Annotated in this window: 55 protein-coding genes (2 of these 55 only partly in view); 28 read left to right on the forward strand and 27 right to left on the reverse strand. The window is 69.6% G+C overall.

Going from position 1 to position 56,241, the window contains the following annotated elements:
* Positions 1-599, reverse strand: the 5' portion of a protein-coding gene (locus tag DMC64_RS39460) for an aldo/keto reductase (protein ID WP_125737676.1). It extends 388 nt beyond the left edge of the window; 599 of the gene's 987 nt are visible here — the first part of the coding sequence; it begins with the start codon at positions 597-599; its stop codon lies off the left edge, out of view.
* Positions 600-662: 63 nt separating this feature from the next.
* Positions 663-1,211, reverse strand: coding sequence for a cysteine hydrolase family protein (locus tag DMC64_RS39465; RefSeq protein ID WP_037344412.1), 549 nt, complete (start codon positions 1,209-1,211; stop codon positions 663-665).
* Between the two features lie 76 nt (positions 1,212-1,287).
* On the opposite strand from DMC64_RS39465, the gene DMC64_RS39470 reads away from it, so the two are divergent.
* The gene (locus DMC64_RS39470; RefSeq protein WP_125737762.1) at positions 1,288-3,114 is read left to right on the forward strand and encodes a glycoside hydrolase family 5 protein; all 1,827 of its coding nucleotides are present in this window, start codon (positions 1,288-1,290) and stop codon (positions 3,112-3,114) included.
* Positions 3,115-3,120: 6 nt separating this feature from the next.
* Here DMC64_RS39470 and DMC64_RS39475 read toward each other — a convergent pair whose 3' ends face one another.
* Together DMC64_RS39475 and DMC64_RS39480 are read right to left on the reverse strand one after the other, a co-directional pair.
* Positions 3,121-3,543, reverse strand: a complete 423-nt coding sequence (locus DMC64_RS39475; RefSeq protein ID WP_125737677.1) for a VOC family protein — start codon at positions 3,541-3,543, stop codon at positions 3,121-3,123.
* Between the two features lie 5 nt (positions 3,544-3,548).
* Complete coding sequence (locus tag DMC64_RS39480; RefSeq protein ID WP_125737678.1) at positions 3,549-4,097, reverse strand: PadR family transcriptional regulator; 549 nt, start codon at positions 4,095-4,097, stop codon at positions 3,549-3,551.
* A 124-nt stretch (positions 4,098-4,221) separates the two neighbouring features.
* Between DMC64_RS39480 and DMC64_RS39485 the strand changes: the two genes are divergently transcribed.
* Positions 4,222-4,605, forward strand: coding sequence for a nuclear transport factor 2 family protein (locus DMC64_RS39485; RefSeq protein WP_125737679.1), 384 nt, complete (start codon positions 4,222-4,224; stop codon positions 4,603-4,605).
* A 19-nt stretch (positions 4,606-4,624) separates the two neighbouring features.
* On the opposite strand, the gene DMC64_RS39490 is transcribed toward DMC64_RS39485, so the two are convergent.
* From DMC64_RS39490 to DMC64_RS39515, 6 genes are read right to left on the reverse strand one after another with little or no spacing between them, the layout of a single operon-like run.
* A complete protein-coding gene (locus DMC64_RS39490; RefSeq protein ID WP_125737680.1) occupies positions 4,625-5,302 on the reverse strand; it encodes a DNA alkylation repair protein in 678 nt (225 codons plus the stop codon).
* A 55-nt stretch (positions 5,303-5,357) separates the two neighbouring features.
* The gene (locus tag DMC64_RS39495; RefSeq protein ID WP_125737681.1) at positions 5,358-8,726 is read right to left on the reverse strand and encodes a hypothetical protein; all 3,369 of its coding nucleotides are present in this window, start codon (positions 8,724-8,726) and stop codon (positions 5,358-5,360) included.
* A 53-nt stretch (positions 8,727-8,779) separates the two neighbouring features.
* Positions 8,780-11,857, reverse strand: a complete 3,078-nt coding sequence (locus tag DMC64_RS39500) for an ATP-binding protein (RefSeq protein WP_233629986.1) — start codon at positions 11,855-11,857, stop codon at positions 8,780-8,782.
* A complete protein-coding gene (locus DMC64_RS39505) occupies positions 11,857-12,483 on the reverse strand; it encodes a hypothetical protein (RefSeq protein WP_125737683.1) in 627 nt (208 codons plus the stop codon). The genes DMC64_RS39500 and DMC64_RS39505 overlap by 1 nt, the downstream gene beginning before the upstream one ends.
* 21 nt (positions 12,484-12,504) lie before the next feature.
* Positions 12,505-14,139 (reverse strand): CATRA system-associated protein, encoded by a 1,635-nt coding sequence (locus DMC64_RS39510; protein ID WP_125737684.1) that lies wholly within the window; start codon positions 14,137-14,139, stop codon positions 12,505-12,507.
* Positions 14,140-14,142: 3 nt separating this feature from the next.
* Positions 14,143-14,736, reverse strand: a complete 594-nt coding sequence (locus tag DMC64_RS39515; protein ID WP_233629987.1) for a TIR domain-containing protein — start codon at positions 14,734-14,736, stop codon at positions 14,143-14,145.
* 222 nt (positions 14,737-14,958) lie between these two features.
* On the opposite strand from DMC64_RS39515, the gene DMC64_RS39520 reads away from it, so the two are divergent.
* The gene (locus tag DMC64_RS39520; RefSeq protein ID WP_158634321.1) at positions 14,959-15,894 is read left to right on the forward strand and encodes an SEFIR domain-containing protein; all 936 of its coding nucleotides are present in this window, start codon (positions 14,959-14,961) and stop codon (positions 15,892-15,894) included.
* Between the two features lie 463 nt (positions 15,895-16,357).
* Here DMC64_RS39520 and shbA read toward each other — a convergent pair whose 3' ends face one another.
* Together shbA and DMC64_RS39530 are read right to left on the reverse strand one after the other, a co-directional pair.
* Positions 16,358-17,008: an RNA polymerase sigma factor ShbA gene (shbA, locus tag DMC64_RS39525; RefSeq protein WP_125737686.1), complete on the reverse strand. Its 651-nt coding sequence runs from the start codon at positions 17,006-17,008 to the stop codon at positions 16,358-16,360.
* Positions 17,009-17,012: 4 nt separating this feature from the next.
* Positions 17,013-17,447, reverse strand: a complete 435-nt coding sequence (locus DMC64_RS39530; RefSeq protein WP_037344397.1) for a hypothetical protein — start codon at positions 17,445-17,447, stop codon at positions 17,013-17,015.
* Positions 17,448-17,718: 271 nt separating this feature from the next.
* Between DMC64_RS39530 and DMC64_RS39535 the strand changes: the two genes are divergently transcribed.
* The gene (locus tag DMC64_RS39535) at positions 17,719-20,139 is read left to right on the forward strand and encodes an ATP-binding protein (protein WP_125737687.1); all 2,421 of its coding nucleotides are present in this window, start codon (positions 17,719-17,721) and stop codon (positions 20,137-20,139) included.
* On the opposite strand, the gene DMC64_RS39540 is transcribed toward DMC64_RS39535, so the two are convergent.
* Entirely contained in the window at positions 20,106-21,074 is a 969-nt protein-coding gene (locus DMC64_RS39540; protein WP_233629988.1) for a hypothetical protein, read from the reverse strand. The two genes, DMC64_RS39535 and DMC64_RS39540, sit on opposite strands and share 34 nt — an antisense overlap.
* Before the next feature lie 262 nt (positions 21,075-21,336).
* Here DMC64_RS39540 and DMC64_RS42845 point away from each other — a divergent pair, with 262 nt between their 5' ends.
* The 4 genes from DMC64_RS42845 (at position 21,337) to DMC64_RS39555 (ending at position 25,667) form a co-directional block, all read left to right on the forward strand.
* Complete coding sequence (locus tag DMC64_RS42845) at positions 21,337-21,495, forward strand: hypothetical protein (RefSeq protein ID WP_158634322.1); 159 nt, start codon at positions 21,337-21,339, stop codon at positions 21,493-21,495.
* A 182-nt stretch (positions 21,496-21,677) separates the two neighbouring features.
* The gene (locus DMC64_RS39545) at positions 21,678-23,855 is read left to right on the forward strand and encodes a tetratricopeptide repeat protein (RefSeq protein WP_125737688.1); all 2,178 of its coding nucleotides are present in this window, start codon (positions 21,678-21,680) and stop codon (positions 23,853-23,855) included.
* 191 nt (positions 23,856-24,046) lie between these two features.
* Positions 24,047-24,394 (forward strand): STAS domain-containing protein, encoded by a 348-nt coding sequence (locus tag DMC64_RS39550; RefSeq protein WP_063777632.1) that lies wholly within the window; start codon positions 24,047-24,049, stop codon positions 24,392-24,394.
* A gap of 22 nt (positions 24,395-24,416) precedes the next feature.
* Entirely contained in the window at positions 24,417-25,667 is a 1,251-nt protein-coding gene (locus tag DMC64_RS39555) for a CdaR family transcriptional regulator (RefSeq protein ID WP_125737689.1), read from the forward strand.
* 4 nt (positions 25,668-25,671) lie between these two features.
* Here the strand turns inward: DMC64_RS39555 and DMC64_RS39560 are convergent, their stop codons facing one another.
* On the reverse strand, positions 25,672-26,019 hold the full coding sequence (locus tag DMC64_RS39560) for an STAS domain-containing protein (RefSeq protein WP_370325711.1): 348 nt from the start codon (positions 26,017-26,019) through the stop codon (positions 25,672-25,674).
* A 147-nt stretch (positions 26,020-26,166) separates the two neighbouring features.
* On the opposite strand from DMC64_RS39560, the gene DMC64_RS39565 reads away from it, so the two are divergent.
* Positions 26,167-27,105 (forward strand): universal stress protein, encoded by a 939-nt coding sequence (locus DMC64_RS39565; protein WP_125737691.1) that lies wholly within the window; start codon positions 26,167-26,169, stop codon positions 27,103-27,105.
* Between the two features lie 10 nt (positions 27,106-27,115).
* Here the strand turns inward: DMC64_RS39565 and DMC64_RS39570 are convergent, their stop codons facing one another.
* Positions 27,116-27,475, reverse strand: coding sequence for a hypothetical protein (locus DMC64_RS39570; protein ID WP_125737692.1), 360 nt, complete (start codon positions 27,473-27,475; stop codon positions 27,116-27,118).
* Between the two features lie 72 nt (positions 27,476-27,547).
* On the opposite strand from DMC64_RS39570, the gene DMC64_RS39575 reads away from it, so the two are divergent.
* Positions 27,548-28,636, forward strand: a complete 1,089-nt coding sequence (locus DMC64_RS39575) for a glutamate--cysteine ligase (protein ID WP_125737693.1) — start codon at positions 27,548-27,550, stop codon at positions 28,634-28,636.
* An 87-nt stretch (positions 28,637-28,723) separates the two neighbouring features.
* Here DMC64_RS39575 and DMC64_RS39580 read toward each other — a convergent pair whose 3' ends face one another.
* From DMC64_RS39580 to DMC64_RS39595, 4 genes are all read right to left on the reverse strand, one after another.
* A complete protein-coding gene (locus DMC64_RS39580) occupies positions 28,724-29,170 on the reverse strand; it encodes a DUF6098 family protein (RefSeq protein ID WP_125737694.1) in 447 nt (148 codons plus the stop codon).
* Positions 29,171-29,320: 150 nt separating this feature from the next.
* The gene (locus DMC64_RS39585; RefSeq protein WP_125737695.1) at positions 29,321-30,244 is read right to left on the reverse strand and encodes an alpha/beta hydrolase; all 924 of its coding nucleotides are present in this window, start codon (positions 30,242-30,244) and stop codon (positions 29,321-29,323) included.
* Positions 30,231-32,255, reverse strand: a complete 2,025-nt coding sequence (locus DMC64_RS39590) for a CocE/NonD family hydrolase (RefSeq protein WP_125737696.1) — start codon at positions 32,253-32,255, stop codon at positions 30,231-30,233. Before DMC64_RS39590 ends, DMC64_RS39585 begins: the two co-directional genes overlap by 14 nt.
* A gap of 3 nt (positions 32,256-32,258) precedes the next feature.
* Positions 32,259-33,557 carry an acetyl-CoA carboxylase biotin carboxylase subunit family protein gene (locus tag DMC64_RS39595; RefSeq protein WP_125737697.1) on the reverse strand — a complete coding sequence of 433 codons (1,299 nt, stop codon included), beginning with the start codon at positions 33,555-33,557 and terminating at the stop codon, positions 32,259-32,261.
* Positions 33,558-33,631: 74 nt separating this feature from the next.
* Between DMC64_RS39595 and DMC64_RS39600 the strand changes: the two genes are divergently transcribed.
* Genes DMC64_RS39600 through DMC64_RS39610 form a run of 3 tightly spaced genes read left to right on the forward strand, consistent with a single transcriptional unit; the run spans position 33,632 to position 37,272 of the window.
* Positions 33,632-35,146 (forward strand): FAD-dependent oxidoreductase, encoded by a 1,515-nt coding sequence (locus DMC64_RS39600; RefSeq protein WP_125737698.1) that lies wholly within the window; start codon positions 33,632-33,634, stop codon positions 35,144-35,146.
* A complete protein-coding gene (locus DMC64_RS39605; protein WP_125737699.1) occupies positions 35,146-36,243 on the forward strand; it encodes a glutamate--cysteine ligase in 1,098 nt (365 codons plus the stop codon). Before DMC64_RS39600 ends, DMC64_RS39605 begins: the two co-directional genes overlap by 1 nt.
* Before the next feature lie 18 nt (positions 36,244-36,261).
* The gene (locus DMC64_RS39610) at positions 36,262-37,272 is read left to right on the forward strand and encodes an iron-containing redox enzyme family protein (RefSeq protein WP_125737700.1); all 1,011 of its coding nucleotides are present in this window, start codon (positions 36,262-36,264) and stop codon (positions 37,270-37,272) included.
* Here the strand turns inward: DMC64_RS39610 and DMC64_RS39615 are convergent.
* Together DMC64_RS39615 and DMC64_RS39620 are read right to left on the reverse strand one after the other, a co-directional pair.
* A complete protein-coding gene (locus DMC64_RS39615; RefSeq protein ID WP_125737701.1) occupies positions 37,240-37,455 on the reverse strand; it encodes a CDGSH iron-sulfur domain-containing protein in 216 nt (71 codons plus the stop codon). The two genes, DMC64_RS39610 and DMC64_RS39615, sit on opposite strands and share 33 nt — an antisense overlap.
* On the reverse strand, positions 37,439-38,131 hold the full coding sequence (locus DMC64_RS39620) for a methyltransferase (protein WP_125737702.1): 693 nt from the start codon (positions 38,129-38,131) through the stop codon (positions 37,439-37,441). Before DMC64_RS39620 ends, DMC64_RS39615 begins: the two co-directional genes overlap by 17 nt.
* A 278-nt stretch (positions 38,132-38,409) precedes the next feature.
* Here DMC64_RS39620 and DMC64_RS43125 point away from each other — a divergent pair, with 278 nt between their 5' ends.
* The 4 genes from DMC64_RS43125 to DMC64_RS39635 all read left to right on the forward strand — a co-directional run bounded on the left by DMC64_RS43125 (position 38,410) and on the right by DMC64_RS39635 (position 41,296).
* The gene (locus tag DMC64_RS43125) at positions 38,410-38,547 is read left to right on the forward strand and encodes a hypothetical protein (protein ID WP_162836903.1); all 138 of its coding nucleotides are present in this window, start codon (positions 38,410-38,412) and stop codon (positions 38,545-38,547) included.
* 76 nt (positions 38,548-38,623) lie between these two features.
* Positions 38,624-39,055, forward strand: a complete 432-nt coding sequence (locus DMC64_RS39625; RefSeq protein ID WP_125737703.1) for a DUF4383 domain-containing protein — start codon at positions 38,624-38,626, stop codon at positions 39,053-39,055.
* A gap of 28 nt (positions 39,056-39,083) precedes the next feature.
* Positions 39,084-40,049 (forward strand): glycosyltransferase, encoded by a 966-nt coding sequence (locus DMC64_RS39630; RefSeq protein ID WP_125737704.1) that lies wholly within the window; start codon positions 39,084-39,086, stop codon positions 40,047-40,049.
* Between the two features lie 29 nt (positions 40,050-40,078).
* Positions 40,079-41,296, forward strand: coding sequence for a glycosyltransferase (locus DMC64_RS39635; RefSeq protein WP_125737705.1), 1,218 nt, complete (start codon positions 40,079-40,081; stop codon positions 41,294-41,296).
* A gap of 257 nt (positions 41,297-41,553) precedes the next feature.
* On the opposite strand, the gene DMC64_RS39640 is transcribed toward DMC64_RS39635, so the two are convergent.
* From DMC64_RS39640 to DMC64_RS39650, 3 genes are read right to left on the reverse strand one after another with little or no spacing between them, the layout of a single operon-like run.
* Positions 41,554-42,459 (reverse strand): glycosyltransferase family 2 protein, encoded by a 906-nt coding sequence (locus tag DMC64_RS39640; RefSeq protein WP_125737706.1) that lies wholly within the window; start codon positions 42,457-42,459, stop codon positions 41,554-41,556.
* Positions 42,449-43,321 (reverse strand): glycosyltransferase family 2 protein, encoded by an 873-nt coding sequence (locus tag DMC64_RS39645; protein WP_125737707.1) that lies wholly within the window; start codon positions 43,319-43,321, stop codon positions 42,449-42,451. Before DMC64_RS39645 ends, DMC64_RS39640 begins: the two co-directional genes overlap by 11 nt.
* Complete coding sequence (locus tag DMC64_RS39650) at positions 43,318-44,205, reverse strand: polysaccharide pyruvyl transferase family protein (RefSeq protein ID WP_233629990.1); 888 nt, start codon at positions 44,203-44,205, stop codon at positions 43,318-43,320. Before DMC64_RS39650 ends, DMC64_RS39645 begins: the two co-directional genes overlap by 4 nt.
* 70 nt (positions 44,206-44,275) lie before the next feature.
* Between DMC64_RS39650 and DMC64_RS39655 the strand changes: the two genes are divergently transcribed.
* The 11 genes from DMC64_RS39655 to DMC64_RS39705 all read left to right on the forward strand — a co-directional run bounded on the left by DMC64_RS39655 (position 44,276) and on the right by DMC64_RS39705 (position 54,298).
* A complete protein-coding gene (locus DMC64_RS39655) occupies positions 44,276-45,235 on the forward strand; it encodes an NAD-dependent epimerase/dehydratase family protein (RefSeq protein ID WP_125737708.1) in 960 nt (319 codons plus the stop codon).
* Positions 45,236-45,389: 154 nt separating this feature from the next.
* Entirely contained in the window at positions 45,390-47,012 is a 1,623-nt protein-coding gene (locus tag DMC64_RS39660; RefSeq protein ID WP_125737709.1) for a carbamoyltransferase C-terminal domain-containing protein, read from the forward strand.
* Between the two features lie 16 nt (positions 47,013-47,028).
* On the forward strand, positions 47,029-47,592 hold the full coding sequence (locus DMC64_RS39665; protein ID WP_199755251.1) for an SIS domain-containing protein: 564 nt from the start codon (positions 47,029-47,031) through the stop codon (positions 47,590-47,592).
* The gene (locus tag DMC64_RS39670) at positions 47,589-48,947 is read left to right on the forward strand and encodes a PfkB family carbohydrate kinase (RefSeq protein WP_125737710.1); all 1,359 of its coding nucleotides are present in this window, start codon (positions 47,589-47,591) and stop codon (positions 48,945-48,947) included. The genes DMC64_RS39665 and DMC64_RS39670 overlap by 4 nt, the downstream gene beginning before the upstream one ends.
* Positions 48,947-49,633 carry an SDR family oxidoreductase gene (locus tag DMC64_RS39675; protein ID WP_125737767.1) on the forward strand — a complete coding sequence of 229 codons (687 nt, stop codon included), beginning with the start codon at positions 48,947-48,949 and terminating at the stop codon, positions 49,631-49,633. Before DMC64_RS39670 ends, DMC64_RS39675 begins: the two co-directional genes overlap by 1 nt.
* Positions 49,630-50,568 (forward strand): glycosyltransferase family 9 protein, encoded by a 939-nt coding sequence (locus tag DMC64_RS39680; protein ID WP_369797437.1) that lies wholly within the window; start codon positions 49,630-49,632, stop codon positions 50,566-50,568. Before DMC64_RS39675 ends, DMC64_RS39680 begins: the two co-directional genes overlap by 4 nt.
* The gene (locus DMC64_RS39685; protein WP_199755252.1) at positions 50,561-51,868 is read left to right on the forward strand and encodes a UDP-glucose/GDP-mannose dehydrogenase family protein; all 1,308 of its coding nucleotides are present in this window, start codon (positions 50,561-50,563) and stop codon (positions 51,866-51,868) included. Before DMC64_RS39680 ends, DMC64_RS39685 begins: the two co-directional genes overlap by 8 nt.
* Positions 51,865-52,476: a flavodoxin family protein gene (locus DMC64_RS39690; protein WP_125737711.1), complete on the forward strand. Its 612-nt coding sequence runs from the start codon at positions 51,865-51,867 to the stop codon at positions 52,474-52,476. The genes DMC64_RS39685 and DMC64_RS39690 overlap by 4 nt, the downstream gene beginning before the upstream one ends.
* Positions 52,477-52,518: 42 nt before the next feature.
* Positions 52,519-52,899, forward strand: a complete 381-nt coding sequence (locus tag DMC64_RS39695; RefSeq protein WP_125737712.1) for a hypothetical protein — start codon at positions 52,519-52,521, stop codon at positions 52,897-52,899.
* A 98-nt stretch (positions 52,900-52,997) separates the two neighbouring features.
* A complete protein-coding gene (locus DMC64_RS39700; RefSeq protein ID WP_199755253.1) occupies positions 52,998-53,672 on the forward strand; it encodes a DUF6766 family protein in 675 nt (224 codons plus the stop codon).
* Between the two features lie 62 nt (positions 53,673-53,734).
* Positions 53,735-54,298: a hemerythrin domain-containing protein gene (locus tag DMC64_RS39705; RefSeq protein WP_037344337.1), complete on the forward strand. Its 564-nt coding sequence runs from the start codon at positions 53,735-53,737 to the stop codon at positions 54,296-54,298.
* Between the two features lie 199 nt (positions 54,299-54,497).
* Here DMC64_RS39705 and phoU read toward each other — a convergent pair whose 3' ends face one another.
* The 3 genes in view from phoU to DMC64_RS39720 are tightly spaced (each overlapping or abutting the next) and all read right to left on the reverse strand, a layout consistent with a single transcriptional unit that may run on beyond the window.
* Positions 54,498-55,169, reverse strand: coding sequence for a phosphate signaling complex protein PhoU (gene phoU, locus DMC64_RS39710; RefSeq protein WP_125737714.1), 672 nt, complete (start codon positions 55,167-55,169; stop codon positions 54,498-54,500).
* Positions 55,166-55,903 (reverse strand): metallophosphoesterase, encoded by a 738-nt coding sequence (locus DMC64_RS39715; protein WP_125737715.1) that lies wholly within the window; start codon positions 55,901-55,903, stop codon positions 55,166-55,168. The genes phoU and DMC64_RS39715 overlap by 4 nt, the downstream gene beginning before the upstream one ends.
* A protein-coding gene (locus DMC64_RS39720) for a nucleotidyltransferase (RefSeq protein ID WP_125737716.1) crosses the window boundary here: on the reverse strand, positions 55,900-56,241 show its 3' portion. Its footprint extends 468 nt past the window's final position; 342 of the gene's 810 nt are visible here — the last part of the coding sequence; its start codon lies off the right edge, out of view; its stop codon occupies positions 55,900-55,902. Before DMC64_RS39720 ends, DMC64_RS39715 begins: the two co-directional genes overlap by 4 nt.

Raw genomic sequence — 56,241 nt, forward strand, 5'->3', positions numbered from 1 at the left:
AGCAGCGTGTGGCGCCCGGACTGCATGACCACGTCGACATCGGTCTCCCTGACCAGAGTGGTCAGCATGGCCGTGTCGTACATACCGGCGCCGATCGCGCCGACGATCCCTTCCGACCGCAGCTCCGAGAGGGCCGGATAGCCTTCGCGCAGCGCGTCGGCGAAGTACTCCTCGGCGTCGTGCAGGTACAGCACGTCGATCCGGTCCAGGCCCATCCGCTCCAGCGAATCCTCGACACTGCGCCGGATCCCGTCACGGGTGAAGTCGCGGACCCGGCGGTGCGCCGCGGGGACGTGGAAGCCCGCCGGATCCAGCTTCCCGTCCGCCTCCTGGGGGATCAGCAGGCGGCCGACCTTCGTCGACAGGACGTAGGAATCGCGCGGCCGCGAGCGCAGGAACTCGCCGACGCGGCGCTCGGAATGCCCGATCCCGTAGTGCGGAGACGTGTCGTAGTACCGGATCCCGCCGTCCCAGGCCGCGGCCAGCGCCCCCGCCGCGGTGTCGTCGTCCAGTGGCGCGAACAAGCCCCCGAGCGGTCCACCGCCGAAGCCCAGCCTCGTCACCTCGACGTCGGTGCGCCCGAGTCGCTTCGTCTCCATCCACGGCCCCCTCGATCAGCTCGCCGATCACCGTGCCACATCCGGGCGCTTCGCTCGCGCGATTTATTCGCCGGGCCAGTCCGCGCACGTCACGACCCCGAACCCCCGGCTCGGGAAGACGGTGTCCACGAAGAAGTCGTGCATCGCCTGATCCCCGTCGGCGCAACCGTCGCGCAGCACGGTCACGTGATAGCCACGATCCGCCGCGTCGTAGGCCGTCGCGGCCACCATCGCGCTGGTCGCGACCCCCGCGATCGCGACGGTGTCGACGCCCCGGGCCCGGAGCACCAGATCGAGATCGGTGCCGGCGAACGCGCTGGCCCGGCGTTTCAGCACGACCACGTCCTCGTCGGCGACCGGCAGGTCGATCTCGGTCCCGGCCGAGCCCTCGTGGAAGGTGTCCCCCGCTTCGTGGAACGACTTGAACAAGGCGTTCCCGGCCGGCAGGTCGGTCCCGTTGCCGCGGAGTGCGAAGTGGACGAACACGACGAGCGCCCCGGCCGCCCGCGCCCGCGGCAGCAGACTCTTGATCGGCGGCAGGACTGTTCCGGTGAACGGGTAATTGCCCGTGATACCCCGTTGGAGGTCACCGATGATCAACGCGGTGGTCATGCGGGCAAGCTACCCGATCGTCCGTATACAACCGGCCGCGCGAGTGGCTAGCCTCCGGCTGGTGAGGATCAAGAGTGTGCTGCTCGCCGTCCTGGTGACCGCCGGAATCGTGATTCCCCCGCCCGCAGTCGCCGCGGCGGATCCGTCGGGCTGGGTGGCGCCGCTCAGCACGCGTGGCCGCTACATCGTCGACGCGGCGGGCGACCGGTTCAAGCTGAAGGCCGCCAACTGGCACGGCGCGAGCGGGACCTGGACCGGTTCGGGTGACGTGAACGATCCGGCCGCGCACCACGCCGGCGAGATCGCCTACCAGACCCCGCTCGGGCTGGACCGCGCGTCGATCGACACCGTCATCGACGGGCTCGCCGAACTGGGCCTGAACAGTGTCCGGCTGCCCTTCTCCAACGCGATGATCCACGACACCAAGCCCGTCCCCGATCTCCCGGCGAACCCGGGACTGCGCGGCCTGACTCCGCTGCAGGTCTACGATCGCGTCGTCGCGCGGCTGACCGCGCGCGGGTTCGCGGTGATCCTCAACAACCACACCACGACCTCGCGCTGGTGTTGCGGTCTCGACGGCAACGAACGCTGGAACACCGCGCAAACCGAGCAGAGCTGGCAGGACGACTGGCTGTTCATGGCCCGCCGCTACGCCGCGAACAAGCGGGTCGTCGGCGCCGATCTGTACAACGAGGTCCGGCGGAACGTCTTCGACGATCCCAACTGGGGCTGGGGAAACGGCACGGACTGGCAACGCGCGAGCCAGCGGGTGGCCGACCGCATCCAGACCGAGGCCAATCCCGATCTGCTGCTCATCGTCGAGGGCATCAACTGGACCGGCCTGCCCGTCGACGGCCTTCCCCACGGAAGGCCGACACTGGAGCCGGCTCGCACGCTCTCGCATACGCTCGTGGACTCCGGAAAACTGGTCTACGCCGCGCATTTCTACGGCTACACCGGTCCGAACCACTCCGGGGCGACCGGCACCGGCGAGACCCATGACCCGCGCTACCGTGACCTGTCACCTCAGGAACTTCGCGATGTCCTTCACCGGCAAGCGTTCTTCGTCTCGGCGGAGACCGGGAAGCATTACACCGCACCGCTCTGGATCAGCGAGTTCGGCGAAGGCCGTCACACGACCGACGCGGCGAGCCGTGCCTGGTTCGAGAACTTCGTCGGCTACCTCGCCGAGACCGACACGGACTTCGCCTACTGGCCGGCGGTCGGTTTCCACGAAGGCGGAACGGGCAACGGCTGGTCGCTGCTCTCCTGGGACACCGGCGGCAGGCGCGTCGACGTGCTCGACGGTGCGGACTGGCGTGGCCCGGCTTGGCGACGGCTGGTGGACGCGCCGTCCCGCTCCGGCCGGATTCCCGACGCCGAGCGCTGGTCGATGCTGAACCTCGACTACGCCGATTTCCAGGCCTCGCGCAAGGTTCGCGCCATGGCAGACTGGAATCCGGGCGCTCGCAAGGGCGCCTGCCCCGACGGCCAGCGGCTCAGCGGCCTTGCCCATACCGGCAACCGGGGCCTGTGCACCGGCACGCTCGCCGCGCCGACAGGATACACAGTGGTCCGCGATGAGTCCTATGTGGACACAGACTGGGCGTCCGGCTACACCAAGGTGCAATGCCCGCCAGGGCACGCCGCCGTCGGCTACAGCGTCACCGGCGCGGCGTTCTCCGCGCTCCTCTGCGGCCGGTCCGCCACCCCGCTGGGCAGCACCGGCCGGACGGTCTGGTTCGACCGCGGCGACAACCGGCCGTCCGGGAATCCCGGCGGCGACTTCGCCTCGGGCCACTACAAAGGGCAATGCGCTCCGGGCGAATACGTCGCCGGTGTGGCGTACACCGGCCGTGTCGGCTCGAATCGCACTCCGGACGCGGTGCTCTGCCGTGCCTGAGCGCGCTCAGGCGACGAAAACGCAGAACGGATGCCCCGCCGGATCGGCGTAGACGCGCAGCGGTTCCTCGGGGTCGTCGCTGCGGTCGTACCGGAGCCGCCCGCCGAGTTCGAGGACGCGGGCGTGCTGCTCGTCGAGTTCCTCGACCGAGTCAACGGTCAGGTCCAGGTGCAGTTGCTGAGGCACGGGTTCGGGATCCGGCCAGCTCGCCTCTTCCAGCCGATCGACCTGCTGGAAGGCGAGTTGCGCCCCGCCGTCCGGGTTCCGCAGCACCAGCCAGTCCTTGTCCTCGGCGCCGGGCGGGGGCGTTTCGTCGCCAGGGCGGTAGTCCCAGACCAGCAGACGCCGGTAGAACTCCGCCAGCACGCGGACGTCGGTGCCGTCCAGCACCACCTGACGGAACTTCGGCCCCTTTTTCCGCTCAACCAAGCCGTTCACCTCTGTTCGAGCACCGCGAGAACCCGCGCGCACCAGCGAATGTTCTCCTGTTCGAACATGATCCCACGGGCCAGGGTCAGATACGGCCCGACGCGGGGCGCGGTGGCGAGGAACTCCTCCTCGGCGGAGTCGCCGAGCAACCGCTCCCGAAGGCGCTCGAACCGTTTGAGCTTCGTTTCGGCGACGGCCATCCGGTCCGCGACGGCGCGCCGGATCGCCTCGTCGTCGCCCGCCTCGGCCGCCTGGACCTGCACCAGCAGTTCGTCGCGGATCGCGGTCGGCTTCGGCGCCCGCGTGGTGAAGCCGGCGAGCTCGGCCGCGCCGGCGTCGGTCAAGGAGAAGAGGCGCTTGTTGGGACGTCGTTCCTGTTCGACCACCCGGGCCGCCACGAGGCCCTGCGATTCCATCTTGTCCAGCTCGCGGTAGAGCTGCTGCGGTGTCGCGGTCCAGAAGTTGGCGACCGACGCGTTGAAGCTCTTCGCCAGGTCGTAGCCCGAGGACTCGCCGTCCAGGAGCGTCGCGAGGATCGCGTTCCGCAGCGCCATGGCGCGATGATAAGCACCGCGGCGATTAGTCGCAAAGTTGACTGGACACTTTGTTGGACAGCGGAGCGGTGATCACCTACGCTCGGCGGCATCTACTCAACAAGTTGACTATGAGGAGATCGCCATGCCTACGTTCCGTGAAGCAGTCGAAGCGAAGGACGCCGCCGCGATCGAGGCGTTGCTCGCCGACGACGTGGTCTTCACCAGCCCGGTGGCGTTCAAGCCCTACCACGGGAAGGCGATCACGGCGGCGATCCTGCGCGGGGTCCTGCGGGTGTTCGAGGATTTCCGGTATGTCCGCGAGATCCAGGACGGCGCGCACCACGTGTACGAGTTCGAAGCGACCGTCGACGGGCTTCAGATCAACGGCTGCGACCTGCTGACCTTCGACGCCGAGGGCAAGATCGTCGACTTCAAGGTGATGGTCCGGCCGTTGCGGGCGGCCGAGGCGCTCGCGGGGCGCATGGGTGCCCAGTTCGAGGCCATCAAGGCGGACGCGCTCGGCTGAGCGACGCTTCAAACCCGGGTCACGAACGCGCGGGGTCCTGCCGCCGCACCATCTCCGCGATCCAGACGGGCGCGAACGGCGACGTGCAGTTCGGCGGGGTCGGATAGTCCTTGAGCACTTCCAGCCGCTCCCCGATGCCGATCGCCCTCGCGCGGTGCTCGGCGTGCTCGATCCCGATCTGCGCCAGGCAGTGGTTCATCGCCCATTGCAGGCGATCCGGCGCGATCTTCATCTGCGCCTCGATGACGTCGAGCAGCCCGGCGAGATCGAGGCCTTCGGGCTTCTTCGCCACCCGTTCGGTGGTCAGGGCCCAGCCGGCGCTCGCGACCACGGGGTCCGGATCGGCGGACCACGCCACGCGCAGCTCTTCGGCGTGCGGATTCTTCTTGACCACGTAATTCACGAGCCAGTCGTGCACCTTCGGGGTGCGGGCCTCGCGCACCATGCGGTCCAGCTCGTCGCGTCCGAACGCCTTCGGGCGGCAGATGAGGAGCGCGAGCAGTTTCGCGGCGGTGTCGTCCGTCGCCCAGAGCTCCAGCGCGAGTTCCTGCTGGGTCTTCAGCCGCTTCGCGAGCGCGCGCAGCTTGCCGAGGTTCACCCCGTGGTCGTCGCCGTGCTTCTCGTTCACCTGGCGTGCGCGCGGATCCTCGAGCTCGGCCAGTTCGGCCAGCACCTCGGCCGTCGTCGTCCCGGTCACCTGCCCAGCCTACGAGGCGCTCCGGGTGGAGGAGCCACCCGGAGCGCCTTGACCGCTATCCGCGTCGTGCCAGGTCGTCGGCGTGCTCACGCAGGAGTGCGGCGACCCGCGGCCAGCCGACGTTGATCCGCCGGGCCCAGCCGCGATGACGCTGCGCGAGATCCCCCGCGTCACCCTCCTGGACGGTCAACCCGGTGGCGAAGCCTTCCCGGAGATACCCGCCGTCGGCGACATCGAGGACGTCCCGGACCGGCTCCGGCGGCCATCCGTCGTCGGGCAAGGGCGAACCGCTCGCCAGCAGGGTGCCGATCGCCCGGTCCCCGAACTCGGCCCGTCCCCGTTCGGCGAACTCCGTGCGGGCACGCGAAACCCAGGCCTTGAGCGCGGCACCGTCGAGACCGGAATCGGTCGTCCCCGGCATGGTGCGCGTCTCGAAGATCGTCAGCCACGCGCCGACCAGTTCCACGCTCGGGGCGCCGTCGTCCGCGGGCTGGATCCGGGTGCAGAGCTCGACGAACGCGCCGGGGTTCTCGGCGAGGATCCGCTGCAGGCTCCGCGGTTTCCGGTGGTGTTTGAGCGCCGCGTGGAACCGCAGCTCCAACCGGGCGACCGCGACGTCCGAACCACCGGCCTCGGCCAGCTGGTCCAGCAGCGGGCCGACGTTCGCGACGGCCTTGCGATCGGGGGCCTCGACACCGTCGGCGGACGCCTGGAGCAGCACTTCCTCGATCAGGGACGCGGGCAGGGCCGCCCCGTCGCGCACCCCCGCCGCGAGCGCCTTGACCGCGGCCCACGGCCGGCGCCGTGCGAGCTGCGTGACGAAGTACGACTCCTGTCCTTCGGGAAGCGGCCACGGACCGACGTGCGTCCAGTAGCCCTCGAGAACCGCTTCGTCGGCGGACTCGAAGAGCTCCAGCGCGTGGTCCACCGGGATGGCCAGGAGATAGTCGACCAGCCGGTCCTGCTCCTTGAGCTGGATCGCGACCTCCTGCCGCCATTCGCCGCCCTGGGAGCGGGCCATCTCGCCCGCCCAGCCCGCCGCCCAGTCCTCGCGCCCCAGCTCCGCGAGCGCGTCTTCCCGGAGGTCGTCCGCGGCGACGTGGGCCGCGACCACACCGACCAGCCTGGGCAGGGCGCTCTCGGCGGCGAGCGCGCTCAGCCCGGCGGCGCCGTGTTCGCGCAGGACACCGCCGACGGCGTCGCGGCGAAGGCGCCCGATCTCCGCTTCACGCGCCTCCGGTTCGAGGGATTCGCCGCCGTCCAGGTACGGGTTCCGGCCGAACAACAGGCCGTGCCGCCCGGGATTGACCGCGGGCTCGATCAGCTCGGCGCAGGATTCCAGCCATTGCAGCAATTCCTCCTGCAGCGTCCAGCCGGCGCCGGCGTGATGCCGGTGCTCGGCGGTCACCCCGGTGAGCAGGCCCCACAGGCGCAGACGTTCGTCCGCCGAGAGCCGTTCGGTGTCCAGCCGTGTGAAGGCCTCCACGACGCGGTCCCATTGCGCGGCGTTCAGCTCGGGCAGCCGTTCGAAGAATTCGCACCACCGATACGGCCGTTCCGCCAGTGCCGACAACGCCGAGGCGACCAGCTCGTCCTCGAACTCCGGTCCGTCGGCGGCGGCGACCGGCGCTGCCGGGACCGTCCATTCGAGACGGACCTGGGGCCGGCTCGGGCTCGCGAGCAGATGTCCGCGCGGACCGCGCAGCAGGGCGAGAGCCAGCCGCCAGCCCGCTTCCGGCGAGCGACGGCCGATCGCCTTGACCAGTTCCGTCCGCTGCCCGCCGGGCAGGTCGAGGTACGGGTACCACGGCTGCACGAGGGTGATCAGGGATTCGAGCGGCCGGTCGCCTGCCTCCCGCCCCGGCCGCGTCAGCTCGGCCAGCAGGGAGACCACCATCGGCAACGCGTCGTCGGACCAGCCGACCGTTTCCAGCGCCGCGATCAGCCCCTCGGAGGTGCCGCTCAGCGGCGACGGATCGCTGGTCAGCGCCTGGTCGACGGCACTGAGGAACTCGTGAGGAGCGGCTTCCGCGAGCAAGGGCAGCACATCGGCGAGCGAACGCCAGAGCACTCCGTCCCCGTCGTCGTTGGCCTGGCCGAGCACTTCGCGGACGAACCGCGTGGCGTGGTCGGCGCCCGAGACGCCGCCGGACAGCGCCGTATCCCCCTCGGCGGCCAGGAGCGCCGCGCTCCGCGCCAGCCCCTGCCGCATGTCCGCCGACCATTTCCGGCCCGGCTCCCGCTCGGTGAGCACCTTGACGGCTTCTTCGTGCCAGCGACGCAGATCCTGCGCGCTCAGCCTGCCGTGGAGAAGAGCCCAGGCGTCGTGCGGATCCGCCAGCCGTACGACGTCGCCCGAGCGGGCGAGCAGGGGGTCGTCGCCGGTCTCGGCCCTGGCGAAGAAGCGCGTGAGCTCGTCGATCTCCCGGCCGGCGATCGCGGCGATCTCCTCCAGATCGTGCCGTGCCCCGGCCGACCACCGGCCGATCAGCAGCAACGGCGCGGCGAGATCGCGCTCCAGCGGGTTCACCCATTTCGGAAGGTCACCGGCGACGGCGAGTTTGCGGCGCAGGGCACCGAAACTCCGCCGGGCGAGGTCGGCCCAGGCGGTCGCGTCGGCGGACGGGACACCGGCCGCCGCGAACGCCTCCGCCGCCTCGTCGCGCGGGATCCGGGGCAGTACCAGGACATCGCCACCGGCACGGTCCGGTGTGCTCCGCACCACGAGGACATGGCCGCCGATCGTCTCCTCCCCCACCTCGACGCCGTCCACCACGGCGACGAACGGCCCGTCCAGTTCGCGGCACTGACGCCAAGCCTCCGGGCTCGACACCCGGACCGCCCGGAGCCCCGGACGGTGGGCCGCCAACGCGGTCGCGACGAACGCCGCCGCCTCGGTCCGGCTGCCCGCGTACACGGGGAGGACCGACGGCTCGGCGTCCAGCCAGTCGCACAGCCGGTCCCTTTCGCGGGCGCGGCCGAGCAGCGGGAGGCTCTCGGGCAGGACGGGACGCGTTTCGTCCCGCCAGGATTCGAGCCACTCGGCCAGATCTTCGAGGCCAGGGACGACCCCGATGCCCAATTCCGGGGCGACCCTGGTCAGTTCGGTGATCAGGCCCGCGATGTCCTGCTCCGCCGTACGTCCGCCGAGGCGCCGGTGGGAGTCGGCGGTGATTTCCCCGGGCATGACGGCGTCGTCCACCAGGACCGCGACGATCTTCTTGCCGAGCCGCGAGGCCTCGGTGACCTCCTCCTGGACCGCTTCGTCGAGCCCCTCGGTGCCGATCGGCACCACCAGGACGGACGCGGCGTCGCCGGACCGGACGATCCGGTCCTTTCCGAACACGTGACCGAGACTCCGGTCGAGACCGCGGAGCCGGTCCTGGCCGTCACCGGCTCGGACGGTGATGAAGATTCCTGCCATGGTGCGAAATCCTTTCCAGCGAGCACAGTTGTCGATGCGTACGGGCTGTGGTTTCACTCGGCTTCGCCGCGGGCGCGGGCCAGCACCTCCTCGACGCTGAGCGGGCTGGCCGGATGGTGGGTGAGGCACAGCGGGGTGGTCACCCGCTGGAAGCCGAACGCCTCCCCCGACACGTAGAACTGGGCGCGTTCCAGCCGTGAGATGTCGTCGACAGGGCTGCCTTTCGCCCTGGCCAGTTCGTTCGCGGCGGCGATCTGCGCCGGGCTGTTGAGCCTGCCGAAGAACTGCGTCATCGCGTTGCCGACGACCTGGTTGTGCAAGCCCTTCGGCGCCTGAGTCGCGAACAGCAGTCCCAGGCCGTATTTCCGCGCCTGCGAGGCGAGCACGATGGTGCTGCGGGTGCTCGCCGTGAGCGTCCCCGACGCGGCGAGCATCTGTGCCTCGTCCATGACGAAGAGGGCGCCGAGCGGCCGGTCTCCTGCCGGATTCCGCTTGGCCCAGGCGAAGAGTTCCATCTGGAGCTGATTGACGAAGTTCTGCCGCTGCTTCTCCGAAGGCAGCCCGATGAAGCTGATCACCGATACCCGTGCCCGCTTGCCTTCCCCGGGAGCGAGCAGGAGCGCCGGGTCGACGGGCTCGCCGCCGCCCGCCAGGAGGGGGTCGTTGACCATGGAGGCCTTCAGCAGCTCGGCCAGCTCGGCCGCCAGCTTTCGCCCGTCGTTCAACGTGCTCACCCCGTCGGGCAGGTCTTCGAGCACCTCGATGAGCGCGGGCAGGCTCCGTGATCCGGTCCGGGCGTGGTGCACGACGGCCTGCCGCAGCACCGCGAGCCCGACGCTGGCCTTCCCCGTGCTGCCGGTCAGTTTCACCTGCGGTGCGAGTGCCGCCACGGCGACCTCGACGGCCGCGTTGAACTCGTCCTCGTCGTCGAGGACTCCGGCGAAATCGGGCAACGGCTGGAACGCGAGCGGCCTGCCGCCCGCCCGCCCCGGCGTCCACACGACGACGTCGGTCTCGGCCAGATAGCGCTCGGCGAGCCCGGCGTCGTCCGCTCCCCAGGCCTCGGGCGGCTCCGGCCAGGCGTCGCCGAGGCGGGCGAGGTCGTTGTTCGGGTCCAGCACGATCGCGGAAACGCCCTGCAGCGCGCACTCCTCCACGATCCGCCGCAGCAGCACCGTTTTCCCGGACCCCGAACCCGCGAACACCGCGGCGTGCTTGCGCAGGGCCGCCAGTTCGATCCGGACCGGTTTCCCGCTGCCCGACACGGTGCCGAGGGTGACCTCCCCTTCGGCCGCCGGGGACGTCTCGGTGGACGCCGCCCGGGGCAACGGTTCCGGCAGGACTTCCGACAGGAGTTCCGACCGGCCGGCGGGCCGCCGGTCGACGAGCCACTCGTGCAGCTCCCGGCTTCCCTCGGCGAACATCTTGTCCAGCGCCCAGAACGTGCGGACGTCCGCATCGGACATTCCCCGGGATTTACCGCCCTGCTTGAAGAATTCCTTCAGTTCCGCCTGGGTCTTCACCCCTGGCGACCACGCCGGGTTGCGCAGCAGCACCAGATGCCGGTTCTCCGCGCCTTTCCGGACCCCGGCCGCCGATCGCGCCTTGCGGAACCGGTGCAGCGCGGCGATGTGATGCGACGCCGCGATGGCCCGGAACGCCCAGTGTTCCTCCAGGTCCGACGCTTCATCCACCGTTCGGGTGAGCCAGGCATGCAGCTCGTTCCGGTCGCTCTTCGCGCCATGGACCCATTCCATGTTGTCGTTGCCGACCTCGGTGATCCATCCCCGGATCGCGGCCGACAGCAGCCGGGGCATCACCTTGTCCTCGACCTTCGGATCCAGCAAGGCCGACGGTTCGGCCTCCGAGCGGTACTCCTCGAACCGCTTGTCCAGTTCCGCGAACCGATCGGCGGCCATCGCCGGACGCGGTGGTCCGGCCGACCGCACACCGCCTTCGTCGAACGTGGTCAGCTCGATGACCCGGCCCGCCCGGACGCAGGCGTCGATATGCGCGCCGATCCGTTTCAGGACGTCTCGCGGCGACATCTCCTCCCATTCCCCGTCGAAGGCCGACGGCGACACCGGCCAGGTGGGATTGGGCGGCACGAACTTCATCGCCTCGTACGCGACTCCGAGGCGTTTCTCGACCAAGGCCCTGCCGACTTCCGCATCGGTGACCCGGCCGAGGATCAAGGCTTCGCGGAAGCGATCCGGGACGGTGTCGGTGGCCTTCTCCTTGAGCAGCTCCCAGGTGCCGGGGAGGCACGCGAGGACCGTCATGGTCCTTCTGGTCACTTCCCGCAGGCCCATCAGCCCGTCCGCGATCTGGGCGACGAGCAGGTCCTGTTCGTCGCTGTCCCGCACTTGCCGCTGGCCGACGGCGGACCGGGCCACCAAGGTGTCGAGCTGATCGACGGCGATCACGATCGGCCCGGTGAGCGCGAGCAGCCGCGTGATGTTCCTGACCTGGGTCTTCGCGGATTTGGGGTCCGACCGGATCCCCCATTTGCGGCGGTCCCCGGATTTCGACTCCGGGAACACACCGAGGTAGTCGTCCCCGACGTAGTTCTTGCTCGGGTCTTCGCTCGCGTAGAGCACCAGCGCCCGTGCCGTGTCGGCGCATTCCCTGGCGACGTCCCGATCGAGAGTGCGCAGGCCGTCGACGAACGTGTCGACGTCGGCCCTCGACAGACCACGCCCGTCCAGGATCTTCTTGGTGACGTTCGCGTCGATACTCGCGCGAAGGCAGACGCGCCGCAGGAAGCTGGTGAGCTGAGGAACGCCGGAGCCGTCGAGCCGCGAAAGACCTCTGCGCATCGCCTCGGCGGTGTTCTCCCAGAACGCGTCGCCCGCCGTGAGGTCGTTGAGGAAGAAGTAGCCGCGGGCGTCGTGGGCCTGTTTCCGGACGAGCCCGAGCAGGTGGGTCTTGCCCACGCCCTTCTTCCCTTGGAGGACCAGCCCGATCGGGCTCGGGCCGTCGCTGGCGACGGCCTCCTTGATCCCCGAGCTGACCTGCTTCAGCACGCCGGTGTGCAGGCCGTCGACGTGGTACGGCGAATCACGCCACACGTGATCGGGGGTGTCGGCCCAGTCGAACCGCAGGGCCGCGAGCGCGCTCAGCTCGTCCATCACGGCGCCTCGATCGAGATCAGATGGTTGTCCTCACCGCCGATGCGGATCGCCGCCTCGTGATCGGCGGCCGTGAGCGCCTTGCGATTCGATTCCGGCACTAGATGCGCCTGTCCCGACCGGCTGAGCTCCTTCAGTACCGCGTCGACGTCCACAGTGGACGCTTCACCGAGCATCGGCCGCAGCTCCACCAACGAGACCCAGTCACGCGGCGAACGGGACAGTTTGCGGTAGGCGATCCGGATCCGGGACTCGATCTCCTCCACCGTCAGGTCGACCTCGGGCATGAAGAGGTCGGCGAGCCGGAGCTTTTCGCGCCGGAGGTGTCTGCCGAGCCCGCCGAGCACGACGTACAGCGCGCTGCCCAGACTGCTCCGGGGCAGGGGTGCCTCTTCCTGGCTCAGTTCCTCCTCGCACCAGGCCCAGCCACGCTCGGTCAGCTCGTGGTAGAAGGGACGGCCGCGTTGTTCGCTGGCGACCAGATCGAGGCCGTTGAGCTGACGGCGTTCCTTGCCGTCGAGGGCGAAGCCGACGATCTCGCGCAGCTCCGGGTTCGACACCTCTCGGGCGACCACCATCAGCGCCAGCATCGCCGCGGTCTGCTTCTGTCCCAATCGATCCGTCATCCGTGATCCTTCCGTACGTGATTAGCGCTGATCGAGAAATCCGCTGAATCCCTGGCGTGTCACCCTGGCCTCCGAGGTGCGCACGGCCCATTCGATCGCCTCCCGCGTCTCCGGCGGGGCGAGCACGCGATGTCCCGGCGCCGCGTCGGTCGCGCGGACCCGCGTGGCCGACATGAGCTCCTCGGCGAGGTCCTGGACCCGTTCCCGGTCCCCCGCGCCGATCGCGATCTGCAGCTCGGCGACGATTTCGTCCACGAAGCCCCACATGAGCGGCCGGAGCCGGGCGTGCGCGGTCTGCCGGAGCACGCCGGCGACGTCGAGGTCACCCGGTTCGACGAGTGCCGTCGTCCCTCTGAGCTGGTCGACGAGGTTCTGAGCGATCTCCATCGGCCCGCGCGACGGGCCGAACTGGAGATGCCGCAGATTGCCGACGTACCCCGGCAGGCTGTTCGGCTCGGTTCCCTTGGTGAGCACCGGGACGACGCGGCGGTCCTGCCCGAGGGTCCGGTGCAGGAACAGTTCGACCTCGGCCGACTGCCAGCGGCTCACCTCGCGGTCGACGATCAGGCACAGATGTTTCGCGTCGTCCGCGGTCTTTTCGAGCAGCGACCGTTCCCCGGACAACGACAGCACCGGCCGGACACCGAGCTCCACCAGGTACTTCATGAGTTCTTCGGCGAGGTACATCGTCGGTCTGGTCGTGCTGACCCGGACGTCGTGGGAGAAGGTGCGTTTCTCCGCCCGGACCGCGGCGACATAGGCGTCGCGGTTCTCCGCGAGCAGGTCCGTCCGGTCGAAGTCGTGCGCGACGACCGCCGCGACCGTTTCCAGCGCGAAACTGATCTGGTCGGCGGTCGGGCTGATCTCCGTCATCACCGGGAGCTGTTCGCCGAAGGTCCAGAAGGAGACGTACGGCAACGTCAGATGTCGCGACATCACGTCCGGCGAGACGTCGCGGTCGAGCCAGCTGCGGAACAGGTCCTTGGTCTCTTCGAGACAGATGCGCCGCCACTCCTCCGAGCGCGCGTACTCTTCGCGGGCGTCGAATCTCGACAGCACCGGCAGCACGGTCAGCTGCGGCCGGTCGTAGGGCATGCGGTCACGCGCGGCGTTGGCGCGTTCGGCGATGTCGACCGCACCCCGCATGCTCTGCACGTTCGCCGTGAAGAGGACGACGAGCCGGTCCGGAAGATGGGCGGTGCAGATACCCCCGATGTCGGAGATGCCCGTGCGGCTGTCGATGAGGACGTAGTCGTAGGCGGCCGTCCACTGTTCACGGCATTGTTCGAGGTAGTCGCCGAAACCCTGTTCGTACAAGCCTTCCCAGTCGAGATCCTGCACTCGCCGGACGTAGGCGTCGTCACCGCGGCCGGCGGTGATGACGTCGAGCTTCACCTTCCCGGTCAGCCGGGTCGTATGCGCGCCCGGAGCCAGCCTGCCTTCACGGAAGTCGTCGATCAAGTCCACGACGCCGCCCGACGGGGGCGCGCTCATCATCGGCCGGAAGTAGGTGTCCAGACCGGGCGCTTCGAGGTCCCAGTCCAAACACAACACCCGATATCCCCAGCGTGCCAGGAGAACGGCGATATTGGCCATGGTGAAGCTCCGGCCGACACCGCCCTTGAAGGAGTAGAAGGTGACCACGGTTCCCGGCATGGATCAGAACCTCGGCAGCTTCGACGGTCGCGGCGGTTCGGGCGGTGGTGTTTCGATCGGCCACTCCGGAGACCACGGCGGTGCCTGCTCGATGATCTCCACCAGTTCCTTCACCATCCGCCCCAGTTCGTCCTCGAACTCGATGTACTCGGGGGTCTTCTGGTACTGCGGATGCGGTTTGTTCCAGTCCCGGAAACTGCGCATCCGGCGTTCGTGCGCCCAGGCGGGGTAGTAATCCGAGTCGCTGAAGATCACCGGATAGATCAACCGGCCCGCCTTCGTCACGCCTTCCCGTGCGACGATTTCCTCCCGCTTCGCCATCGTGTGCCATTCGGCGAGGCACCGCTCGTCGCGAAAGTACTTCGGGGAACAGACCGGAACCAGGATCCGGGCACGCTGCAACGCCTCTCGGACTTCCCGAGGCCAGTTCCCGCCGACCGCGACACTGTCTTCGAGAAATATCTTGACGTCATAGTCGACATTGTCGTCCAGAAGTCTCTGCAGCCGAGGGTGGAAGTGATTCCGCACCCAGTCCGGGGCGTCGCCTCCGCCTCGGCGATAGCTGATGAACACGTCGTACTCGTACACGAGCGCCATCGCTCCTTCGCCCCCGGATCCGTTTGACAGCACCGATCGTAGGGGTCGAAGACACTCTCAAAAAGGTCCAAAAACACGACAAAAACTGGACACGGCGTCGCATACGAAGCCGCCGAAGACAAAAAGATGACAAGCGGACGACAATGGATGCCCGCACGCGTTCGATCGTCGAGAATGCGACCATCCGGCAGGCAGTGCGCCCTTCACCCGACAGGAGTTTCGATGGCCGACAACGAGCCACCGCATGTGTTCGTCACTTACGCACATGATTCACCGGAGCACAAGGAACGGGTCCGCCGCTTCGCGGATTTCCTGCACGGCCGGATCGGTCTCGAAGTGCACCTTGATCAATGGGACGACGGCGAACGTCGCGACTGGTCGTTGTGGGCGTTGAAACACCTCGACACGGCGAATTTCGTGGTCGTCATCGCCTCGCCCGACTACAAACGCCGTGCCGAGGGAAACGCGGCGTTCGACGAAGGCCGCGGCTCCCAGTTCGAGGCGGCGCGGATCCGCGATCGCCTGACCAGGGATCTCGGCGGTGAGATCAAACGGATCCTGCCGGTCGTGTTCCCCCAGCAGTCCGTCGACGACATCCCGAACTTCCTCAACCCGCACTCCACCACGAGATATCCGGTCGACGTGTTCACCGAGGAGGGTGTGGAGGATCTTCTGGCCGCGATCACCGGCAGGGCCCGGCATCAGCGCCCCGAACGCGGCCAGTGGCGTGGCGGCGCGGTGAACGCGGCGGGTCCCGGCAAGACCTCGGTCGCGACCGGCCTGGAATGGCGGGCGTGCAGCGACGGCATCCGCACCGAAGGCGCGCGGATCAACGACGTGCACTACGCGGACAGCATCGTCTTGCGGGCGGCGGAGCGGCTCGCCTATGTCGAAGTGGACCTCGGGATGGCCTACCGGAGATTCACCGCGATGGCCGGCGTCCTCGACGACGCGGCCGAACCCTTCCAGGTCGGACACTTCCGCGTCCTCCTCGACGGACGGCCGTCACCGGACGTCAAGGTGGCGCTGGGAAAACCGGCGAAGATCGAAGTCGGCGTCACCGGTGTGCTGAGGCTCCGGCTGGAGTTCCACCGTCCGGGGACGACGGAGAGCAGGTGGCTGCCGGAACTGGCGTGGGGCGATCCCGTGCTGGAGTAGGCCTGGTGTCGCTCCCGGTCGCCACGTTCGCCCAACCTCCAGCCACAGTGGCTGCGCACCAGTACATGATGGCCCCCTTCCTTGCGCCTAGAGCAAGGAAGGGGGCCATCATGTACTGGAGGAAGTGCGTCAGACTTGCCCAGGGGGAGCCGACGAAGAGTCAATTGTCCATAAGGGACAGCAGTTCTCGTTGTGGCGTGGTCGGTGCAGGTGGTCGTGAGTGGCGTTTCGGGTTCTAACCCGAAACGCCACTCACGACCCGCGCTTGACCAGGGCCGAAGGCTCCCTTCGCCACATTAGACGCAGTGAAGGGAGCCTTCACGCGCATCCGCTGTGACTGCTGGGGCTGGTGGTGCTGCAGAGCCGCGGGTGACGATCGCGTAGTCCGTGAAGGCCTCCTTCCCTACCTTCAGAGTAGGGAAGGAGGCCTTCACGGACTTGCGGGCCACGTCACCCTCGCCCCTCAAGAGAAGTCCTCCTCCTCCACCAGTTCCCGCAGCTTCACCAGCCCCCGGTGCTGTTTCACCCGGACGTTCCCCGGCGACAGCCCGAGCGCGGCCGCGGTCTCGGTGGCGGTCAGCCCGACGACGATCCGCAGGGTGAGCACCTCCCGCTGCAGCTTCGGGAGCCGCGCGACGAGCCTGCCCAGCCGAGCGCCGAGGTCGACGTCGAGCATGTGACTTTCCGGCTCGTTGCGAACCGGCCCGGCCTCCGGCAGTTCGGGTACGGGATCGGACCGGTCGCGGGACACCGCGCGGAAGGCGTCGGCGACCTTGTTGGCCGCGATCGCCCGTACAAGATAGAGGAACGAGCCGCCGCGATCCTCGTACACCGGCAGCATTTTGAAGACCGCGAGGCACACCTCTTGCGCGACGTCGTCGGCCGACAGGTAGGAGAGGTCGCGTCCGCCCATCCGCGCGCGGCAATAGCGCACCAGCATCGGTTTGACGACGGCGAGCAGCCTGTCGACGGCGTCCTCGTCACCGGCCTTCGCCGCCATGACGAGCGGATCGAGCATCTCTTTGGTCAGCCGGCCCGACGGGCGCGGGAGGGTGTCCAAGGTGCGGTAACCCCGGACTTCGCCGTCGATCGGGCGGGTGTCGATGGTCGGCATCGGCTCAGCCCATCACTTTCGCGGTGGAATCGAGCCGCCGCACCTGTGCGAGGAAGGCGTTCATCCGCCACCGCAGGCTGTATGCCTTCGCCGTATCGCCGAAGACCTTCTTCTTGTGCAGGATCGCGGCCAGTTCCCCGACGGTGCGTCCGTCCGCCTCGGAGATTTTGAGGGAGATCCCTTGCCGGATTCCGTCGGATTCCGGGGACCGGGCGATCATCGGGTTGCCGTCGTCCGCGACGGACCAGCCCTTCCTCGCGATCTTCTTCTTGAAGACCTGGCGCAACTGCTGCCCGGTCAGCGTGGTTTCCACCCGCCGCGGGCGGAAACCGTGTCTCTTGAAGGCGATGTAGCCCAGGTACACGACGGCGATCACGACGAGGATCAGCACACCGGACGTGCCGTTTCCCTCGCTCGTGGTGTCAAGGGCGATTCCCATGTTCTCTCCCGGGCGTTCGCGGTCCGAATGCCCGATAATCGAGGAAATCGCGGACGGTGTTGCGCACCGGAGTTTGTTGTCCTGATTTTGTCCGTTGCCGTTCGCCGGAAAGCGGCCAGATCAAGGACACCTTTCGCCAGGGCGCGATCATCGGTAGCGAAACCGGCCCCTGGATCGATCCCTGCGCTGTCGAATCGCCACGATCACGGGGAGAGCGCGGATGACGGATCGTTTCGATGTCTTGTTGTGTTTCACTGCGGAGGCGGCCCCGGTGGACGAACCGGAAGCGGCACTTCGCGACGCGGGGCTCCGTGTTCTCCGGGACACCGCTGTCGACGAGTGCGCCGACGCGCTCGCGAACTCCCGTGTCGTGCTGGTCCTCTGCTCCCGTGCCGACCGGGCCCTGGTTGTCGATCCCGGGGCGGACGGCGAACAGGCCGTCGATCCGCGGGACCTGCCCGCCTTCGCCTGGCTCGTCCGGCGCAAGGTGGCCGACGCCCGCCGCGGACGCCCGGCCCGGATGGTCGGGCGGTATCGCGAACTCCTGGCGCTCCATCGTGGCCTGCACGCGCACCCGGTCCTGATGGTGCGAGGCCTGCCGGGCGTCGGCAAGACCGTGTTGACCGAGCAGTACGCCCGCCTCTTCCAGGACACCTTCGACGGCGGTGTCCTGCGGCTGGGCCCGTTCGGACAGCACGCGCCGGAAGAGGTCCTGTCCCAGTTCCACCTCGCGCTGGCCCGCGCGGCCGGCGGCCGGCTGGGCGCCGATCTGTCCGGCATCGGCTTCGACCGGCTGCGCGACCACGTCGCCGAACGGATCGGCGCCGACGGGCGTCGCGTTCTCGTCCTCATCGACGACGTGCCGCCAGGGCTCCCTCCGGACGTCCTCGAACGGCTGCTCCTCCCTGGCTCCACGGTGTCCACAGTGCTCGTGAGCCGGTTGGGGAATTCTCCGTGGGACGTCGCCACGCTGGACCTCACCGGGCTGACACCGGCCGAAGGGCTCAGGCTGTTCAGCGACTGCCGCGTACCGGTCGACGACATCGAGCGGGAAGCGGTGCTCCGTCTCGTCGAACACTGTGGCGGGCATCCGATCACGCTGCGCGCCAACGCTTTGGCCGGGCGACGCCGGGGCGAACCGCTCGCGTCCTGTCCGGACACGGCACCGCCGGCGATCCGTGGTCTGCTCGCCGGTTGCGGTCCGGTCGCCGCCGGGATCATCCGCCTTGGCGCGATGCTGGCACCGGCCCCCTTTCCGCTCGGCATCGCCCGTGACGTGCTCGGAGACGATTCCGTGGAAGCCGTCGGCGATCTGGAAGAACAAGGTCTCGCCTCGCTTGTGGACGGCGGGTTGCGGCTGCAACCCCTCGTCGCCGAGGTGGCCAGGGCGGGGCTCGATCCCGGCGACCTGCCCACGTCCGCGGCGAAGTCCTTGCTACGCCTGCTTTCCGACGAACGCGCCGAGTACCGGGACTTCCTCCTCCAGCATGCCCGCGCCCTGGCCGAGCGCACGTCCGCGGCGCTCCGGATCCGGCTGCTGCGCCCGGTCGCGGCCGCTCACGAACGGCACCGGGATTTCTTCGCCGCCGGTGAGGTCCATGCCGTGATCCTGTCCACCGAAGGCGCCACGAGCACGGACTTCGTGACGGCCGCACGGGTGGAGATCGCCTGCGGCCTGTACCCGGAGGCGGTCCGGCACGCCCGGCACGCGCTGCTGTCCGCGGCCGACGACGACGAGCGATGCGCGGCCAACTTGGTCGCCGCACAGGCATTCGACTGTCAGGGCGACTACCGCGCCGGTGAACGGACTTTCTGGAACGAGCTTCCCTGGCGGGGTGAAACCCGGCCATCCGCGGTCGTGGCGAGCGCACAGGCCCTGCGTCTCCGAGGCCGGGCCAGGGAGGCCATCGCCTCGCTCGACACGGTCCTGCCGGAGCTTCACGACTCGCCATCCGGCGACCTCCTGCCGTCGGCCCTGCTGGAATACGCCCGCGCCCTGCTGCTCGACGACCGGCCGCGGCGGGCACGCGAAGCCGCGGCGGAGGTGATCGCGGCGTTCCACGCCACCGGAAGGGTGCGGCATTTCCGGTGCGCCGAAGCCGAATTGCTGTGGGCGGAGGCGACGGTCACGCTCGATCTCCAAGACCTTCACCCGGACCGGTCCGTCGCCGCCCTGCGCGAACTCGAAAGCCGGTATGGACGGCGTCACGGCGCGGAGAGCCCGGCCGCCTTGACCGCCGCGGCCCTGGCCGGCCGCGCGCTCCTGCTGCTAGGGCGGCCGGAGCCTGCCCTGCAGACGTTGAGCGCGACCGAGCGGACCGTCCTCCGCGTCTTCGGTGGCGAGAACCGCTTGCGGTACCGGATCAGGCACGGCATGGCCCTGGCGCACGGACAGTCGCGTGACTTCGGCCGCCAAGCCGAACTCCTCGAGGAGATCCTCCAGCCACAGATCCGCTTGCTGGGCGTGACCCATCCGGAAACCCTCGAAAGCAGGCTCGACCTCGGCCTCGCGCTGGCCTTCAGCGGACGCGACCAGTACCGGCGGGCCACCGAACTGGTCGACGGCGCCGCGCACGACATCGTCGCGACGCTCGGCCCCGCGACGGAGTTGTCCGAGAAGGCGATCGCGGCGAAACGGGTGCTGCGGGGCACGGCGAGTCAGTTCTCCGACGGCCGCCAGCGCACTCCGTAGGCGAAACCCGGTGTCAGATGCCGGAACTGGACGTGGACCTCGCCCGACGCGTCCGGCGTCAGGAAGCCCCCGCGTGCCGCCTCGTCACTCGCGTCGTCCTGGAAGACCCGTTCCAGCAGGACGACTTCCACCGGGATCGGCAGGGCGAACCGGACGTGCAGATCGAACAGATCCACCGGATGCCTTGGGACGCAGACGAAATGCGGATGCCTGAACTCCGCCCGGAACCGCAAGGCGATCTCGTGTTTGCTCAGCCGTTTGAGCGGGCTGGGCAACCGCAACGCCAGTCCGACGCGATCGGTGGACTCCATCACCCGTCCGGTCAGCCGTCCACCGTGGAACACGTCCACGCGGAGATCCTCGCTGCCGATGGCCTCGCCCCGGTAGACCGAGTCGGTCAGGGTGAGGGCCAGGTCCAGTTCGGCGATGTCGTCGGCGTCGGCGACGATCCGGCGGGATTCGAGGACCTCCGGCACCGGCTGGTCGAGTGCCACCGCCACGCGCAGTTCCTCCGTGTGCCACCGCCGGCTGGGCTGAGTCGCTTCGGCTTCGTCGGATTCGCTTGTGGACGCGGCGGCGACCTCGGCGAGCTGCTCGATGCCGTCGTCGATCCGGCGACGGGCGGTCCGGTCGTCGCGCTGCAGATGCTTGGCCAGCCAGCGCACCCGATCCTGATAGAAGGGATGCACCGCGTCCGGATGCAGCCCGAGCGCGGCCAGCACGGCGGTGCACAGGTCCTCGGGCAGCGAACGCGCCCAGCCGGACAGGCATTCACCGAGCGTCCGCCGGATCGCCGCGTTCCCCTCGTCTTCGGCCATGCCGCAAACCGCGCGTAACGCGGGTCCCGCCCGTTCGGCCAGCTGAGGGGCCGCGATTCCCCGGCCTCTCCGAAGCAGCTTCAATTCGCCGGCCAGATCCGCAGCGCTGACGGTCACCAGTCCTCCCCTAGTGGTTCAAGCACGGTCGTCAATAGTCACCAGCCCGGCGGCCCGTGTCCAGCCGGTGGCGGCGGTGTATCGCCGATCGTTATTTTGGGTTTTCCTTTCCCGCTCATACGGGAAACAGGAAACTCCTTGTCGCTCCCGGACCGGCGACGCATTCTTGGTGAGCCGCCCCAATTCGCGGCGATAACACCTCAACCAGCGGTTTTCCCGCGTTGTCGAGTGTTGCCCTCATGCGCTCACCGAAGGAGTCGGAATGACCGTCAAGTGCTCGCTTTCGCTGCTCTTACGGATCGCTTTCTGGCTGTGGGTGGTCGCGCTCCTCATCGGGGTGGCGCTCGGCAACGCGATGGGGACCGCGCCCGCGAACCCGGTCTCTCCCGTGGTCGCCACACACGGAAAGGAGGTGGACTGACCATGCAGACCCACGCCATCGGCCTGATCCTGGCCCTGCTCGGCATCGTGTTCGGCTGAGGACACGGCATGGAACACACCCGCGTCCGGCGGCCGGATCCGCGGATCCGGCCGCCGGACGGAAGCCACTGCCGGAACATCGTCCGCACGGCCATACTGATCCTCCGACGAGGATGGGGGCCGATGAACGAGAGAGCAACGTTCGGAGCGGAGTTGCGTCGCCGTCGTAAAGCGGCGGGCCTTTCGCTCACCGAACTCGCCGCACGCACTCACTACAGCAAGGGTTACCTCAGTAAAGTCGAGACCGGGATTTCCGCGCCGAATCCCGCACTCGCGGAGTTGTGCGAAACGGAACTCGGCGCGGAAGGAGAGTTGAAACCGCTCCTTCCCGGCGAACCCGTGCGGCGCCGGACACGGCCGGACGTCAGACCGTCCGGTCTGCCACCGGCGACCTCCTCCTTCACCGGACGGGCGGCCGAACTGCGCGCGATCCGCGCGGCGCTCGAAGCCGACGGGGGTGTCTGCGTGGTGTCCGGCATGGGCGGTGTCGGCAAGACTGAACTCGCGGTGCGCTGCGCGCACCGGCTGGAGTCCGGGTTCGCCGACGGCTGCCTGTTCGTCGACCTGCGCGACGAAGCCGGCGAACCCGCCGCGGTGCACGACAGGCTGCTTCGCATACTCGGTGTCCCCGCGGACGGCATCCCGGCCGAGCCCGCCGATCGCGCGGCGCTGTACCGATCCCGGCTTCGCGGCCGCAGTCTGCTTCTCGTACTCGACAACGCGGTCAGCGCGGCGCAGGTGCGTCCGTTGCTTCCCGCCGAACCGAAATGCCGCGTGCTGATCACATCGAGGTCAAGGCTGAGCGCGCTCGACGACGCCGCGCACGTCTCCTTGGACATGCTCCCGCTCGACGCGGCGGTCGGTCTCTTCACCGCGATCACCGGCGTTCCCGCCGGACCCGCCGTCACCCGGGTGGTCCGGCGCTGCGCCCGGCTCCCCCTCGCGATCCGGATCGCCGCGGCGCGGCTCCGCGCGCATGCCGCGTGGGACGTCGCGGAACTCGACCGGCGGCTGGCGGACGAATCGGCCCGCCTCGGTGAACTGGACGACGGCGAACGTTCGCTCGCCGCCGCGTTCCGGCTGTCCGTTCAGCAGTTGAGCACCGCCGAGGCGAGACTGTTCGGGCTGCTCACCGTCCATCCCGGAACCGACGTCGACGTCCATACCGCGAGCGCGTTGAGCGCGCTTCCGTTCCGGGAGGCCGATCGGCTGCTGGACCGTTTGCACGAAGCCCATCTGCTCACCCAACCGGACTCCGACCGATACGGATTCCATGACCTGTTGCGCGCGTTCGCCACCGAATTCGTGCTCACCGACGCGGAGGACGGCATGAAAGCCTTCAGCAGGCTCACCGATTTCGCGGTGCGGACCGCCGCGCTGGCCGACCGGGAGATCACCCCGCACCGCTACTTCCCGGAGATCGTCTTCGACCCCGGCGTCCCGGAACCGACCAGACTGGACGACAGCGAGATGGCGATGTCCTGGTTCCGCGCCGAATGGCCCGGCCTGGTGGCGCTCTGCCGGACGGCGGGCGAACGCGGCGAACACGAGCGATGCTGGCAACTCGCCTTCTTCCTGCGCGACTTCTTCTTCGTGGCCAAACTCTGGGACCCGTGGCTGGAGACCCACCGATGGGCGCGCTCGTCCGCCGAAGCGCTCGGGGACACGTGGGCACTGGCCACCACCACCGCCAACCTCGGGGTCGCGCACGTCGATCGCGGCGACCTGGACGAAGCTTCGGCGTACTACGGCGAAGCGCTCGCGCTGTTCCGGCGGATCGGTGACGGGCACGGCGAGACCACCACCCTCGCGCACAACGGCTGGGCCGAGCACTACCGGGGCAACCACGACGACGCCTTGCGGGATCTCCGGCAGGCGCACGCGTTCTACGTCCGTGACGGCAATCGCCGCAACGCCGCGATCACCGATCGCGGCATCGCGCTGGTGCTGACCGCGCTGGGGCGGTCCGAGGACGCCGCCGCGATCGCCGGCCGGACGCTGACCGTCTTCGACGAACTGGGGCTGGACCTCGACGCCACCATGGCGCTCAATTGCCTGGGCTGGGCCTGGTACCACGCGGGACGCCACGATCTGGCCGCCTCGGCCTACCGCGCCGCCGCAGACCGGGCGGAGGCCTGCGGAAGCCGGTACGAGACCGCCCGCGCCTACACCGGGCTCGGCAATGTCGCGGCCGCCGAAGGCTCCGCCGAACTGGCGGCCGGACTGTGGGATCGGGCCGACGAAATCCACCCTGACCTCGATCGGGTGACGGTCGGCGAGGCTCGGGCGCGGACGGCGTGACCGCTCAACCGGCGTAACGGGCCGCGAGGCTGCTACGGTTGGCCTGTCGCGGTTCAGACACCAGCCGCCGGGTCCCTTTTCCGGGTCCGGCATGCCCTCGGGCAGCTGCCGGCCCTCCAAACCGGCAAGGAGTCAACTTGACCGACTACCGCGCTCCCGCTTCCGATCCGCCCCGACCGACACGGAGATTCGTGTCCCCTCTCGACATCTCGATCACGGCTTCCGCCACCGACACGGTGGTCACCGTATCCGGCGAAATCGATCTCGGCGTCTCCGACGACCTGCGCAAAGCGCTGGACGAGGAGCTCCGGTTCAAGCCGTCGGTACTGATCGCCGACCTGTCCGCGGTCACGTTCTGTGATTCGTCCGGCTTCACCGTCTTCGTGCAGACCCGCGCGAAAGCCGAAGAAGCCGGCGTCCCGTTCATCCTGGTCACCCAGGAGCGGGCCCTGCTTCGCCCGATGTCACTGCTCGGCCTCGACGCGGTCCTCACCGTGCACCCGACGCTCGATTCGGCACGGGACGTGCTCACGCACTGACCAGCTGTCATGATGGGCGGTTGTGACGGGTGACAAGGATCCAGGCTTCCGTATCGGCGGACGTCCCCTGGCGGAACGGCTGACCGAAGTCCTGCCTTCGCTCGCGAAGACGGTGCTCTCCGAGATCGTCCTGCGGATCCCGGAGTACGGCCTGCTGCCCGCCGAGGAGCTCAGCGGCGACATCACGCACGTGATCGAGCAGAACCTGCGTTCCTTCATCGACACCCTGCGCACCGGCGCCACGCCGACGCGGCGGGAGCTCGACTTCCTCCGCGAATCGGCGGCCCGGCGCGCGGAGGAGGGCATCCCGATCGACGTCGTCCTCACCGCGTACCACATCGGCATCCAGGTGGTCTGGGCGTCGCTGACGCCGGACGCGCGTCCGGACGAGGTCGCCGACGTCCTGGCCGTCAACGCGCTCACCCTGCGTTATCTGGAGGTGGTCACGCCCGCGGTCGGCGCCGGCTACCTCGACGAACGCCGCACGATGTTCGACGACGAGCGTTCGGCGCGGCACACGGTGCTCTCCGCGCTGCTCGACGGCGAACCCGCGGAGGTCGCGGCTGGACAGGCGGGCCTGCGGCTGCCGCCGTGCTACATCGTCCTCGCGGCGTCGGTCGGAGCGCATCCGGACGAGGAGGTCGACGGGGTCGACCCGCTGGTCGCCGGACGGCGGAAGCTCCGGCGGCTGCGGGTCGAACTGGAACGCCAGATCCGGGGCACCGTCCTGACTTCGCTCACGCCGGACGGCGGGCTCGCCCTGCTGCCGCACGAAACCGCGGCCGACGAACTGTCCACCCGGGACTGGGCTCGCTTGGAGCGGGTGCTCGCCGACGTCGCCCGGACGGCGGGCGCCGAGGTCATCGCCGGGACCGCCGCGGCCGAGCCGTCCGGTGTGCCCGCCGCGGCGAAGCTCGCGCAGGACGTACTCGCGGTCGCCATCGGAACCGGGCGGCCGCCCGGGCTGTACCGGCTCGACGACGTCCTGCTCGAATACCAGCTTTCGCGTCCGGGCCCGGCACTCGACCGGCTGGCCACCCGGCTGACGCCGCTGGACGGCAACGAAGAACTGCTGCAGACGCTGGAGACCTTCCTCGACCGGGGCGGGCGCCGTCAGACGGCGGCGGCCCTGCACGTCCACCCCAACACGGTCGACTACCGGCTGCGCCGGATCGCCGAGCTCACCGGGCTGGATCCCACCCGGCTCGAACATATCGCGCTGCTGAACGCCGCCCTTGCGGCTCGCGCCGCCACCCGGCCCAATGCCTTGTGACACGTCACAGAACGTGAAGGGCTCCGTTCCGGCACAGGCCGAGCAGGCGGCAAGCGGAACGGCACTCGCCCGGGAAGACGAAGAGATTCGTCCCTGTTTCGTCGGCGAGCAACTGCGCGCGTTCGAGTGCCCGGATCCCCGTCACCCCGAAGAACTCGAGCTCGGACAGGTTGACGATCACCGTGGTGCCGCTGCCGTGGAGTCGCTGGTCGAGCATCTCCCAGAGGCGCGGCGCGGTCCCGAGGTCGACCTCGCCGTTCATCTTGACGACGGTGGTCCCCCTGGTCGGCCTGCTCACGTGCAGCCGCAGACGTCCCCGTGGTTCCTCGAGTGCCCGCCGTTCGGAGGACACTGAAAAGGCGCGCTTGTTGTCAAGCGCGCGGGGCGTCGACAGGGAAGTCATATGTGGAAGTACCCAGGCGCGCCGAGCAGTGAAACCGGCCGTCCGCTTGAAGACCCCGGAAAGCGGGTATCACCAGCGGGTCGGAGGTGATGTCCCATGTCCGCTGAACAGACGGGCCAAGGGCCGGTGGTGACCGGTTTCGACGGCTCGCCCGAGGCCCGCCGCGCCGTTCGCTGGGCGGTCGCCGAGGCGAAGACCCGCGGCCTCGGCCTGGTCCTCGCGTACTGCACCCGCGACCGGCTTCCCCCGCCCGGATCGGACCCGGTCGCGACACCGCTGAACGAAGCGGTCCCCCAGGCCGCCGACGAAGCCGCGGAAGTGGAACCCGCCCAGCGGCAGCTCGCCTCGATGGCCGAAGCGCTGAAACGCTCCGACCCGGATCTCGACGTCCGCACGGTCGTGCGTGGAGGCACTCCGGAACAGGTGCTGACCTCGGTCGCCGACGAGACGGACGCGGCGATGATCGTGCTCGGCGAATCCCACACCGGGTTGTTCACCAGGGCCGTCCTCGGCTCGACGGAATCCGGCGTGACCAAGACCGCCGGCCGTCCCGTCGTGGTCGTGCGCGGGGACGAGCCGCCACCCGGCGGGCCGGTGATCCTCGGTACCGACGGCTCGGAGCAAAGCTCGCAGGCGGCGGGCTTCGCCTTCGATTTCGCCTCCCGGCACGGGCTCACCGTGCACGCCGTGCATGTCGCGCGGATGCCGCTCTGGGGTCCGGCGAGCGAGCCGCTGCTCGGCGGGCCGGTGCTGGATCCGGCGCCCGGCATCCCCCAGGAGGTGGCCGACGAGCTCGTCGCACGGCAGCTCGAGCCGTGGCGGGAGCGCTATCCGGACGTCGCCGTGGAGACGGTGCACGGGGTGGGGCCCGCCGCGCAGGCGTTGACCGTGCAATCCAGTGAGGCCGCGCTGCTGGTGCTCGGCCGGAGCGATCACGGCGATCTCCGGCGTCTTCTGCTGGGTTCGGTCAGCGACGACGCGCTGCATCACGCGCATTGCCCGGTGGCGGTGGTCCGGGCCCAGCCGGTCGGCTGAGCCCGGCGTCTCACGAAGAAGCGAGTTCTCCGAGCGTGCGTCGCGAAACCCGCAGTTCCGCGGCCAGCAGCAGACCGCCCGTGCGGGCCTGGGCGAGCGCGTAACCGACGTCGGCGACCTTGTCCCAGGCCTCGCGAGCCGTGTCGCCCGCGCCGACCCGGCCTGCCAGCAGGCATTCTTCGAGCTGGCCCTGCAGGCCGGGCAGAACCTGGACGAGGTCGTCGGCGAGCTGCTGCAACGCCCCGATGGTCCGGCACAGGTCGGCGGGCGAAGCGGGTTCACCCGCCCGCAGGCTGCTGTGCAGGTGGCGTACGACCGATCCGGCCTGTGCGGCCAGCAGATACGGCGGCTCCTGCGACTTCGGGCTCATTGCCGTGGAATACCCCGTCCACGACCTGCGAAAACAAAGTTTGTGCCGAACAGGCCGCGGGTATCAGCGGTTGTGAACAACGACGTACTCACCTTCGGGGTCGAGGAAGAGTTCTTCGTGGTGGACCGGACCGGTCACCTTTCGCCGGCGGGCGACGCCGTCGTGGACGCCGCGGACGAAGAAGAGGGCGAACTCCAGCAGGAGCTCACCCGTTCCCAGGCCGAATCGGCCACCGGCGTCTGCACGACCCGCGACGAGGCCGAGCGGCAGCTGACGACTCTGCGCACCGACCTGGCCGAAGCCGCCGCACGGCGGGGTTGCCGCCTGCTGCCCAGCGGAAGCGCGCCGCTCGCGGAAACGGCTCTGCCCGCCATCACCCCGAATCCGCGCTACGAGCGGATGTCCGAACATTTCGGGGCGACCGCGCGGACGTCGCACACCTGCGGCTGCCACGTGCACATCGCCGTCCCGGACCGGGAGACCGGGATCCGGGTGATCGACCACGTGCGGCCCTTCCTGCCCGCGCTGCTGACCTTGACCGCCAATTCCGCGATCTGCGACGGCTACGACACCGGGTACGCCAGCTGGCGTTACCAGCAATGGAACCGCTGGCCCTCGGCGGGCGCGCCGCCGATGTTCGGCTCGCTGGACCACTACGAGAGCATCGTCGATGCCTGGCTCCGGGCGGGCGCCATCCTCGATCGCGCGATGGTCTATTGGGACGTAAGGCTTTCCGAGAAACAGCCGACGGTGGAATTCCGGCTCGGCGACGTCGCGGCCACCGCCGGCGAAGCGGTCCTCTACGGGGTGCTGATCCGCGGCCTGGTCGGCACGATCCTCGCCTCGGAGGAACAGCCCTCGAAGCTGTCCAACGAGGTGCTGCGCGCGCAGATCTGGCGCGCGTCGCGGGAAGGACTCTCCGGGCGCTGCCCGCATTTCCGGACCGGCGACCTCGCCCCGGCGACCGACGTGCTCGACGACGTCGTCACGTTCGCCTCGGGTGCGCTGGCCGAAACCGGTGATCTCGACTTCGTCCGCGACGGGTGTGCGCGGCTGGCCGCCGAGGGCGGCGGGGCCGATCGGCAACGGGCGCGATTCGAGAAGCGGCGTGTCGCGGAGGACGTCGTGGACCTCCTCGCCGTCCAGGCAGCCCGTGATTGAAGCCGTAACTCGCGTGATTGGAGCCGTATCTCGTGACTTACGGCTCCAATCACGCGAGTTACGGCCCCAAGCACGCGTCTTACGGCTTCAAGCCCGGCCGAGTTCCGGCGGGCGGCGCAACGGGCCCCAGTCCGCGTCGTGCCGCGCCCGGTCCCGCAACAGATCCCGGGCCTCTCCGAGCACCGCGGTGGAGATCCGGCCGACTGGTTCGGGATCGGTCAGCAGCGGCTCGTTGTCCGGACCCGAACCCACGATCCGGCCCGCCAGCACCCAGGGTTTGGTCTCACGACGGCGTTCGTGGCTGAGGTGGCAGTAGTCGTAGAGCCGCCGGGCCAGCCAGAGTTCGAGCGGCTGATCCCGCCACCAGGGTTCGGGATCGAGGGGGTTCACCGAAAGCCCCGGCAGTTCCGCGCCGGTGAGTTCGTCCCGGCTCGTGCCGGGGCGATGCTCGGGGGTCGGCGCCCACCGCACGTACAGTCCTTTCCGCCGCCTGACCAGCGCGGCGAGGTCCCCCAGTGACTCCAACCGTTCCATCGAGCACTCCAGCCGAGAAGTGGACGCGGTGACCGGCGCGCCGGCGTCCCTGCTCCGCCGGGGCTGCCCACGCCGGTCCACCTCACGGCCGGTGGACGTACAACCTCGCTGCGCCGGCCGTTGTCTTCCGGTTACCCACTCGTCACGCGGCTACACCGATTTCACGAGCGAGCGATCCACGAGATGAGCGATCTCCTCCAGCGCCAGCTTCGCTTCCGGGATCGAGGCCAGCATCCACGCGTGGATCATGCCCTCGTACTCGTGATAGCTCAACGGCACGCCTTGCTCGGTGCACAGCGTGTGAAGCCGCCGGGCGTCGGCGAGCAGGACGTCCTTGGTTCCGATGTAGACGGTCAGCGCCCCGAGCCCGGAAAGATCGCCGGACAGCGGGCTGAGCCTGGGATCGGTGCGGGGCAATCGTCCACTGTAGAGTCTCGCCGCCTCGTTCAGACCGGTGAGCGCGAGATACGGGTCGCGTTCGTCCAGCGCGGGTTGCGCCGGATGGCTCATCGTCAGATCCAGCCACGGCGACAGCAGGACGGTCTCCTTCGGCACCGGCCTGCCTTCGTCCCGCAACGCCTTGGTGAGCGCCAAGGCGATGCCCGCGCCGGCGGAATCCCCCATCACGATCTGGTCCTCCGGCTCGGCAGCAGCGGCGAACTCGTCGTAGGCGCGACGGACGAACGCGGTGGTCTCCGGGCATTGATGGTCCGGGGCCAGCGGGTAGATCGGCACGGTGACCGAGCAGCCGGTGCGGTCGATCAGCCGTCCGAAGAACCGCCAGTGGTCGTGCTGGATCTGGTGCACGTAAGCACCACCGTGGAAGTACAGCACGTGTTTGGCGACCCCGCCGCGTCGCGGGCGTATCGTGTAACACGGCCGTCCGTCCACTTCGGACCGCTCGACGTCGAACCGGCGCCGGATCGCGCGGATCGGCCCTCGGTCGCCCTTCGCCTGGCTGCTTTCGATGCTCCGGCGGAATCGGTCGAGCTCGGCATACGTACGCTTCCGTTTGGTGAGGCGCAGCCAGGCGAGCAGCGACTTCGCCGTGAGACTCGTCTTAGACCTGATCACGGGGAACCGTCCGATGCCAGTTGCGGGAGAACGTCCGTCGCTCGCCTTCGAAGGCGTCGAGTTGCGCGTCGATCACGAACTCGGTGGGAGTGCACGAAACCCGGGTCCGGGTCTCGGACCTCGCGGACCAGTCCCCGCGGGCGAAAGTCATCGACCACGCCGTCTCCGCCACCGGGGAACAGAAGTCGTCGGCCACCCACGAGTACCGCTCGAAGACGTTCCTCGTGACGTCGAGATCGATGTCCTCGAACCGGACCTTGCCCTCGTTCTTCACGATTTCGAGCGCGGAGCGGTAGTCGATCAGGTCACGGGAAACGGTCCAGCGCTGTTCGCCGGGCTCGACCTGGGTCGCCGGCAGTGGTTCCGTGCCTTCGGGTTCACCGAACGGCCGGGCCGGGACCTCGTCCGCTTCGGCCATCGGCCGCACCGGCAACGTCAACGTGCTCTGTCCGGTGTGGACGGTCACCCTCGCCGGTTCCGGCGGAGGCCACGCGAGCGGCCAGTACGAGGACGAGATCGACAGCCGGATCCGGTGCCCGGCGGGGAAAGCCTGCGCGACGGCGTTGAGCTCGACACGCACCCGGTATCGCGTACCCGGTTCGAGCGGTTCCGGGTCGTCGTGCCCGTCCCGGTGGGTCAGGTTCAGCAGGCCGTAGGTCACCCGCGTGGCCCTGCCGTCCGGCGCGACGTCGGACAGCCGGACGGCGACCTGCGCGACCGGCTTGTCCGCCGAGACCTCCAGATCCACCACCGGCGAACCGAGGATCTCGCACGGCTCGGCGAGTTCGTCGGTGTCGAAGACGAGCGAGCCGCCGTCCTCTTCCCGCTGGTCGTACGGCAGATCGGGCGGAGCGCTGTAGGAAGCCCATTTACCGGCGAACTGGCCGACCGAAAGCGGCGATTCCACCGGCAGATCCTCCGCCGGGACCTCCTCGCCGGACCGCGCGATCCGGTGCCGCGCGAGCCGATGCTCCGACGGACGCACATGCGGCGAAGGCCAGGACGGCTCCCCGACCCAGCGGCCGGGGCGGTCCTCGTACGAGGTCGACGGTGGCACGCTGTCCTGCATCCAGGTCTGCAGCATCGGCCCGTCCATGACGCCGTTTTCGACGTCCTTCAGCCAGTGGTCCCACCAGCGGACCAGTTCCTGCAGATACCCGATGGCGGGGCCGGGCCGTCCGAGATGCGGGTACTTGTGCGACCACGGCCCGATCAGCCCGCGCCGCGGCACGTCGAGATTGGCCAGCAGCCGCGAAACCGCGTTCGAGTACCCGTCCGCCCAGCCGCTCGACGCGAGGACCGGCACCTGGACGTCGCTGTAGTTCTCACAGACCGACGCGTGCCGCCAGTACTCGTCACGCCGCTGGTGGCTCAGCCATTCGCCCACCCAGAGACCGCAGTTCTCCAGGCGTTCGTGCCACAGGTCACGCCACCGCTCCCCCGCCAGCGCGGGGTCGGGAGGCAACGTGGCGTAGGCGAACATCGTGGACGCTTCGGCGACGTTGTCCGACAGCAGGCAGCCACCCATGTAGTGCATGTCGTCGGAGTACCGGTCGTCGGTGAACGACGAGATCGCGATCGCGGTCAGGCTCGGCGGTTTGCGCGCCGCCACCTGCAGGGCGGCGAACCCGCCCCAGGAGATGCCCATCATGCCGGTCCGGCCGGAACACCATGGCTGCGCGGCGATCCATTCGAGGACGTCCTCGGCGTCGAGTTGCTCCCGTTCGAGGTATTCGTCGGCGAGGACTCCCTCCGACTCCCCCGAACCGCGGATGTCGACGCGGACGCACGCGTACCCGTGCCCCGCGAGGTAGGGATGGTGCACCGAATCCCGCACCGACGTCAGATCACGGTGCCGGTAGGGGATGTACTCCAGGATCGCCGGAACCGGTTCGCCGTCCGAGGCGACCGGCCGCCAGATCCTGGCCGACAGCCGGACACCGTCGGAAACCGGGATCCAGACATGGTCCTCCTCGGTGATCTCGTACGGCAGCGAAGCCACCGTCCGCATGGGCTACCCCTCCTCGAATTCGAACCGCAGCGCCTCGGTGCACCGGCGGTACTTGCTCTCCATCTCCCGTTCGGTCTGCGCCGCCACGAAGATGTGCGCGAGCTCGTAGCTGTAGCTGTCCTGTTCGGGCAGATCGGACAGCCGGGTGTCCTTTTCGGCCACCAGCTCGATCTTCACCCCGGGGATCTCCGCCTCCAGGTCGGCGATCTCGGCGCGGGTGGGCACCCGGGTGACGAGCGCGTCGCGGAACCGGCGGTAGTACCACTTGCCCGCGATCCGGTAGTCGCCCCGGTTCCGTCGCGCCCCGGGATCCTGCCCCAGGCCCAGCCGGACCATGATCTGGTGGTTCGCCACCCCGTCCACGTACTCGAACAGCTCCGCGTGGGACTGCGAATGCCGCGGGTTGATCTCCAGCAGGCACGCCTGCCCGGATTCGGGATGACAGAAGAACTCGATGCTGAACGTCGCGTTGTCGAAACCGATCTGCTCCATCACACGGACGGAGATCTCCTTCATCCGCTCGACGGCGTCCACGGGAAGCTGCGACGGGTACTGATGCCGGAGGAAGGACGTCGAATCGGGATAGTTGATCGAATCGAGCACCCCGTAGACCGTGACCTGTCCTTTGTAGACATAGCCTTCGGTCGCGGCCTGCACGCCGTTGAGCTCTCCTTCGGCGAGGCACGCGGCCCCGCCGGCGTTCGCGACCTCTTCGGGAAGGTCGACCGTGGCCAGCACGCGCTCGAAGGGTTTGCCGACCCGGTCGACACCCGCCCGGATCTCGGCGACCGCCTTGTCGAACTCGTCGTCGTCGGCGACGTGGAAGGCCAGCTCCGAGGAGAACGACTTCACCGGCTTGAGCCACATGGGGTAGTCGACACCCTCGGGCGGTCGCGGGTCGTCCTCGTCCAGATCGACGATGCCGAACGACGGCACCTCGTCGATCACCTTCGCCTGTTCGAGGCGGCTCCAGTACTTGTGCTCGCACTTCAGCACGGCCTCGAGGGAGACTCCCGGAAGCCCGTACTTCTCGCACAGCATCGCCACCATCGTCGAGGACGGGAAGTCCCAATAGCTGACGATCGCGTCGATCGGCTCGGAGAAGGCGTCCAAATGCGCCTCCGCCTTCTCCACGAGTTCGACGATCGGGATCTCGCCGTGCTGGAGTTCCTCCGGCGAGAGCAAGGCGTGGAAGCGATACCGGTCGGCACCGGGGATTCGTCTCAGCACCTCCACGTTCGCGTCGTCGAGACCGATGACGAAGATGTTCTTTTCCTCTGGGGGCCTGGAGGATGTGGTCATAGGCCAGGCCTACCCGCTCAAGTGGGCCGGAAAACCAGGGTTTGCCCGCTCCGCCCCGAGGGAATCCGGCCCACATGACGGAGTTGCCCGGAACGCGTTCATTGTGGCTCGACACGGCTCCCGCTCCCGATCGCACCGGCACGCCCTTGCCGCCGCAGGTCGACGTCGCCGTCCTCGGCGGCGGCATCGCCGGGCTCACCACGGCGTACCGGCTGGCGAGGGCGGGGCGTTCGGTCCTCGTGCTGGAGGCCGGCCGTGTCGCCGCCGGGGTCTCCGGCCACACCACCGCCAAGATCAGCACCCAGCACGGGCTCAAGTACGCCACGCTGGCGAAAACCAAGGGCGCCGAAGCCGCCGCGATGTACGCGTACACGCAGGCGGCCGCCCTCGATTGGATCGCGGCGGCCACGGCGGAACTCGGCATCGACTGCGGGTTCACCCGCTCCGACAGCTTCGTTTACACGACCATGCCCGAGACCGTCGAAAGCCTCGAACGGGAGGCCGAAGCGGCCGCCGAGGCGGGTCTTCCGGCCTCCTACGTCACCGAGGTCGACCTCGACGTGCCCGCCCTTGGCGCGGTCAAGTTCGCGTCGCAGGCGCATTTCCACCCGCGCCGCTGGCTGCTCGCGCTGGCCGCCGAAATCGAACGCGCGGGCGGGACGATCGTCGAAGGGGTACGCGCGGAAGGTCTCGACGAACTCGGCGGGACCAAGGTGCGCACGAGCTCGGGTGACGTGCGCGCCGGCGAGGTCGTGGTCACGACCCACTACCCCGTGTTCGACCGCGGCCTGTTCTTCGCCCGGCTCGATCCGGTCCGCGATCTGGTGGTCGCCGGACCCGTCGCGGGGAATCACCCACCCGAGGGAATGTACCTGGACGCCGACACCCACCACTCCGTCCGGAGCTACCTCAACGACGGTGTGCCGTACGCGGTCGTGGGCGGCGAGCATTACCGGGTCGGCGACTCCGTCGACGTCGAGAGCCGCTACGAACGGCTCGCCACGTGGGCGCGCGAGCACGCCGGCGTGCACCGGGTCACCCACCGGTGGTCCGCGCACGATCTGTCCACTTTGGACTCCGTGCCGTACGTCGGGCGCTATCACCCGGCCAGCCGTCACCTCTGGGTCGCCACCGGTTTCGGCCAGTGGGGTATGACGGGCGGTACCGCGGCCGGGCTGCTGCTCGCGGATCTGCTCACCGGACGCGACAATCCGTCGGCGGGCCTGTACGACCCGAACCGCTTCGACCTCCGGTCGGCGATCTCGACCGTCGAGAACAACGCGACCGTGGCGAAATTCCTGGTGGGCGACCATCTCAGCGCGTTGCGCAAACCCGCTTCCCTCGACGAACTCGCGCCCGGCGAGGCGAAGGTGACCCGTGACGGCGGCGAACTCGTCGCCGCCTACCGCGATCCGGGTGGCGAGCTGCACGCCGTCGGCGCCCACTGCACCCATCTCGGCTGCCTCGTCGCGTTCAACAACGCGGAGAAGACCTGGGACTGCCCGTGCCACGGTTCGAGGTTCGGGCTGGACGGGTCGGTGATCCAAGGGCCGGCCGTACGCGCGCTACCGAAGAAGCGGGAGCGGTGATGACCGGGATCGGCATCGAAGAGGAGTTCCTGCTGGTCGATCCCAGGACCGGGGTGAGCTGCCCCCGGGCCGAGGCGGTGCTCGAACGGCATCGGATCTGCTGTCCGCTGCCGGACGGCGCGGCGGTCCACCGGGAACTGAGGCCGACCCAGATCGAGGCCGCCACCGGCGTCTGCGACACGGCCGACGAGCTGTACGAGCACCTGACCGCGGGACGCCGCACGCTCGCCGAAGCGGCCGCGGGCGAGGACTGCGCCATCATCGCCGCCGGCACTCCCCCGCGTCCCTCGCCCGAACGCGACTACGAGGCCGTCGACCGGTTCGGCAAGGTCGACGCGCTGTACGCCGGGGTGGTCAAGGCCTACGAGGCCTGCGGATGCCATGTGCACGTCGGCGTGCCCGACCGGGAGACCGCGGTCGCCGTGGTGAACCATCTGGGTGAATGGCTGCCCACACTGCTGGCGTTGTCGGGCAACTCGCCGTTCGAAGGCGGCCGCGACACCGGCTACGAGAGCTGGCGGATGGTGGAGCAGAGCCGGTTCCCCGGCTCGGGTATCGCCCCGTACTTCGTCGACGCCGCCGCTTACGAGGAACAGGTCGGCAAGCTGGTGGACTGCGGGGTCCTGGTGGACGAGAACCAGACCTTCTGGCTCGCGAGGCCGTCGGCGCGGTGGCCGACGGTCGAGGTCCGCGCCGCCGACACCGCGTCCACCGTGGACGAAGCCGTCCTGCAGGGCCTGCTGACCCGCGCGCTGGTGCGCACCGCCCTCACCGACCTGGACCACGGGGTGGAGGCCGCGCCGCTGGATCCGCAGATCGCCGCCGCGGCCGTGTGGTCGGCCGCGCGTCACGGGCTTTCGGGGCCCGCCGTCGACCCGGTGGCGGGAAAACCGGTCCCGGTGGGCGACCGGGTCGCCGCGCTGCTGGCACATACGAGGCAGGCGTTGGAGGACACGGGCGACGCGGACCTCGTCCGCACCCTGCTCGGCCGTCTGGAACGGGAGGGCACCGGCGCCGAACGACAGCGCCGGGCCGCCGCCGACGGCGAGATCGCGGTGTTGCGGATGCTGACCGAAGAGACGGTTCCGCACGCCTAGATCGGGTACCCGCGCGGCATGACGACGATCGACCGTGATGTGGCCGCGAGGCTGCCCGAGATCCGCGGCCCGCTTTCCGCCGCCGTGGTGGACACCCTGGCGGGCGGACGCCGAGACGATTTCGACCCCGAAGTGGCGACCGGGGCCGACCCGTTCGGTGAAGACCTCCAGCTGGCGCTGCACGTCTGCTACGAACTCCACTACCAGGGCTTCGACGGCGTCGACTCGGAGTGGGAGTGGGACTCGCGCCTGCTCGCCTTCCGATCCGTTCTGGAGCACGTGTTCCTCGACGGTATCCGCGCCGCCGTGCCCGGCGGGGACGACGTCGGCGGGCTGCTGGACGAGTTGCTCGTCGAACCGGTCGACGGCGGCGGCGTTTCCCACTTCCTGCGTGACGAGGGCGAATGGTGGCACGTCGAGGAGTACTTCGCGCAGCGGTCGATCTACCACCTGAAGGAGGCCGATCCCCACGCGTGGGTGATCCCGCGCCTGCGAGGCAGGGCCAAGGCCGCGCTGGTCGCCGTGGAGTTCGACGAGTTCGGCGGCGGGCGGGCCGATCAGGCGCATTCCCGGCTGTTCGGGGATCTGCTGACCGCCGCCGGCCTGTCGGACGGCTATCTCGCCTACCTCGATCACGTCCCCGCCTGCACGCTCGCGACGGTGAACATGATGTCGCTGTTCGGCCTGCACCGGGGCCTGCGTGGCGCGCTCGTCGGCCACTTCGCCGCCGCCGAGATCACCACCGCGCCCGCCGCCCGGCGCATGGACCAGGCACTGGAGCGTCTCGGCGCGGCGCCGGAATGCCGCTACTTCTACACCGAGCACGTCGAGGCCGACGCGGTGCACGAACAGGTGCTGCGGCACGACGTCGTCGGCGATCTGCTCGACCGCGAACCCGAACTCGCGGCGGACGTCGCGCTGGGCATCCAGGCCACCGACCTGCTGGAAACCCGGCTGACCGAGCACCTGCTCGGCGCTTGGTCAGCCGGGGAGACCTCACTCCTCAGGCCGCTGCATCCCCTGCCGTGACCGGCGGCGGTGACTCGTGTCGCAGAACGGGTACCGCTTGCTGCGGCGGCAGGCGCAGAGGGCGACCACGAAGCGATCCGAGGTCACCGTCTCGCCGTCGTCCGTGACGATCTCGACCGGCCCCTCCACCAGGAGGGGCCCGCCGGGTTCGATCCGGACCCTGGTCCTACGGCCGGTCGGCACGGATCACCACCAGGTCCTCGTGACTTTGCTCGGCCTCGATCAGGCCCGCCGCTTCAAGGAAGGCCGCCCGTGCCCGCATGACCGGTCCGAAGGGGATCGACCGGGTGGCGACCACCGACGGTGTCAACCCCGCCGCCCGCAACTGCGTCAACGACGTGTCAGGGCCGGAGACCGCGGAATGGACCATCATCAGGTAGCCGCCCGGCGCCACCAGTTCGGCCGCCTGGGCACAGACCTGGTCGAGCACGATCCGGCCGTCCGGCCCCGCGTCCCACGCCCGCGCGGCCCCGGTGGCGGGTATCGGCGAGGGAACGTACGGCGGATTCGCCAGCACGACGTCGAACGGGCCACCGCTCGCTGCCTCGGCCAAGCCGCCCCGAAGCGGCCGGACCGGGAGGCGGCGCAGCCGCGCGTTGACCCATACCGCGGCCAGCGCCCGCCGGGAGATGTCCACGGCGGTCACCGATCTCGCGCCGTGCGCCGCGGCCGTCAGCGCGAGGGCGCCGGTGCCGGTGCAGAGGTCGAGAACTTTCGCTTCACGGGGTATCCCCGACGCGCTCAACGCGCTCGCCAGCAGCCACGTGTCGTGTTGCGGGCGGTAGACCCCCGGCGGCCGCAGCAGCCATGGCCGCGCCGGGGCGAGTGGAATCGTTGCTGCCTGGGAGATCGCGGTCATGTCCCCTCCGGTTCGCCGTAGTTGCCCACGGCTACCCCGGTCGTACGACGCGAAACGTCCACAGTGGTCGCCTTGGTCCGTTCCCTTGTACCGCACTCGCGTGATCGAGGCCGTAACTCACGTGATCAAAGCCGTAACTCACGTGATCAGCGGCGGAACACCGAGTGGAGCCTCCAATCACGCGAGTTACGTGCCTGATCACGCGAGTCACGCCTTTACCGATCACTAAAACGCGAGAAAGCGGGTAACCACGAGGAAATCGAACGAAGGAGACCCTCATGGACACCGGACCCGCCAAAGGCGATTCCACCGACAGCGAGAAACTGGACCAGGAAGACCGCGAAGAAACCCGCGGCGAGCAGGGCACGTCGTCCGGGGACCCGCACGACGACACCGACCCGCAGTCCGGCGAATGAGGCGCGCCGCCGAACGCGTTTTCACGGCCGCACCACGGGGTACCCGGTCGGCTTGCGGCGAAACGGAGGCTTTCCGATGAACCTACGTACGACGGGCTTCCTTCTGCGACCGGTGGTGCTGGTCATCGCGCTGGTCCACCTCGTCCTGGGTGTGCTCGGCTTCTTCTTCCTCCCCGAGGCGAACGAGGTCGGCGAAAACACGCTGTGGATCTTCAGCGCGACAGGCATGCTCGACGTCATCCGCACCGTGATCGGCGTCCTCGGCCTGGTCGCCGTGGTCAAACCGTCCGCGATCCCGGCCTACAGCTGGCTGGTTTTCGTCGCGTTCACGGGTTTGACCGCCTTCGGTGTGCTCTCGGCGGGGACCGATTCCGCCGGTGACGCCGTCAACCTCAGCTGGGCCGACAACGTCCTGCACGGGGTGACCGCCCTCGTGGCACTCGTGGTGGGCGTCGCGTCCACCCGCAGTTCCCAGCGGAAGCAAAGTAAGACAAGGGAAAACGTTTAGTCCGTCCACCACGGGCAACTTGGCGGGTATGACGAAAACGGCCCCGCTCCGGATTCTCCTGTGGCACGTCCACGGTTCGTGGACCGAGGCTTTCGTCCGGGGTGGCCACCACTGTTTCCTGCCGCTCCTCGAAGAGGGTGGACCGTGGGGTCGCGGACTCAGCGGCCGTGACTGGCCCTCCGCCCAGGAGGTTCCGGTCGACGAACTGGAGGATCTCGACGTCGACGTCGAGATCCTTCAGCGGCCGGAGGAGATCCACCTGGCCGCGCGATGGCTGCGCCGCCGTCCCGGCAAGGAAGTGCCCGCCGTCTACGTCGAGCACAACACGCCCCGGGAGCACGCCGCCACCACACGGCATCCGTTGGCCGAACGCGACGACATCCCGCTCGTCCACGTGACCCATTTCAACGAACTGATGTGGGACTCCGGCCTCGCGCCCACGGTGGTCGTGCCGCACGGGATCCCCGATCCCGGTGAGCGGTACACCGGCGAACTGCCCCACGGCGCGGCCCTGATCAACGAACCCGCGCGGCGGGGCCGGATCACCGGAACCGATCTGCTCCCCGCCTTCGCGGAGATCGCGCCGGTCGACGTGTACGGGATCGGCGCGGAAGAACTCCACGGCCGGCACCCCGCGGTCCGTCCCGGCGGCGATCTGCGGAGTCGGGAGCTGCACGCCGAAGTGGCCCGGCGGCGCGTCTACCTCCACACCGCGAGGTGGACGTCGCTGGGCCTTTCGCTGCTCGAAGCGATGCATCTGGGCATGCCGGTCGTGGCACTGGCGACCACCGAAGCGGTACTCGCGGTCCCGCCGGACGCCGGCGCCGTCTCGACGGACGTCGAGGCGTTGGCGAAGGCGTACCGCGAGCTCATCCACGAACCCGATTTCGCTGTGCTGGCGGGGAAAACCGCGCGCGAGTTCGCGTTGAGCCGCTACGGGCTCGACGCGTTCCTCGGCCGCTGGAACGCCCTGCTGGCCGAAGTGACCGCTTGATTCCGCCGCAGGCGGAGGGAAGGAGCCCGATGAGGATCGCGATGGTTTCCGAGCACGCGAGCCCGCTCGCCGCCATGGGCGGAGCCGACGCCGGGGGCCAGAACGTCCACGTCGCGGCACTTTCCGCCGCGCTGAGCAGGCAAGGACACGACGTCACCGTCTACACGCGCCGCGACAACCGCCGTGTCGCCGCGACCGTAGAGACGCCGGACGGCTACCGTGTCGTCCATGTTCCGGCGGGGCCGGCCAAAAAGCTGCCGAAGGACGAGCTGCTGCCGCATATGGGCGAGTTCGGCCGGGTGTTGCGGTCCCGCTGGGCCAAGGACCGGCCCGACGTGGTCCACGCGCATTTCTGGATGTCGGGCCTGGCTTCGATTCTCGCGGCGAAGGATCTCGGCATCCCGGTGGCACAGACCTTTCACGCGCTGGGCGTGGTGAAACGCCGCTATCAGGGCAAGAACGACACGAGCCCGCACGACCGGATCCGGCTCGAGCGGATGATCGCCAAACAGGCCGACCGCGTGATCGCGACCTGTTCGGACGAGGTCTTCGAACTCGTGCGGATGGGGCTGTCGCGGTCGCGTGCTTCGGTCGTCCCGTGTGGAGTCGACCTGACGACGTTCACCCCGGATGGTGGCGTGGCCGACCGGACGGCGCGGCGCCGGATCGTCAGCGTCGGCAGGCTGGTCCCGCGCAAGGGTTTCGACCTCGCCATCGCCGCGCTGCCGTCGCTCCCGGACACGGAACTGGTCATCGTGGGCGGCCCGGACGGGGGACCGCTCGACAAGGCACCGGAGGTGCGGCGGTTGCGGGCGATCGCCGAACGGGCCGGCGTCGGTGACCGCGTACACCTGCCCGGGCTCGTGTCGCGCGAACAAATGCCCGCCCTCCTGCGTTCAGCCGACGCGGTGGTCTGCACGCCTTGGTACGAACCGTTCGGCATCGTGCCGCTGGAGGCGATGGCCTGCGGCGTCCCGGTCGTGGCGACCGCCGTCGGTGGTCTGACCGACACGGTCGTCGACGGGGTCACCGGGATGCTGGTCCCTCCGCGCAACCCCGGGGAGCTGGCGGCGGCGTTGCGACGCCTACTCGGTGACGCTTCGTTGTGCGAGTCGTTCGGACTCGCCGGAGCGGATCGGGTGCGGGCGCGGTACTCCTGGGACAGGGTCGCTTCGGATTGCTTGCGCGCCTACGGACGCGTTCTGACCGGGGAGACGGAAGTGGCGGCGGCCGCTTCACCTTCCTGACTTCCGCGAGTGGCGAGGACGATTCCTCGGGCTGTCCAAAAAGGACACTCTTTGAGATCCAGCCTGTCTGATTTGGGCACTTTGCGCAGTATCGCCCCGGGGTCGTGAGTGGCGATGGTCGTTCTAACCCTCTTTACCACTCACGACCTCTGCAGCAACCGGACATCATGACATCAATCGGGTGCGCAGTCCGCGCAAGGGATTCGATGACGCCATGTTCGACTCACCCTCGAATAGCCGTCCTCGCCACTCACGAGTCACCCGACGTACCGGCGCGCGACCGAGTTCCGCTGCGATTCCTCCAGCAGGACCAGCCCCCGCTCGACCGCGGCCGGGACGACCGCCCGTTCCCGCACCACCCACGGAATCCCCCGTACCGCTTCCGCCACCGCCGCGAACGTCGCCCGGTCGAGGGGCGCCGAACGCAGCACCGCGACCATCCGGCGCAGGACACTGCCGAGCGGCCGCCGCAGCCACAACGTCCACAACGTGTTGCGGATGCCGAGCTGACGACGGCGTCGCGGGTCGCGGACGGGCGAGGGAGCGTGATGGATCACCATCTCCTCGTCCCAGCACATCCACCAGCCCTTGCTCGCGAGGTCGAGGGCGAACAGCTCTTCCTCTCCCCCGAGCCACATCCGGTCGGAGAACCCGCCGACGTCGTGGAACGCGCGGACGCGGACGGCCGAAAGCCCCGCCATGACGCCCAGCAGAGCGGGACCGGGCAGCCACTCCGGTCCGGGGACCGGCGAATGGCGCAGTTCCGGGGTGATCGGGTCTTCGGTCAGGGACGGCTCCACCAGGCACCGGCCGGTCACCACGCCCAGCCCGGGGAACGCGTCGAGCCGGTCGGCGGCGCGGCGCAGGGAGCCGGGCTGCCATCGGGTGTCGTCGTCGCAGAAGGCGACATACGGCGTCTCCACTTCGCGGACGGCGAGATTGCGCGCGACGGCGCCGAGGTTCCGCGGCGCGCGGATCATCCGGATCGAGGGGAACCGTTCTTCGACGGCGTCCGCGGTGCCGTCGGTGGAAGCGTTGTCCACCACCACGATCGGCGCCGCGTCGGGGAGCGCGGTCATCGCGGCGAGCGTCTCCAGCAACTGCGCCCGACGGTTGTGCGTGATCACCACGACCGTGATCCGGTCCTTCACTTCATCCTCCATGGGCGTGTTCCAGTACCCGGATCCGGCGTTCCACCGCAGCGGGCAGCCGTTGTCGGTCGGCGAGCGCCCACGGCAGGCGCCGCACCACCCCGGCGAGCGCGCCGAGTACGCGTGGCTCCCGCGGCGCCCTGGCCAGCGTCCGGAAGGCCTCGGCGAGGCATCGGCGCAGTGGCCGCCTCATCACCGTGATCAGCATGCGGTTGCGGAGTTCGGCACGCTCCCGCCAGGACGACGACGGCCGCACGGGAGACGGATGATGGTGCGCGCGCACCGCCTCCGCGTAGCAGAGCCACCAGCCACGCGCCGCGAGGTCGTAGGACAGCAAACGCTCCTCGGCACCGAAATGCAGCAGCGGATGGAAGCCGGCGGCCTGCAGATACGCGCTCCGCCGCACGATCGCGGAGCAGGCGAGGAAGCCGAGCACGGCCGGTCCGGGAAGCCCCTCGGGCCTGCCGAGCGGGCTCGCGGCCATCATCGAGACGACCGGATCCTCCCGTTCTTCCTCGCCCACCAGGGTTTTCGCGGCCACCAAGCCGATGTCGTCGTGGGTGTCGAGAATCCGTTCGGCTTCGGCGAGCGCGCCTTCGGCCCACCAGGAGTCGTCGTCGCTGAACGCGACATACGGCGTCCGAGCCACCGCGACCCCGAGATTCCGCGCCGCCACACCGATGTTGCGCGGCAACCGGACCACCCGCACCCCGGGGAACGCCGCCGCCCTGGCCGCCGTGCCGTCGGACGAACCGTTGTCCACCACCACGATCGGCGGAGGCGGCCGCAACGCGGTCAGCTCTCGCAACGTCCGTTCCAGCTCCGGTGCCCGATCGCGGGTGGCGATCACCACCGTCGTCGAAGCGGCGCTCATCGGACCGGCCTGGTTTTGAGCGCCTTCACCATGTCCCGCATGAGCCCGTTGTCGGCGGGCAGCGCCCGGAGCGCGGCCACCGCCCGGCCCTGCACCGAAGAACACCAGCGCCACCAGGAGTCGAGCACGTCCCGATCCCCCGCTTCTTCGGCCGGGACGAGCGCGGGCCAGCCGAGCGCGTCGGCTTGGGCGCTGACCTTGCCGCCACCCGCGACCGGGTCGATGGCCAGTGCCGGCACCCCGGCCTGGAGGCTCAGCACCAGGCCGTGCAGCCTCGTCGTGACCACGACATCCAGATGCGACAGGATCGAGGTGAACTGATCCGGTGTCTCGCAGCGTTCCCAATCCGACGACGCCAGCCGCGTGTCGAGCGGCACTCTGGCGCAGTCCACTCCGGCGATCCACTCCCGCACCGACGCGTGCACCTCCGCGTGGCGACCGGAAGCGCCGTACTCCCGTTGCGGCGGTGCCAGGATCACGCCGGTCACCAGTACCTGGTCCGTCGGCACGCCGAGGGAGAGATCCGGGGTGCCGACCTTCTCCTGATCCCGCGGGAAGACCTGGTCGAAGCCGGTGACCGTGTCGTCCTCCGGGTCGATCACCGACACCCCGACCGCGATCCGGTGGCAATGGGCGAAGCGCCGGTGCACCTCCCGGATCTGCCATCCGTGCGCCGGCCCGCACACGAAGACCACATGGCTGTACCGGGCCGGATCCACTTCTTCGTAGTTGACGTCCCCGGGCCGGTAGACCGGGCTCCACGCCAGATCGTGTTCCATCCCCATGGTGGACAACGCCTCGTCGACCCTGCGCATGCTGAGCACGTCTCCCGCGGTGGCCTCGCCGTGGCGGAAGCTGGCCCAGCCGATAACCAATGCACGCATATCCGAGACTTACCCGGCTTGTCCGCGTTCACACGGTTTTTTCCGGGCCCGCACCGGGTAGCCACTCGCCATGGACAGAGCGCTGGTGACCGGGGGCGCGGGTTTCGTCGGTTCGCATCTGTGCGAACGTTTGCTGGAGGCGGGAACGGAGGTCGTCGCGGCCGACAACTTCGCGACCGCCGCCACGGTCAACGTGGCGCATCTGCTCGACCGTCCGGGATTCCGGCTCCTCTCCCGTGACGTCACCGGGCCGATGACCGCGCCGGGCCCGTTCGACGTCGTCTTCCACCTGGCGTCCGCCGCCTCGCCGCGGGACTACCTCCGCCTTCCGCTGGAGACGCTGCGCGCGGGCTCGTACGGCACCGAACGGGCGCTGGACATCGCCGAACGCGACGGCGCCCGGTTCGTCCTCGCGTCGACGAGCGAGGTCTACGGCGATCCGCGGGAGCATCCGCAGCGCGAGGAGTATTGGGGACACGTGAACCCGATCGGCCCGCGCAGCGTCTACGACGAAGCCAAGCGGTACGCCGAGGCGCTCACTTCGGCCATGCGCCGGGAGCGGGACGTGAACACCGGTATAGCGCGGATCTTCAACACCTACGGTCCTCGTATGCGTCCCGACGACGGCCGCATGATCCCGACGTTCATCGGGCAGGCGCTCGCGGGCGCGCCGCTCACCGTGACCGGCACCGGCGGCCAGACCCGTTCGCTCTGCTACGTCGACGACACCGTCCGCGGCCTGATCGCGCTGGCTGCTTCCGACGTGCCCGGCCCGGTGAACCTCGGCAACCCGCACGAACTCACCGTGCTGCGGATCGCGGAGGAGATCCTGGCCGTCACCGGCAGCGCGTCCCGGATCGAATACGTCGACGCCGCCGTCGACGATCCGGCCCGCCGGTGCCCGGACATCTCCCGCGCCCGCAGCGAACTCGGCTGGGAGCCGGAGATCGCACTGGCGGAAGGACTTCCGCGCACCGTCGCCTGGTTCACCCGGCAGAGGTCGGGCCCGTACCCGGCCGCCGGTGCCTGAGCCCCGAGCCTCCCCCAAATCCCCCGAGAGACGCTTCGCTCAGTAGCGACGTCCTGGGCTTTTGCGCCGCATCGTTTATCCCCGAACGCACCGGGTAGCGCTACAGGAGTAAGCGCGGGTCACGGCCCGCGGCCCCGACCGGAGAGGTGGCCCGGTGCGCATACTCGGTGTCAACGCCGTCTTCCACGACCCGGCCGCGGCCCTGGTCGTCGATGGCGAAATCGTGGCGGCGGCGGAGGAAGAACGGTTCAGCCGTCGCAAACACGGCAAACGACCGGTGCCGTTCTCCGCTTGGGAACAGCCCGTCGAGGCCGCCGCGTGGTGCCTGGCCGAGGCCGGGATCTCCGCTCAGGATCTCGACGCCGTCGGCTATTCCTACGATCCGGCGCTCGTGGAGCCGGGCATGGCGGGGCACGACGGGAAGAACGAATGTCTCCGCACCGACTTCGCCCGCCGGGCTCCCGCCTTCCTCAAGGCGGCCTTGCCGGGGCTGGATCCCGCGACCGTCCGCTTCGTCCGGCACCACGTCGCGCACGCCGCCTCGGCCGCGCTCGCCGCGCCGTTCGACGACTGCGCGGTACTGGTCGCCGACGGTCGTGGGGAGAGCACTTCCTATCTCGCGGGCGAGTACCGCGACGGCAAGTTCGAGGAGCTCGCCGAGCAACGGCTGCCCCATTCCCTCGGGCTGATGTACGAGGATCTGACCGAGCACCTCGGTTTCGCCCGGTCCAGTGACGAGTACAAGGTGATGGCCCTCGCCTCCTACGGCAAGCCCCGCTTCCTCGACCGGATCGCGGAAAGCGTGCACACCAACGGGATGGGGTTCCGCACCGACGAGATCGACTGGGCGTCGTTCGCTCCCGCCGTCGAACCCGGGCAGGAACCGGGGCAGGTCCACGCCGACCTGACCGCGAGCGTGCAGCGGTGCCTGGAGGACGTCCTGCTCGACCTGACGGCCAAGCTCCACGAGCACACCGGGCACGGCGACCTCGCGCTGGCCGGTGGGATCGCGCTCAACTGCGTCGCCAACACCCGGCTCCACGCCGAGGGACCGTTCGACCGGATCTGGGTCCAGCCCGCCGCCGGTGACGCCGGCACCGCGCTCGGCGCGGCCTTGGAGCTCGCCGCGGAATTCGGCGACCGCGGCGGCCCGATGACCGGCGCGGATCTCGGCCGCGGCTGGACCGACGACCAGCTGGAGAACGCGCTCAAGACCGCGAACGTGCGCTACGAGCGGCCGGACGACGTCGCCGAGGCCGTCGCCGAAGCACTGGCCGAAAACCGGATCGTGGCCTGGTTCCAGGGCCGGTCCGAGTTCGGCCCGCGTGCGCTCGGCCATCGGTCGCTGCTCGCCCATCCCGGACACGAAGCCAATCTGGAACGGCTGAACGACGTCAAGGGGCGCGAACAGTTCCGCCCGGTGGCCCCGATGGTGCTCGCCGACCGCGCGGGCGAGATCTTCTCCCGCGGCCCGCTTCCCAGTCCCTACATGCTCTTCGTCCACGACGTCGCTCCACAATGGAGGGACAAGATCCCGGCCGTCACCCATGTCGACGGGACGGCCCGGGTCCAGACGGTCGACGCGGACGACGAGCCGCTCGTGGCCCGGATGCTCGGCGCGTTCGAACGCCGTACCGGCGTGCCCGCCGTGGTCAACACCAGTCTCAACACCGCGGGCAGGCCGATGGTCGATTCCCCCAGGGACGCCTTGGAATGCTTCGGTTCGGCCCCCATCGACCTGCTCGCCCTCGGACCGTTCGTGGTCCGCCGTCCCTGACCTTTGGAGGTGTGTCGTGATCGAAGAACACTTCGCGGCTTTGAGCGAGGCCGCCGGGAAGTCCGCTTCCTGGTCGCCGAAGATCCGTGGCTGGGGTGACCAGCTGGCCGCCGTGCTGTCCTCCGGCGGACGGCTGCTCGCGTGCGGCAACGGCGGGAGCGCCGCCGAAGCGCAGCATCTCACCGGCGAGCTGGTGGGCCGGTTCCGCAACGACCGGCAGCCGTTCTCGGCGATCGCCCTGCACGCGGAGACCTCGGCCGTGACGGCGATCGTCAACGACTACGGCGAGCACGAGGTGTTCGCCCGGCAGGTGCGGGCGCACGGCCGCCCCGGCGACATCCTCGTCTGCCTTTCCACCAGCGGCGGCAGCCAGAACGTCGTCGCGGCCGCGAAGGCCGCCCACGAGCTCGGCGTCACCACCTGGGCGATCACCGGCCCCTCCCCCAATCCGCTGGCCGCGCTGTGCTCCGACGCGATCCCGGTGGAGGCACCGTCGATGGCGACCGTGCAGGAGGTCCACCTCGCGCTGGTGCACGCCCTCTGCACCGCGCTGGACGACGCGCTCGGGGTGCCCACGTGAGGCCGCTGGTCGTCCTGGGCGACGCCTTGCTGGACGTCGACGTCGACGGCACGTCGGACCGGCTCTGCCCGGACGCGCCGGTCCCGGTGGTCGACCTGGTCCGGGAATGGCGGCGGCCGGGCGGAGCCGGGCTGGCCGCGTTGCTCGCGGCCCGGTCCACCGCCGAGGTCGTGCTGGTCACCCCGCTGGGTGATGACCCGGCCGGACGGGCCCTGACCGGGCTGCTGGAACACGAAGTCCGCGTGGTACCGATGCCCTTGGACGGCACCACCGTCACCAAGAAGCGGGTGCGGGTCGCGGGGCAGTCACTGGTCCGGCTCGACAGCGGTGACGGCAGGGCCGAGTTCTCGCCGCTCACCTCCGGCGTCCGGGCGGCGCTGCGGTCGGCGGGCGCGATCCTCGTCGCCGACTACGGCCGCGGCGTGACCGGTCATCCGGAGATCCGCGCGCTGCTCGCCGAACTGGCGGGCACGATCCCCGTCGTCTGGGATCCGCATCCCCGCGGGAGCGAGCCCGTCGCGGGGGTCACGCTGGCCACCCCGAATCTCGCCGAAGCCGAGCAGCTCACCGAGACCCGCGCCGACGCCGGAGAGCTGGCGAAACGGGTGCACACGCTGTGGAAGGCCGACGCGGTCAGCGTCACCACGGGCGCGCACGGCGCGGTGCTGACCGAGGGCGGGCGGTGCACGACGTTCCGGCCGCCGTCGGGGATCGTCGCCAAGGACACTTGCGGCGCCGGTGACCGCTTCGCGTCCGCGGTCACCGCGGCGTTGCTCGACGGCGCGGCCACCGCCGACGCCGTCGCGGCCGGCGTCGAGACGGCGGCCCGGTTCGTCGCGACCGGCGGCGCCGCCACACTGTCCACAGTGGACAACTCACCCGAGCCGGAAGCCCACCACCATGGCACTTCGGCGTTCGACTTCGCGGCACGGGTCCGCGCACGAGGCGGCAGGCTCGTGGCCACGGGTGGTTGTTTCGATCTGCTGCACCCCGGCCACGCCGCCTTGCTGCGACAGGCGCGTGCCCTGGGCGACGCCCTCGTCGTCTGCCTCAATTCCGATGCCTCGGTGCGCGGCCTGAAAGGACCGGGCAGGCCGATCGTGACCGCCCGCGACCGCGCCCGGCTGCTCACCGAACTCGCCTCCGTCGACGCCGTCGTGGTGTTCGACGAACCCGATCCGGCCGCCGTGCTGGACCGCCTGCGCCCGGACGTCTGGGTCAAGGGCGGCGACTACGCCGACACCGAACTCCCCGAAAGCGCCGTGGTGCGACGGCACGGCGGCGAAATCGTCCTGATCCCGACCATCCGCGGCTATTCCACCACTCGGCTGGTGGCCGCGGCGGAAGGAGCATGATGCGCCCTCTCGGCAACGTCCTGATCACCGGCGGCGCCTCCGGCCTCGGTGCCGCGACCGTCGAAGCCGTCCGCGAGGCGGGCGGCACACCGCTCGTCGTCGATCGCGCCGAACCGGCGGGCGACGTCGCGTTCGTCCGGGCCGACCTGGCCGATTCCGCCGCGGCCGCGCGTGCCGTGGACGAACTCGCCGAAAAGGCCGGCGGGATCGACGGCGTCTTCACCGCGGCGGGCACCGACGCGTGCGGCCCGCTCGACGAAGTGTCCACTGAGGACTGGGAGCGCGTGATCCGGGTCAACCTGCTCGGCACCGCCGCGGTCGTCCGTGCGGCGCTCCCCCATCTCCGGCTGAGCCGCGGCACGGTGGTGACCTGCGCGTCCACGCTGGGGCTGCGGGTCGCGGGGGACGCGAGCGCCTACTGCGCGTCGAAATTCGGCGTCGTCGGCTTCACCAGGGCACTCGCCATGGAGCTCGCGGGGCGGGTCGGGGTGACGCTGCTCGTCCCCGGCGGCATGCACACGGCGTTCTTCGACGACCGGGCCGAGCAGTACAAGCCGCCGCCGGACGCGAAACTCAACCAGCCCGAGCACGTCGCGGCCTCCGTGGTCTTCGCTCTCTCCCAACCGCCCGGCTGCGAGGTCCGCGAGCTCGTGGTGTGCGCTTCGGAAGAGGGGTCCTGGCCGTGACCGGTGGCATCCTCGTGCTGCGCGCCCTCGGCCTGGGGGACCTGCTCACCGCGGTCCCCGCCCTGCGGGCCCTGCGCCGCGCCTTCGACGACGAACGGCTCGTCCTCGCCGCGCCGGAGAACCTGCGCGATCTCGTCGAGCTGATCGACGCCGTGGACGAACTGCTCCCGACGGCCGGGCTCGGCGAACTGTCCTGGCCCGGCGAGCCGCCGCGGCTGGCGGTGAACCTGCACGGCCGCGGCCCGGAGAGCATCCACGACCTGCTCGCCCAGGACCCGCTGGAACTGATCACCCACCGGCATCCGGACTTCCCCGGCGTCGACGGCCCCGACTGGCCAGCCGAGGCGCACGAGGTCGACCGCTGGTGCCGCCTGCTCGAGGCCGCGCGCATCCCGGCCGACCGGGACGACCTCGCGCTGCCCCCGCCGCCCGGCCCCAGCCCGGCGGCGGACGCGGTGGTGATCCACCCCGGTGCCGCGTTCGCCGCCCGGCGCTGGCCGCCGGACCGGTACGCGCGGGTGGCGCGGGAGCTCTCCGCCCGGCATCGGGTGGTCGTCACGGGAAGCGCGCCGGAAGCGCCTCTCGTCCGCGCGATCGTCGAGGAGGCCGGGCTTCCCGGCGACGCGGCTCTCGTGGGCGGCGGCCTCGCCGAGCTGGCGGCGACCGTGGCCGAGGCACGGCTGGTGATCTGCGGCGACACCGGTGTCGGCCACCTCGCCACCGCGTACGGGACGCCGTCGGTGCTGCTGTTCGGGCCGACCCCGCCGCGGCTCTGGGGCCCGCCTGCCGGCGACCGGCGGCATACGGTCCTCTGGGTGGGCGACGTCGGCGACCCGCACGGTGGTGCCCCGGATCCGGGCCTGCTGCTGTTGCGGGAGGAACGCGTCCTCACCGCGGCCGAAGACCTGCTCCGGACGGGGGCCTCCCGTGGTTGAGCGGGTGGGCGTGATCGGCGCCGGATACGTCGGGCTCACCAGCGCGGCGTGCTTCACTCATCTGGGCCATCAGGTGGTCTGCGTCGACAACGATCTGTCCAAAGTGGACGAGCTGAACCGGGGCGAGGTCGCCATCGCCGAACCGGGGCTCACGGAACTGGTCCGGGACGGCCTGGGCTGCGGGCGGCTCCGCTTCACCGGCGCACCGGAAGAACTGTCCGATGTGGACTTCGTACTGCTCTGCCTGCCCACGCCGAAAGGGGAGAACGGCGACGCCGACGTCCGGATGCTGGACGAGGTCGTGGCCACGCTGCCCGGACTGCTCGCGCCCGGCTGCGTCGTCGTCACCAAGTCGACCGTGCCGGTCGGCACCGGGGCCCGGCTGACGGAATCGCTCGGACCGGATCTGCCCGTGGTGAGCAATCCCGAATTCCTCCGCGAGGGGCACGCCGTCGAAGATTTCTTGCAGCCCGACCGGGTCGTCCTCGGCTCGGTCCCCGAGAACAGGACGGCCGCGGAGCGCGTCGCCGCCTTGTACGGGGAGACGAACGCGCCGGTGTGGTTCACCGATCCGGCGAGCGCCGAGCTCGCGAAGTACGCCAGCAACGCGTTCCTGGCGTTGAAAGTGTCCTATGTGAACGTCCTCGCCGAACTCTGCGAGCACTACGGCGCCGACATCCGCGACGTCGGGCGGCTCATGGGGCTCGATTCGCGGATCGGGCCCGCCTTCCTCGTCCCCGGCCCCGGCTGGGGCGGCTCGTGCCTGCCCAAGGACACCGCCGCGCTGCTGCGGACCGCCGAACACGCGGGCGTCGACTTCGGCATCCTCCGTGACGCCATGAAGGCCAACGCCCGCCAGCGGGCGGCCGTGGTGCGGAAGATTCGCCGCGCGATCACCGGGGTTTCGGACGGCTCGCTCTCGGGCATCCGTATCGGGTTGCTCGGACTGGCGTTCAAGGCGGGAACCGGGGATCTGCGCGATTCCCCCGCGCTCGCGGTCGCGCGGGAGCTCGCCAGGAGCGGCGCGGTGCTGACTGCGTACGACCCCGGCGTCGAAGCCGTCGAACCGGACACCGTCCAGGTCGTCGACGACCCGTACCTGGTGGCGAAGGACGCGGCGGCGCTGGTCGTGCTCACCGAGTGGCCCGAGTTCCGCGAGCTCGACTGGGACCGGCTCGCCGCCGCCACCGAACGCGCCGTCGTCGTCGACGCCAGGAATCTCCTGGACCCGGCGACCGTCAGCGCGGCGGGCTTCGTCCACACGGGACTCGGCACCGATCCGAACAGGAGGACAGGATGACCCAGCCGTTGAAGGCCCTCGCACTGGTTTGCTCGCTCAAACCGTCGCCCGCCCCGTCGAGCAGCGCGCTGATCGCGCAGCAGCTTCTGGACGAACTGGCCGGGCACGGCGCCACCGGCGAACTCGTGCGTGTGGTCGACCACGACGTCAAACCGGGGGTGGAGGGCGACATGGGCGACGGCGACGCCTGGCCGGAGATCCGCCGCAAGATCGCCGCCGCCGACATCCTGCTGATCTCGACGCCGACCTGGGTCGGCCACATGTCCAGCGTGGCGCAGCGGGTGCTGGAGCGGCTCGACGCCGAACTGTCCGAAACGGACGACGAGGGCAGGCCCGCGATGTTCGGCAAGGTCGGCGTCACCGCCGTCGTCGGCAACGAGGACGGCGCGCACAAGATCACCGCCGACCTCTTCCAGGCCCTGAACGACGTCGGCTTCACCGTGCCCGCCCAGGGCGGGACCTACTGGAACGGCGAGGCGATGAAGGGCGGGGACTACAACGACCTCGACGAAACGCCCGAAGCGGTCGCGTCGACCAACGCGACCCTGGCGCGTAACGCGATCCATCTGGCGAATCTGCTGCGCGAGCGCCAGTACCCCGCGTCCTGACCCCGAGGTGTAGTTGACGGCCGGGCCGGGTACCCGTCTTCCGTGATCGTCAAAACCCTGGCGTTCGGCGCGTGCCTGCTGCTCGCCGGTTGCGCGGGTGCGAGCGGGCAGGAGCCGGTGCGAGAGGCCACCGGGCGGTTCCTCGGCGCACTCGCGTCGGGTGATCACCGCTCGGCGTGCGCGCTGCTCGCGCCCCGGGTGCGGGAATCCTGGGCGCCGGAAAGCTGCGAACGCGGCCTGGCCGGCGCGAACGTCCCGGACGGCACGCCGGAGACGGTCTCGATCTGGAGCGAAGAAGCCCAGGTGAAGACCGCCCGCGACACGCTCTTCCTGCACGAGTCGTCCACCGGCTGGGTGATCACGGGAGCGGGCTGCCACCACCGCAACGAACAGGTCTACGACTGCGCGGTGGGTGGCCCATGAAAGCGCGTCCGGTGTTCACCGTTTACCTCGTCTTCGTCGTGGCCGTCCTCGGCTATTGCGTCCTGCTGGGCCTGCTGCACCGGTGAAGGGGGCGGATGATGCGGCGCTTTCTTCGTGACAACGCCCTTTCGCTGGGCTTCGGACTGCTGTTCCTGCTGAGTCTCGCGGGACAGGCGTTCTCCGGGCTCGCGGATTACAACGACGGGCGGCTCAGCCACGCCGCCGAGCCGGTCGGCCTGCTCGACTACCTGGCGTCCGCGGACTTCGCCGTCGACGTCGCCGAAAACTGGCAATCGGAATACCTGCAGTTCTTCCTCTACGTGTTCGCGACCGTGTGGCTGCTGCAACGCGGCTCCCCCGAATCGAAACCGGCCGACCGGGTCGGCCTGGAAACGGACGAGGACCAGCAGGTCGGACGCCACGCGACGGCCGATTCACCGAAATGGGTGAAGGCGGGCGGCTGGCGCACGGGAATCTTCTCGATGTCACTCGGACTGGTGATGCTGGGACTGTTCCTGCTGTCGTGGCTCGCCCAATCCGTGGCCGGGATGAGCGCCTACAACGCCGAACAGCTCACCGAATTCGGTGATCCGGTGTCGTGGTTCGGCTATCTGGCGTCGTCGGATTTCTGGAACCGCACCCTGCAGAACTGGCAGTCGGAATTCCTCGCCATCGGCTCGATGGCGGTGTTCAGCGTGTACCTGCGCCAACGCGGCTCCCCGGAATCCAAACCCGTCGGCGCGCCGCACCGGGCCACCGACGAATCCGGGTGATTGGACCGCGGGGAACGGGTATCCGTCCGGCGTCGGACTGACGACCACGGACAGGAGTGTCCATGACCACCACCACGGAACACGACCTCGTCACGGTGATCACCGAGGACCACCGTGCCTTCGAGCGGATCTTCAAGGAACTGGAGTCCGGCAAGGGCGGTGATCGGCACCGCAAGGACCTCGCGGACCACCTGATCGCCGAACTCGTGCGGCATTCGATCGCCGAAGAACAGCACATGTACCCCGCCGCGCGGAAGCACCTCCCCGACGGCGACGAGGTCGCCGATCACGAGATCGAGGAGCACGCCGAAGCCGAACGCGTGATGAACGACCTCATCGGCCTGGAACCGACGGACAACCGGTTCGACGAACTCGTCGGCAAGCTGATCGAGGACGTCCGGCACCACATCGAAGAGGAAGAAAGCGACCTGCTGCCCAAGCTGCAGGCCGCCTGTTCTCCGGAAGACCTGCGGGAACTGGGCGAGAAGGTGTTGCGGGCCAAGGAGATCGCCCCGACCAGGCCGCATCCCGCCGCTCCGGACCGGCCGCCGGCGAACCGGATCCTGGCGCCGGGGACGGCGTTCATCGACAAGATCCGGGACGCGCTGACGGACCGGGCGACCTGACCTTCGCCGGACGCTCACGCGTCGATCAAGTCCGTGAAGGCCTCCTTCCCTACCTTGAGAGTAGGGAAGGAGGCCTTCACGGACTTCGAGCCTGTGCGGGCGTCGCGGGCTGCTCGCCAACAGGTCGCGAAAGCCACTTTCGCGACGCTAGATGTCCCGAAAGTGGCTTTCGCGACACGGACGATGGCGCCGAGCGAGCTCAAAGCTCAGCAGGCGCATCCCGCACGGAAGACTCCGGCAATTCCCCGGTGAGCGCGAAATCCACCCGCCGCGCCACCGACACCACCTGGTCCGCGAACCGCTCGTAGAACCGCGCCAGCAGCGCCACCGAGATAGCGGGCGCGACGCCGTCGGCCCAGTCCGGATCGGTCACCAGGGTCATCAGTTCTTCGTACAGCGCGTCGACCCGCTCGTCGGACCGGGCCAGCGAGTGGAACACCTCCGCCGTCGAGCCTTCGATCGCGGCGCCGAGGTCTTCCGCCATCGAGCCGACGAGTCCGGCCATCTCGCCGAACTGGCCGGTGAGCGCGTCGGGGACGGCGAATTCCGGCGCTCGCAAGGCCTGGTCGGCGATGTGCTGGGCGAGGTCGCCCATCCGCTCCAGCCGGTCGGCGCAGTACACCGCCGCCAGCACGGTCCGCAGATCGCGTGCCACCGGCGCCTGCAGGGCGAGCAGCTTCTGGGCGGACTCCTCGCATCGGGTCCGTGCCGCGTTCAGTCTCGCCTCGACCGTCGCCAGTTCGGCGGCGGCTTCGACGTCCCGGTCGAGAAAGACCCGGTTCGCCAGGTGCAGTTCTTCGCAGGCCATGCCGCACATACTCGACAGGAGCTCGCCGAGAACGCTCAGCTGACCGTGGAATCGTTCCCTCATGTGAGCACTTTCGCAGGTTCGAGGACATACGTCGCGTACGCCGCGCGGATCACCGGTTGGGCGACGTTGCGGACCGGGACCCCACCGGGGCTGACGCCTTGTTCGCTGCCGTAGTGCGCGTGCCCGTGCACGGCGAGGGCCACCTGGGCGTCGTCGATCGGCTCGCACAACAGGTACGACCCCAGGAACGGGTGGATCTCCGGCGGTTCGCCGTGCAGGGTGCCGGGAATCGGCGAATAGTGGGTCAGCGCGACGGTCACGTCGGGTTGCTCGTGTTCGAGCCCTTCCAGCGCGGTGCGCAACCGTTTGGCCGCCGCCATGGTGTGCTCGACGAAATCCTTCATCTCGCGTTCGCCGAACCGGCTCGCGCATTTGCCCGCGAACCCGCCGCCGAAGCCCTTGACCCCGGCGACGCCGAGCTTCCCGCCCTCCAGGTCCACTGTGGTCGCCGAACCCTCGAGGACGGTGATCCCGCTTTCCTCCAGCAGCCCGCTGACCGCTTCGGCCTCGTCCGAGTGGTAGTCGTGGTTGCCCAGCACCGAAATCACCGGGACGGGGAGCCCGGCGAACTCGTCGGCCACCACCCTGGCCTCGTCGACGCTGCCGTGCCGGGTGAGGTCGCCCGCGAGCAAGAGCACGTCGGCGTGTTCGGCGATGTTGTCCAGTGCCGGCCGCAGCAGGCCTCGGTTGTCCTCCCCGAGGTGGACGTCCCCGACCGCGGCGACCCGGATCACCGGATCTCCTCGGCGTGCGACGGCTCCCGGACGTCGGCCAGCCGGACGTCGTTGTGCACCAGCTCGGTCGCGATGTGTTCGCAGACGACCGCCTCGATGTCGGCCTTGCGGTTGGCGCACGGGACTTCCCCGCTGAGCCGGACCTGGTCGCCGCGCACGGTGACGTGCACGCCTAGTTCGGCGGTCCTCGGGTCTTCCGCCAGCGCCTTGGTCAGCCTGGCGACCAGGTACTGGGGCGCTTCCTCGGGCATCGGAAGCTCCTTTCCGTCGATGATGGACAGGGCCGCGAGCAGGGTCAGGAACGACCACGCGTACGGCGATTCGGCGGTCTCTTCGGC

The organism is Amycolatopsis sp. WAC 04197 (genome assembly GCF_003947475.1).
Classification (GTDB): Bacteria; Actinomycetota; Actinomycetes; order Mycobacteriales; family Pseudonocardiaceae; genus Amycolatopsis; species Amycolatopsis japonica.

What these genes read in the sequence shown, in the direction of transcription:
- DMC64_RS39700 (WP_199755253.1), top strand. Translation starts at nt 52,998, where the DNA reads ATGCGGCGCTTTCTTCGTGACAACGCCCTTTCGCTGGGCTTCGGACTG.
- DMC64_RS39675 (WP_125737767.1), top strand. Translation starts at nt 48,947, where the DNA reads ATGCGCCCTCTCGGCAACGTCCTGATCACCGGCGGCGCCTCCGGCCTC.
- DMC64_RS39590 (WP_125737696.1), bottom strand. Translation starts at nt 32,255, where the DNA reads ATGCGGACGGTGGCTTCGCTGCCGTACGAGATCACCGAGGAGGACCAT.
- DMC64_RS39625 (WP_125737703.1), top strand. Translation starts at nt 38,624, where the DNA reads ATGAACCTACGTACGACGGGCTTCCTTCTGCGACCGGTGGTGCTGGTC.
- DMC64_RS39505 (WP_125737683.1), bottom strand. Translation starts at nt 12,483, where the DNA reads ATGACGGATCGATTGGGACAGAAGCAGACCGCGGCGATGCTGGCGCTG.
- DMC64_RS39565 (WP_125737691.1), top strand. Translation starts at nt 26,167, where the DNA reads ATGTCCGCTGAACAGACGGGCCAAGGGCCGGTGGTGACCGGTTTCGAC.
- DMC64_RS39595 (WP_125737697.1), bottom strand. Translation starts at nt 33,557, where the DNA reads ATGACCACATCCTCCAGGCCCCCAGAGGAAAAGAACATCTTCGTCATC.
- DMC64_RS39690 (WP_125737711.1), top strand. Translation starts at nt 51,865, where the DNA reads ATGACCCAGCCGTTGAAGGCCCTCGCACTGGTTTGCTCGCTCAAACCG.
- DMC64_RS39495 (WP_125737681.1), bottom strand. Translation starts at nt 8,726, where the DNA reads ATGGCAGGAATCTTCATCACCGTCCGAGCCGGTGACGGCCAGGACCGG.
- DMC64_RS39705 (WP_037344337.1), top strand. Translation starts at nt 53,735, where the DNA reads ATGACCACCACCACGGAACACGACCTCGTCACGGTGATCACCGAGGAC.
- shbA (WP_125737686.1), bottom strand. Translation starts at nt 17,008, where the DNA reads ATGCCGACCATCGACACCCGCCCGATCGACGGCGAAGTCCGGGGTTAC.
- DMC64_RS39480 (WP_125737678.1), bottom strand. Translation starts at nt 4,097, where the DNA reads ATGGCGCTGCGGAACGCGATCCTCGCGACGCTCCTGGACGGCGAGTCC.
- DMC64_RS39570 (WP_125737692.1), bottom strand. Translation starts at nt 27,475, where the DNA reads ATGAGCCCGAAGTCGCAGGAGCCGCCGTATCTGCTGGCCGCACAGGCC.
- DMC64_RS39520 (WP_158634321.1), top strand. Translation starts at nt 14,959, where the DNA reads ATGGCCGACAACGAGCCACCGCATGTGTTCGTCACTTACGCACATGAT.
- DMC64_RS39600 (WP_125737698.1), top strand. Translation starts at nt 33,632, where the DNA reads ATGACGGAGTTGCCCGGAACGCGTTCATTGTGGCTCGACACGGCTCCC.
- DMC64_RS39515 (WP_233629987.1), bottom strand. Translation starts at nt 14,736, where the DNA reads ATGGCGCTCGTGTACGAGTACGACGTGTTCATCAGCTATCGCCGAGGC.
- DMC64_RS39465 (WP_037344412.1), bottom strand. Translation starts at nt 1,211, where the DNA reads ATGACCACCGCGTTGATCATCGGTGACCTCCAACGGGGTATCACGGGC.
- DMC64_RS43125 (WP_162836903.1), top strand. Translation starts at nt 38,410, where the DNA reads ATGGACACCGGACCCGCCAAAGGCGATTCCACCGACAGCGAGAAACTG.
- DMC64_RS39645 (WP_125737707.1), bottom strand. Translation starts at nt 43,321, where the DNA reads ATGAGCGCCGCTTCGACGACGGTGGTGATCGCCACCCGCGATCGGGCA.
- DMC64_RS39530 (WP_037344397.1), bottom strand. Translation starts at nt 17,447, where the DNA reads ATGGGAATCGCCCTTGACACCACGAGCGAGGGAAACGGCACGTCCGGT.
- DMC64_RS39635 (WP_125737705.1), top strand. Translation starts at nt 40,079, where the DNA reads ATGAGGATCGCGATGGTTTCCGAGCACGCGAGCCCGCTCGCCGCCATG.
- DMC64_RS39630 (WP_125737704.1), top strand. Translation starts at nt 39,084, where the DNA reads ATGACGAAAACGGCCCCGCTCCGGATTCTCCTGTGGCACGTCCACGGT.
- DMC64_RS39545 (WP_125737688.1), top strand. Translation starts at nt 21,678, where the DNA reads ATGAACGAGAGAGCAACGTTCGGAGCGGAGTTGCGTCGCCGTCGTAAA.
- DMC64_RS39605 (WP_125737699.1), top strand. Translation starts at nt 35,146, where the DNA reads ATGACCGGGATCGGCATCGAAGAGGAGTTCCTGCTGGTCGATCCCAGG.
- DMC64_RS39610 (WP_125737700.1), top strand. Translation starts at nt 36,262, where the DNA reads ATGACGACGATCGACCGTGATGTGGCCGCGAGGCTGCCCGAGATCCGC.
- DMC64_RS39485 (WP_125737679.1), top strand. Translation starts at nt 4,222, where the DNA reads ATGCCTACGTTCCGTGAAGCAGTCGAAGCGAAGGACGCCGCCGCGATC.
- DMC64_RS39580 (WP_125737694.1), bottom strand. Translation starts at nt 29,170, where the DNA reads ATGGAACGGTTGGAGTCACTGGGGGACCTCGCCGCGCTGGTCAGGCGG.
- DMC64_RS42845 (WP_158634322.1), top strand. Translation starts at nt 21,337, where the DNA reads ATGACCGTCAAGTGCTCGCTTTCGCTGCTCTTACGGATCGCTTTCTGG.
- DMC64_RS39640 (WP_125737706.1), bottom strand. Translation starts at nt 42,459, where the DNA reads ATGGAGGATGAAGTGAAGGACCGGATCACGGTCGTGGTGATCACGCAC.
- DMC64_RS39650 (WP_233629990.1), bottom strand. Translation starts at nt 44,205, where the DNA reads ATGCGTGCATTGGTTATCGGCTGGGCCAGCTTCCGCCACGGCGAGGCC.
- DMC64_RS39620 (WP_125737702.1), bottom strand. Translation starts at nt 38,131, where the DNA reads ATGACCGCGATCTCCCAGGCAGCAACGATTCCACTCGCCCCGGCGCGG.
- phoU (WP_125737714.1), bottom strand. Translation starts at nt 55,169, where the DNA reads ATGAGGGAACGATTCCACGGTCAGCTGAGCGTTCTCGGCGAGCTCCTG.
- DMC64_RS39655 (WP_125737708.1), top strand. Translation starts at nt 44,276, where the DNA reads ATGGACAGAGCGCTGGTGACCGGGGGCGCGGGTTTCGTCGGTTCGCAT.
- DMC64_RS39510 (WP_125737684.1), bottom strand. Translation starts at nt 14,139, where the DNA reads ATGCCGGGAACCGTGGTCACCTTCTACTCCTTCAAGGGCGGTGTCGGC.
- DMC64_RS39500 (WP_233629986.1), bottom strand. Translation starts at nt 11,857, where the DNA reads ATGGACGAGCTGAGCGCGCTCGCGGCCCTGCGGTTCGACTGGGCCGAC.